Genomic DNA, 56,057 nt, shown 5'->3' on the forward strand with positions numbered 1-56,057 from the left:
CGTTCCCCGGGATTGCGCCATCCGCAGGACACCGTGAGCAGCCGTCCCGGTGCGGCGGCGCGCCGCCAGGCACCATCACCCCCAACTGCCCCCACACCAACACCACCCCAAGCCGCTGGGTCCGCAGCCCCCCCCACCCCGCCCCCGACCCACCCACCGAACCGACCGCGCTACACCCGCCCCCACCGACCCGAAACGGGCCGCCGCAGGCACTCAGGGGCGCGGGGAACTGCGCAAAACCCCCGCCCCCACCGACCCGCACCCGACAACCGCCCAACCGCCCAACCGCCGGAGGCAAAAGCAATGCCGGCGCAGCTCCCCAGCTGCGCCGGCATCATTTGCCGTCCGCCATACCCCCGTCCCCACGGGGTTCATGGGTGGATGTCCCCGCCCGGACCGCTCTTCCGGGCCTGGGGTCGCCGCTCAGCGCCCCAGCATCACGCCCACGGACGACGCCTGTGCGGCCACCGTCTCCCAGCCGTCGAAGACGACCAGGAGCAGTGCGGCCAGAGGGAGGGCCATGAGCGTCGCCACCAGTGGGTGGCGACGGCCCGTGCGGCGGGGTCGGGTGCGCAGGTGCGTCAGCGGTGCCGTGTGGGCCATGGTCCCTCTCCTGAACCGTTCTCCGTTGTGGTTGGCAGCGGCGGGCGTCTGACCTCGGGGGACGAGTGCTGCACCCGCCGCTTGACCTCAAATCTAGGCGCGTGGAGGGCATCGCACGTCATGCCCTCGTACCGATTGACGGGCCTCCCGGAGGATGAGCCATGACCTGCGGCGTACTCCCCTGGGTGGAGACGCGGGCCTACGTCTCGGGGTCTTCCCGGAGGGGCTGCCCACTTCGCGCCGGTATTTCCGAGCCGTCCTCGCGGGGGACGGGCTGTTCGACCAGGGCGAGGACCCGGTTCGCCGTGAAGCGGGCGGTACGGACGACAGCGCCGTTTCGGGTGACTTCGCTCACTTCCACCACCCCTCGGCGCACCGCCGTCTCCACCCGGCGGCCCGCTCTGCTCGCCACCACCTCGTACGTCCGCGTCGTGTCGCCGGCGTCGACGACTATCTCCACTCGATCACCCTTCACGGGTTCAATCCCCCTTCTGTGACAGGTGGTTGGGGCCACAGGGGCGACAACGCGCCCTTGTTCGCAGACCCCCTGAGCACCTCTCAAGTGTCCCATCCGGCACTGACAATCGATCGGAGCGAGAGGGCGCGGCCTCTGCGCGCGGACGGCCGTGGAAACGTAAGCTGTGCCACGTCACACGGACCGGGCAGCGGGGATGAACATGGCGATGATGCGCCTGAGGCGCGAGGACCCGCGCGTCGTCGGCTCGTTCAAGCTTCACCGACGACTCGGCGCGGGCGGGATGGGCGTCGTCTACCTGGGCTCCGACAAGAAGGGGCAGCGAGTCGCGCTGAAGGTCATCCGGCCGGACCTCGCGGAGGACCAGGAGTTCCGGTCGCGGTTCGCGCGGGAGGTGTCGGCGGCGCGGCGGATCCGGGGCGGGTGCACGGCCCGGCTGGTCGCGGCGGATCTGGACGCCGACCGGCCGTGGTTCGCCACGCAGTACGTGCCCGGCCCCTCCCTCCATGACAAGGTCAACGACGAGGGGCCGCTCGGGGCCGCCGAACTCGCGGCGATCGGGGCCTCGCTGTCGGAGGGCCTCGTCGCGGTCCACGAGGCCGGGGTCGTGCACCGGGACCTGAAGCCCTCGAACATCCTGCTCTCCCCCAAGGGTCCGCGGATCATCGACTTCGGCATCGCCTGGGCGACGGGCGCCTCGACGCTGACGCACGTCGGCACCGCGGTCGGCTCCCCCGGCTTCCTCGCGCCCGAGCAGGTGCGGGGCGCGATGGTCACGCCGGCGACCGACGTGTTCTCGCTGGGCGCCACCCTCGCGTACGCCTCGACCGCCGACTCCCCTTTCGGGCACGGCAGTTCCGAGGTGATGCTGTACCGGGTGGTGCACGAGGAGCCCCATCTGAACGGCGTTCCCGACGCCCTGGCCCCGCTGATCCGCGCCTGTCTCGCCAAGGACCCCGAGGAGCGGCCGAGCACGCTGGACCTCTCCCTGCGGCTGAAGGAGATCGCGGCGCGGGAGGCGCAGGGCATGGCCGACGCACGGCCCCCGGCGCCCCGGGCCGCCGAGGCCGACCGGCCGACGGGACGGCTGACGGACAGCAGCTATCCGGACCGTGCGGGACGGCAGCCGGGCACCCCCGCGCCGCGGGGCGGGGCCCCGTCCTCGCGCGGTCCGGTGCCGTCACGCGGGGGGACGCCGTCGCGCGGGGGGACGTCCTCGCGCGGCGGGAGCGGTTCGCGCGGCGGCGTCTCGCACTCGCGGCCGGGCGCCCGCCCCACCCCCGCTCCCCGGAACACGCCGGCGAAGCGCAACGGCAGGCCCGGCAGCGGCAGTCGGCCCGCGCCGCGCAGCGGCCGGCCCGGGCCGAGAACCACGGGGACCGGACGGCGGCCCGCCAACCCCCGGTTGCTGCGGCAGCGGTTGTTCGTGTTCGTCGTCGTGACGCTGCTGGTGGCTCTCGGCATCGCCCTCGTGCAGGGCTGCCAGGGATCGGCCCGAGGACTCGGCGGCGGCAGCTCCCGGACCGAGCAGACGCAGACGCAGACGCAGACGCAGAGGCACACGCACCAGCTGCCGACGGGCGCCGAGGCCCCCGAGGCCGGCTAGCGCGCCGAGGACGGCTCGTAGACCGGCTCGCGAGAGCGGGCGAAGACGAAGACCGGAGCTCTACCCGAGCGGTCGGCCCGTGGCCACCGCGTAGAAGGCGACCGCCGCCGCCGCGCCCACGTTGAGGGAGTCGACTCCGTGGGACATGGGGATGCGGACCCATTCGTCGGCGGCGACCAGGGCCTGGGTGGACAGGCCGTCGCCCTCCGCGCCGAGCATGAGGGCGACGCGGTCCATGGTGTGCGGCGCCGCCTCGTCGAGGCTGCGGGCCTTCTCGTCCGGGGTGAGGGCGAGCAGGGTGAAGCCGGCCTCGCGGACCGAGTCCAGGCCCTTGGGCCAGGTGTCGAGACGGGCGTACGGCACGGAGAACACCGCACCCATGGACACCTTCACGCTGCGGCGGTAGAGCGGGTCGGCGCAGTCCGGGGAGAGCAGCACCGCGTCCATGCCGAGGGCCGCCGCCGACCGGAAGATGGCGCCGATGTTGGTGTGGTCGTTCACCGATTCCATGATCACGACCCGGCGGGCGGTCCGCAGCAGTTCGGCCGCCGTGGGCAGCGGCTTGCGCTGCATGGAGGCGAGCGCGCCGCGGTGGACGTGGTAGCCGGTGACGCGCTCGGCGAGTTCGGGGCTGACGGCGTAGACGGGTGCGGGGAGTTCGTTGATGACGTCGCGCATGACGTCGACCCACTTGGCGGAGAGCAGCATCGAGCGCATCTCGTAGCCGGCTTCCTTGGCCCGTCTGATGACCTTCTCGCCCTCGGCGATGAACAGGCCCTCGGCCGGCTCGCGCCGGCGGCGCAGTTCGACGTCGGTCAGGCCGGTGTAGTCGCGCAGGCGCGGGTCGGCGGGGTCCTCGACGGTGATGAGATCGGCCACAGGGGTGATACTGCCTTGTCCTGGGTGTGGTGCCAACGGCTCGGCACAGGTTCTGTTACCCGGGGTTACGCCCGGGTGGCGTCCGGCTCCGGGTTACGCCCGGGTGGCGTCCGGCTGCGGGCCGACGGCGACGACCGGGCCGATCACGATGACGGCCGGCGGCTTCACGTCCTCGGCGCGGACCCGTTCGGCGACGGTCGCGAGGGTCGCGTCGACGCGGCGCTGGGCCGCCGTGGTGCCCTCCTGGACGAGGGCGACGGGGGTGTCGGCCGGCTTGCCGTGGGCGACGAGTGCCTCGGCGATCTTCCCGATCTTGTCGACGCCCATGAGGATCACGAGCGTGCCGGTCAGCTTGGCGAGGGAGGCCCAGTCGACGAGGGAGCGCTCGTCGTCGGGGGCGACATGGCCGCTGACGACGGTGAACTCGTGGGCGACGCCGCGGTGGGTGACCGGGATGCCGGCCGCGCCGGGCACCGAGATGGAGCTGGAGATGCCGGGGACGACCGTGCAGGGGATGCCCGCCTCGGCGAGCGCCTGGAGCTCCTCCATGCCACGGCCGAAGACGTAGGGGTCGCCGCCCTTGAGCCGTACGACCGCCTTGCCCTGCTTGGCGTGCTCGATCAGCGCGTTGTTGATCGCCTCCTGCGCCATGAAGCGGCCGTAGGGGATCTTCGCCGCGTCGATCACCTCGACGTGGGAGGGGAGTTCGGCGAGGAGGTCGCGCGGGCCCAGGCGGTCGGCGATGACGACGTCCGCCTCGGCGAGGAGGCGACGGCCGCGGACGGTGATCAGGTCCGGGTCTCCGGGGCCGCCGCCGACGAGGGAGACGCCCGGGGTGCGGGTGCGGTGGTGGGGGGCGACCAGGGTGCCGTCGTGCAGGCCCTCGACGATCGCGTCGCGGATGGCCGCGGTGCGGCGCGGGTCGCGGTCGCGCGCGTCCGTGGTGAGGACGGCGACGGTGACGCCCGCGCTGTGGCCGGTGGCCGGGGTCCAGGCGGTCGCCGCGTCGGCGTCGTCGGAGCGCACGCACCACACGCGGTGCGCCTCCCCCTCGGCGGAGGCCTGGGTGTTGGCCTGCGGATCGCTGGTGGCGATCAGGGCGTACCAGGCGTCGGTGAGGTCGCCTTCGGCGTAGCGGCGGCGGTGCCAGGTGAGCTCGCCCGCGTCCGCCATGGCTTCGACGGAGGGGGTGGCGGACGGTGAGACGAGGTGGATGTCCGCGCCGGCCGCGATGAGGGCGGGGAGGCGGCGCTGGGCCACCTGGCCGCCGCCGAGGACGACGACCCTGCGGCCGGCGAGGCGGAGGCCTACGGGGTAGGCGGGGTTTTCGGCCATGAGGTGCGGCTCCTCGAACAGGCGGTTGTTCAGTGGGCGCACTGCGGCTTCGGAGCGGCCCTGACGTGCGGATTTTAAGCGCACGTCCGGAGGGTGGGCGGGGGCGGGTGGGGTGTTTCTCCCCCTGTCCCGCCCCTGACCGGGGCCCGGGCTCTGCCCCCGGGCCCCGGTGGGTGGACTACTTCTCGGTCACCCCTGCCGAGTCGAACGTCGCCACCTCGTGCATCGCCCGGGCCGTGCTCTGCACCAGCGGGAGTGCGAGGAGGGCGCCGGTGCCCTCGCCGAGGCGGAGGTCGAGGTCGACCAGGGGGCGCAGGCCCAGCTTGTTGAGGGCGGCGACATGCCCCGGTTCGGCGCTGCGGTGGCCGGCGATGCAGGCCGCGAGGACCTCGGGGGCGATGGCCCGGGCGACCAGGGCGGCGGCCCCGGCGCTGACGCCGTCCAGGATCACCGGCGTGCGCAGGGAGGCGCCGCCCAGCAGGAGGCCGACCATCGCCGCGTGCTCGAAGCCGCCGATCGCCGCGAGGACGCCGACGGGGTCCGCGGGGTCCGGCTGGTGGAGTTCCAGGGCACGGCGGACGACCTCGGTCTTGCGGGCGAGGGTCTCGTCGTTGATGCCGGTGCCGCGACCGGTGACCTCCGCCGGGTCGGCGCCGGTGAAGACGGAGATGAGCGCGGCGGACGCGGTGGTGTTGGCGATGCCCATCTCACCCGTGAGCAGCGCCTTGTTGCCGGCCGCGACCAGATCCCGGGCCGTCTCGATGCCCACCTCGATGGCCTGCTTGGCCTCCTCGCGGGTCATCGCGGGGCCGGTGGTCATGTCGGAGGTGCCCGCGCGGATCTTGCGGGGCAGCAGACCCGGCGTGGCGGGCAGGTCGGTCGCCACGCCGACGTCCACGACGCACACCTCGGCGCCCACCTGGCTCGCGAAGGCGTTGCAGACCGCGCCGCCGCCGAGGAAGTTGGCGACCATCTGGGCCGTCACCTCCTGCGGCCAGGGGGTGACGCCCTGCGCGTGCACACCGTGGTCGCCGGCGAAGATCGCGACGGCCGCGGGCTCGGGGATGGGCGGCGGGCACTGGCGGGACAGACCGGACAGCTGGGCGGAGATGATCTCCAGCATGCCGAGCGCGCCGGCCGGCTTGGTCATCCGCTTCTGCCGCTCCCACGCCTCGCCGAGCGCCTTGGCGTCCAGCGGGCGGACGCTGGCGACGGTCTCCGCGAGCAGGTCGTGCGGGTCCGCGCCGGGCAGCGCGCGACGGCCGTACGTCTCCTCGTGGACGACCCACGACAGCGGGCGGCGCTTGGCCCAGCCGGCCTGCATCAGCTCGGGCTCCTCCGGGAACTCGTCGACGTATCCCACGCACAGGTACGCGACGACTTCCAGGTGTTCGGGCAGGTCCAGCGCGCGGACCATCTCGCGCTCGTCGAAGAAGCTGACCCAGCCGACGCCGAGGCCCTCGGCGCGGGCGGCGAGCCAGAGGTTCTCCACCGCGAGCGCGGAGGAGTACGGGGCCATCTGGGGCTGGGTGTGACGGCCCAGGGTGTGCCGGCCGCCGCGGGTGGGGTCGGCGGTGACGACGATGTTCACCGGGGTGTCGAGGATGGCCTCGATCTTCAGTTCCTTGAACTGCTTCGCCCGGCCCTTGGGCAGCGACTTCGCGTACGCCTCACGCTGACGCTGCGCCAGTTCGTGCATGGCCCGGCGGGTTTCGGCGGAGCGGATGACGACGAAGTCCCAGGGCTGCGAGTGCCCGACGGACGGCGCGGTGTGCGCGGCCTCCAGGACGCGCAGCAGCACCTCGTGCGGGATGGGGTCGCTGCGGAAGCCGTTGCGGATGTCACGGCGTTCGCGGATGACCTTCAGCACGGCCTCGCGCTCGGCGTCCGCGTACGCGGGCGCGGGGGGGCCGACGGGCCGACGGGGAGCTTCGACGGCCTCGGCCTCAGCGCCCTCGTGCTCCCGCTCGCTCGGCTCGGCCTGCTCGTTCGCTTCGGCCTGCCCGTTCGCCTCGGCCGGCGCGTTCTCTTCGGCCGGCGCGTGGAGCGCGTGCGGCTCCTGCGACTCGGTCAGCTCGTCGTGGTCGGCGGCCATGGTGTCCAGGTCGTCCGGGTTCTGTGCGACGTTCGGGTCGGGCTGCTCTTGGTCCATCTGAGGCTCCGCTTCCGGAGTGGCCGGGGCGGGGGCGGCCTCGGCCGCGCGGGGGGCGGGGACCATCACTGCGGGGGGCTCGGCGACGGGGTGGGGCGTCTGCTCCACCAGCGGCTCCGGTACGTGGGGGGTGTCGGCCTCGGCTTCGGCCTCGGCGGACGTGAAGTCGTCCTGGGGCTGGGCCGGTTGGGGCTCCACATCGTCCACGGCGTGAGACGCCTGGTCCGCGATCTGGTCGGCGGGGGCAGGCGTCGGCTCCGGGTGCTCCGCACCCTCCGGGACCTCGGGGTGCTCGGGGTGCGCCGGCTCCGCTGCCGCGACGGGCTTCGGGTAGAGCGTGTCGAGCGCCGAAGGCGCTGCGACAGGGGCCTCGGTCTGCGCCTCGACGACCGCTTCGGGTACGGGAGGGACCGCTTCCGGGGCGGGTACGACCGCTTCCTGCTCAGGTACGACCGGTTCGGCAGCGGGCTCGACCGCCTCGGGCTGCTCGGAAACGACGACCGGCTCGGCTTCCTGAACTTCCTGGACGACCTCGGGAACCTGGGCCGGCTCGGGCGCGGGCTCCGAGGCCTGCGGCGCGGGCTCGGCGGGAGCCGCCGGGGCGTCGGACGCCTGGGGCGCTTCGGGGGCCGGCATGTCAGGCGTCCGACCTGCCTCCGGTGCGGCGACGACGGGCTCGGGGGCGCTTTCGGCGGCAGGCGCGGAAGCCTCCTCGACGGCCTCCGCCGCAGGCGTGTCGACGACCGCCTCGGGCTCCTCGGCCGCCGGGGCGGCCGGGACCGCCGGAACCTCGACGGCTTCCGGAGCCTCGGGAGCGACCGCGACGTCCGCCTCGGGGGCCGCAGCGGCCTCCACAACTGCGGCCGCCACCGGCTCGACCTCCTGGGCCGCCTCCGCCTCGGAGACGGGCTCCTCCACGGGCGCGCTCGCGGATGCCTCGACGGCCTCCGCGGCAGCCGCGTCGGCCACGTCCACCGTCGGCACCGCCGCGACCTCGCCCTCCGGCGCGGGCTGGGCAACGGGCACGGACTCGCGCTCGGCAACGGGCACGGACTCGGGCTCGGGCTCGGGCTCGGCAACGGGCTCGGGCTCCGACACCGCCTCCGGAGCGGCCTCCGACGCCGGCACCTCGACGGGAGCCGACGCGGGAACCGGGACCGAGACGGCCGCGGTGACCTCCGCGCCGCCGGACTCCGCCCCGGCCGGGACCTGCACGTCTTCCGTGGCACCGGTCGCGGCGACACCGGCGTGCACCGGATCGGCCTCCTGCGGAGCACCCGCGGGCACGGTCTGCTCGGCGGTCTGCCCGGCCTCCGCCTCCTGCGGAGCGCCCGTCGCCGCGCTCGCCTCCGTGGCCACCCGGGCCACGACCGCCTGGGCCACGCCCACCGGTCCGGCCTGCGCGGGAGGGGCGGCCGCCTCGGCGGGGGCCGCCCCGGAAGCGACCGGCGCCTGGGCGACGGCCTGTGCCGCGACCTGCGCGCCCCACGGCGCCGCGCCCTGCGGGGGCGTCGCGTGCTGGGGGGCGGCGTCGAGGTACTCGGGGCCGGGCGCGGGCGCGGCCGGCTGGCGTACGGGTGCGCCGGCGGGGCCGCGGTCGGCCAGGGAGCGGACCGGGCCGGCGAAGGCGTCGGGGATGGGCGGGCCGAGGTGCAGGGGGCGACGCGGCGCGGCCGGGGCGGGCGTCGGGCCCGGGAGGCGGACGGCGCCGAGGTCGACCGAGCCGGTGTCGCGGCCGGACATCTCGTGCGGGCCGGGCTCGTGCACGGTCTCGACCACCGGCTCGGGCGCGGGCGGCGCGACCTCGTTGCCCCATGCGCTCTGGGCGCCCGGCAGCAGCAACAGGTCTTCGTCCTCGGCGGTGGTCTCGGAGAGGTAGGCGTACGCGCCGGACGTGGAGACGCCCGGCTGCTCTGCCGTGTCTGCGCTCTCCGGCAGTCCCTCGCCCGGGACCTGGCCGGTGTCGGTCATGCGTACCCCTCGCCCATCGGTTAGTGCTCCTACGACCAGCTCACCCGGAACGGCGCACCGACCGCCCCGCAGTGAAGAACGAGCGTCCACGCCCAGCGGCACGAACGACCCGCCCGAAAAAGACGACAAAGCCATTCAGTGGCATTGTCGCGGCCGTCGTCGCCTCGCGACAGCTTGATCCGAGACGCTCCGCTGTGGACTGCGCCACGTTGCGCGCCCACGGGTTTCGACGTACCACGCCCGCCCAAAACGGATGGGTTTTCCGGACATTGACCGACGAAAGGCCGGGCGACCGGATGCGGTACGACGATCGGCCAGCCTACCGCGCGCGGTACGACAACCGGATCACCGGGAGGGCAAAACGGTCTACGCGGGACGCTCGGGCCACACACCGCTGAGCAGGAACGCGACGCTCCGTTCCCTCTCCGTCCAGGCCCGGGTGTCGAGTTCGAGGGACTGGAGGAGGGCGCACTCGACGCGGTAGCCGTGTTCGGTGAGGTCCCGGCCGATGAGTTCGGCGGCGTCGCGGGTCATGGCGTGGGTGACGATGCGCTGCGGGCGGCGGTCGGCGACCGCGGAGACGACGGCCGCTCCCCCGCCGCCGAGGCGGACGACGTCCGGCTCGGGCAGGTTCTCCAGGACGTGCGGGGCGGCGCCGCGGACGATCTGGAGCTGTACACCGAAGCGGCGGGCGGTGGCGTCGGTGCGGGCGCACGCCTCGAGCGCCCGGTCCACGGCGATCACGGCGGCGCCGGCCCGCGCGGCCTCGGTGGCGAAGGCGCCGCTGCCGCAGCCGATGTCCCAGACGAGGTCGCCCACGCGCGGGCCGAGCCGGGACAGTTGGGCGGTGCGCAGGAGTTCCGTCTCCCCTTCGCCGAGTTCGCCGCCGTACGCCTCGGCGGGCAGCGCCCAGCCGCGTGGGCCCGCGTCGGGGGCGCGGCCGGTGATCCAGCCGCTGTCGGCCTGGGGCGCCGCGGCCGCCGTCCCCCCGATGACGATGACGACGTTGGGGTCGCGCCAGGTGTGGTCGGCGGCCTTGTCGGAGGTGACGACGCTGATGTGCTCGCGGTCGGTGCCGAGTTCCTCGCAGACGACGAAGGTGCGGTGGACGCCCTCCAGCAGCAGGCCGAGTTCGGCGGGGCCGGCGCCGGGTGAGGTGAGTACGGCGACTTTGGTGTGGGCGCGGCATACATTCACAGCGCGTCGCAGCGTGCGCCGGTGTGCGACGACCACTTGGGCGTCGTCCCAGGGCATGCCGGCGCGGGCGAAGGCGGCGGCGACGGAGGAGACGGCGGGGACGACCTCGACCTCCAGGCCGAACTCGGGTGCGCGCAGGGTGCGGACGACGCCGAAGAAGCCGGGGTCGCCGTCGGCGATGACGACGGCGGTGCCGCGGTGGCCGGCGATGCGGCGGGCGGCGAGGGCGACGCTGCCGAGGCGCAGGCGCTCGGCGGCGGGAGGCACTTCCGGCAGCGCCAGATGGTGCGCGGCGCCTGCCACCAGCGTGGCGGCGCTCAGGGCGGAGCGGGCCGCGGCGGTCAGCGGCGAACCGTCCCAGCCGATCACCGTGACGCGGTCGGCCATCGTCCTCAGTCTCCCGGGGTTTGCGCAGGCAGCGGTCCCGTGAGGGTACCTGGTCGCGCGGGGCCGGGCGGGGCGGCGGCGGGCCCGTGATCAGGGTGGATCGGTTCCGGCCAACGACGCAGGACCGGTTCCGGCCGGGAGCCGGGGATCAGTTCCAGTCGGTGTACGAGGTGAAGCCGCCGCTCTCCGCGAACTGCTCGCCCGAGCCTTCGAGGTCCTCCGGGAGCAGGCTCCACACGATGAAGTCGGTGCGCACCTCGGTCCAGGAGCCCTCCTCGGTGCGGGCCCGGGCTATGCAGGCGTTGCGCAGGACGCCCTCGCTGATACAGCCGATCTTCTGCGCGACCTGCTGGGAGGCGGTGTTGTCGGCGGCCGTGCGCAGCTCGATGCGCTCGAACCGCTGGTCGGTGAACAGCCATTGGGCGGTGGCGAGCGACGCCTCGGAGGCGTAGCCCTCGCCGCGGGCCCAGGGGGCGACGATGTACGACAGTTCGGTGGCGCGCACGTGCCAGTTGGTCTTGGTGAGCTGGATGATGCCGACGAGCCGCTGGGTGAGGAACTCGGTGACGGCGAGGTCGAGGCCGCGGCCGGCGGTGCGCTCGGCGGGGGCGTACCGGGTGATCCAGGTGCGGGCCGCGGTCTCGGTGAAGGGCTGGGGGACGTCGGTCCAGGCGACTATCTGCTCGTCGTTCATCATCGCGGCCATGGACGGGACGTCGTCCTCGTCGAGGGGGCGCAGCACCAACCGCTCCGTGCTGATGGAGATGGAGGGGAAGGTGCTCGTCATGGGTCGCTCCGTAACCTTCGAGACCGTCGGGGTCCGACCTGCCTGACCGTCAGACCCGCTGAACTGCCCAGCATGCAGCATGAAAGCACCCTGTCGCACCACGGGGTCCGCACCGGGCGAACGGTGCGGACCCCGAAGGCGTGTGCGAGTCAGAAGGAGGCGACGACGGAGCCGGCGTACTTGTCCGCGATGAACTTCTTGACCTCGGGGGAGGTGAGGAGCTTCGCGAGCTTCTGGACGCGCGGGTCGTCCTCGTTGCCCTTCTTCACGGCGAGGAAGTTGCCGTACGGGTTGTTCTCGGCCTTCTCCAGGGCGAGGGCCTGCTGGGCGGGCTTGAGGCCGGCGGAGAGGGCGTAGTTGCCGTTGACGACGGCGGCGTCCACGTCGTTCAGGGAGCGCGGGGTCTGGGCCGCCTCCAGCTCCTTGAACTTGAGGTTCTTGGGGTTCTTGGCGATGTCGGCGGGGGTGGCCGAGTTGTCGGCGCCGTCCTTGAGGGTGATCAGGCCGTTCGCGGCGAGCAGCTTCAGCGCCCGGGCCTCGTTGACGGTGTCGTTGGGGACGGCCACGGTGGCGCCGCTCTTGAGGTCGCCGAGGCTCTTGGCCTTGTTGGAGTAGAGGCCGAGCGGCTCCAGGTGGACCGTGACGACGGGCACGATGTCGGTGCCGTTCTTCTTGTTGAAGTCGTCGAGGTACGGCTTGTTCTGGAAGTAGTTGGCGTCCACCGAGCCGTCGGCGGTCGCGGGGTTCTGCGTGGTGTAGTCGCTGAACTCCTTGACCTCCAGGTCGAGGCCCGCCTTCTTCGCGAGGTGGTCCTTGACGTAGGTGAGGATCTCGCCGTGCGGGACCGGGCTCGCGGCGACGATCAGCGGGCCGCTGGTGTCGTTGGCGGCGTTGCCGGAGCCGCAGGCGGAGAGCCCGAGGGTGAGGGCTCCGGTGACGAGGGCGGCGGTGGTGAACTTGGCGGTGTTACGCACGAAAAGTGCCTTTCCTGAGGATGGTGCGACCCCGTGATGGGTGGTACGGGGAGTCATGGGGGGGGTTGTTCAGGCGACCTTGCCGACGTCGGCCGTGGCCGGCTCCTTGGCCTTCAGCAGGCGGAGCTTCGGGGCGGGTCCGGAGCGGCCGCCGCGCCGGTGCAGTGAGCGGGCCGCGAAGTCGCCGGCGAACTGGATGAGCGAGATGACGACGGCGAGGATCGCGACGGTGATCCACATCAGGTCGGTCTCGAAGCGCTGGTAGCCGTAGCGGATGGCGATGTCGCCGAGGCCGCCGGCGCCGACGGTGCCGGCCATCGCGGAGTAGCCGATGAGGGCGACGATCGTGGTGGTGGTGCCGGCGATCAGCGAGGGCAGGGACTCGGGCACGAGCACCTTGCGCACGATGGTCCAGGTGTTGCCGCCCATGGACTGCACGGCCTCGACGAGTCCGCCGTCCACTTCGCGGACAGCCGTCTCGACGAGCCGGGCGAAGAACGGGATGGCGCCGACGGCGAGGGGCACGATGGCGGCCTCGCGGCCGATGGTCGTCCCGGTGACGGACCGGGTGAAGCCCATCAGCGCGACCATGAGGATGATGAACGGCATCGAGCGGGCGACGTTCACGACCTGCCCGATCACCTTGTTGGCGACGACGTTCTGGAGCAGGCCGCCGCGGTCGGTCAGGACCAGCAGGACACCGAGCGGGAGGCCGCCGACGACCGCGATGAGGGTGGACCAGCCCACCATGTAGAGGGTGTCACCACACGCCTGCTCCAACAGGGGCCACCGCTCGGAGAGTTCCGCCCAGGTCACTTGGCACCGCCCTTCACCAGCAGGGGCTCCTCGGCGGAAGCGCCCAGCACGTCTATCTGCAGGCCCTGTTCGCGCAGGAAGCCGATCGGCACGACGTTGTCCTCGTAGCGGCCGGGCAGTTCGATGCGCATCCGGCCGACCTGGAGACCGCCGACGGTGTCGACGGCCGCGCCGAGGATCGAGATGTCGATGTTGTAGGTGCGCGAAAGCTGGGAGATGACCGGCTGGGTGGCGGCCTCGCCGTGGAAAGTGACGTCGACGACGGTGCGGCCGTCGCCCTCGGCCTCGCCGCTCACCGGGAAGAGCGCGGCGGCGAGTTCGGAGCCGGGGGTGGCGAGCAGTTCGCTGACCGTGCCGGACTCGACGACGCGGCCCTGTTCCATGAGCGCGGCGGAGTCGCAGATCGACTTGACGACGTCCATCTCGTGGGTGATGAGCAGGACGGTCAGGCCCAGCTGGCGGTTGAGGTCGCGCAGCAGCTGGAGGATGGAGCGGGTGGTCTCCGGGTCGAGGGCGCTGGTGGCCTCGTCGGAGAGCAGCACCTTGGGGTCGCCGGCGAGGGCGCGGGCGATGCCGACGCGCTGCTTCTGGCCGCCGGAGAGCTGGGCTGGGTAGGCCTTCGCCTTGTCGGCGAGGCCGACGAGGTCGAGCAGCTCCAGCGCCTTGCGGGAACGTTCCTTCCCGGTGGTGCCGAGGATCTCCAGGGGCAGCTCGACGTTGTCCTGCACGGTCCGCGAGGACAGCAGGTTGAAGTGCTGGAAGACCATGCCGATACGGCTGCGGGCGCGGCGCAGCTCACGGCCGGCGCGCGGGCCGCGGCCGGCGAGGGCGGTGAGGTCCTGGCCGTCCACGGTGACCGTGCCGGAGGTGGGGCGTTCCAGGAGGTTGATGCAGCGGATCAGCGAGGACTTGCCGGCGCCGGACTGGCCGATGACGCCGTACACCTCGCCTTCGCGGACGTGCAGGTCGACGCCGTCGAGGGCGGTGACCTCCCGGCCGCGTGCGCGGTAGACCTTGGTGAGGCCCGTGGTGGTGATCACGTGGGTTTCCGTCACTGTCGAGTGCGCGGGCGTGGGTGTGCCCGGGCACGGATGCGTTCGTTCAAGGACGCGACACGGTTCTCGCTGTGACGCTGGATCGGGGAGAACATGTGCGCGGGGCGGCTGTGCGTCACGTACGGCTCATCGGCTCACTGCGTACGCACGTGCCACCGCGTCTCGCTTCGGGGCGCGAGCTCAGGGTGGTGCGGGGGCCCTCTAGAAGGCGCACATTCGACACATACAACGAGCACCGGGCGTCATGGTCGCCTCGGTCGCAGGGGTGCGGTCGCTCGTCGTGGTCATGCGATCAGTAAACCAGACGTACGGTCCTGACAGGCCTCGGCTGTCCGCATGCTGGACAGCCGTGGACAGCCCTCGGGTGGGCCCCGGGGTGTTCGCGCCCGCTCCGCTCCCCCGCCGTTGACCAGCGTTAACGGTCCGGTCCGGCTGCGAGCGCCCCTCAGGGGGCCGGAGCCGGCGGCACGGAGGTGGTGACCAAGGCCACGGATCGATCCGGCCCGCGCACCCTCGCCTCAGGCCCCCGCCGGGCCTCGCCCAAGGCCGCCGCGGGGCCTCGCGGGACCGGACGCGAGAGGCCCGTCAAGGGCGTAATAGGGTCACTGCATGCTTGATGCCCTGACGCTGGCGACCGGTGTCGCCGCGCTGCTGCTCGCCGCGTGGTGCGGCTGGGCGGCCTACCGCGACCAGCCCACCAAGGACTGGCACTTCATCGGGATGGCCGTGGTCTCGGTGCTGGCCCTGGCCCAGCTGGTGATCGGGATCGTGCAGCTGGCACGGGGCGAGAAGCCGGCCCAGGGCACGACGATCTTCGTGGCGTATCTGCTGGGGGCGCTGGCGTGCCTGCCGGCGGCGGGGTTCATGTCGCTGGCCGAGCGGACACGGTGGGGATCGGTGACGGTCGCGGCCGCGGCGGTCGTCCTCGCCGTTCTCGAGGTGCGGCTCTACGACATCTGGGGAGGCTGACATGACGGCCGCGCAGGAGAGGCCGCGACGCCTGATCGGCGGGCCGGGCCTGGTGCTGGTGTGGTTCTACGGCGTGATGGTGGTCGGGGCGGTGTCGCGCTCGGCGTACCAGATCGCCACGGAGTTCGACCGGGCGCCGCTCGCCTACACGCTGTCGGCGGTCGCGGGCGTGGTGTACGGGTTCATCACGTACTCGCTGGTGCGGGGAGGCGAGACGGCGCGCAGGGCGGCACAGGTGTGCTGCGCCGCCGAACTCGCGGGCGTGCTGACCGTCGGCACCTGGACGCTGATCGAGCCGTCCGCCTTCCCGGACGCGACCGTGTGGTCGGACTACGGGATGGGCTATGTGTTCATCCCCGTGCTGCTGCCGCTGACCGCGCTGTACTGGCTGCGCCGGTCCCGCACGGTCACGCCGTAGCCGCGTACGCTCCCGCCGCCTTCTCCAGGACGATCATCGGGACGCCGTCCGCGCCCTGGGAGGTGCCCACGGTCTCGTAGCCGACCCGGCGGTAGAGGCGGAGGTGGCCCTCGCTGCGGTGGCCGGTGTGGAGGCGGAACCTCTTGGCGCCGCGCTCCTCGGCGAGGGCGGCCTCGGCCGCGCGGAGCAGCCGCGCGCCGATGCCGTGACCCTGGAGGCGGGGGTGGACGCAGAGCTTGCCGATGGCGGCGGCGCCGTCCTCGGTGATGGAGCCCCGGACCGAGCCGACGACCTCGTCGCCCAGCCGCGCCACGAAGACGCAGTCGGTGGCCAGTTCCTCGCGCACCGAGTCGAGGGACTGGACGAGCGGGGCGATGCGGTAGTTGCCGTACAGCGCCGCCTCCCCCTGGAAGCACAGGTACTGCAGCCTGAAGATCTGTTCGGCATCCTGCTCGGTAGCCACCGAGATGGTCACGCTCATGCCCATGTGCGCACGCCTCCCGCTCACCTGATCGCCTGTGGTCCTTCACTCCTATCCCCGCACTTCGCGAGCCGCAACCACCGGCGCCAGGAGACGTCGAAGACATCACGGACATCTGGAACGTTACGGTCCGAGACTTCCCTGTGAGATACCCAACTCCCCCGCGATCTTCCGGTACGTGAGCGCTGGTCGCATCAGCGGCCGACGTGGTCCTCGCGGGCCAGCACGCCGGTGTCGGGCTGGTCGGTGAACACGCCGTCGATACCGGTCGCGAAGTAGGTGCGGTAGGCGCCGAAGACGTCTCCGTAGCCGTCCGGGTCGGCGCCCTTGCGGAAGTCCGCGGGCAGGAAGGGGTTCTCGTTGCGCATCGTGTACGGGTGCAGGATCAGGCCGACGGCGTGGGCGTCCCGCACCAGGGTGGTGGGGGTGGTGAGGCGGCCGGCCGCGTCCTTGGGGATGACGAGGTCGAGGGTGGGCCCGATGCCCTGGGCGTAGCCGGCGATCTCGCGGAGTCCCTTGCGGGTGACCAGGTCGGCGACGGTGCGCGGGTCGCCGGTCGCGACGAAGTCCCAGGGCCGGGTGGAAGCGCCGGAGAGAAGCACCACCAGGGGGTTGTCGACCAGCTTGTTCATGCGCTGGATGCTGGTCGGCTCGAAGGACTGGATGACGACCGGGGCGTTCTTGCCGTCCTTGCCGTGCCGGCGCAGCAGCGCGGCGACCCGCTCCTCCATGTTCAGGCCGAGGGCCCGGAAGTAGGTGGGGTGCTTGATCTCGGGGTAGATCCAGACCTGCCTGCCGCGCTCACGGGTCTGCCGGTCCTGCCACTTCAGGACTTCCTCGAAGGTGGGGATCTGCCAGCGCCCGTTGTACAGGGTGTTGTGCGGACGGTTGGCCGGGACGCGCTCGACGGCCCGCAGGGTCTTCAGCTCGGCGAGGGTGAAGTCCTCGGTGAACCAGCCGGTGGTGGGGACGCCGTCGAGGGTCTTGGTCGTCTTGCGGGCGGCGAACTCGGGATGGTCGGCGACGTCGGTCGTGCCGCCGATCTCCGGCTCGTGACGGCAGACGAGGTGACCGTCCTTGGTGGGGACGAGGTCGCCGGCCTCGACGATGTCGGCACCGAGGTCGAGGGCGAGTTCGTACGAGCCGAAGGTGTGCTCGGGGCGGTAGCCGCTGGCACCGCGGTGACCGATGATCGTGGGCACGGGGAGGCTCTTGAGCCCCTTGCCGCGGTTGCCGCTGCCACCAGTGCCTTCGCTGCCGTACCCGGCGTCGGCGGCTCCCGCCGTGCCGCTCAGTCCGAGGGTCGCCCCACCGGCGCCCAAGGCGGCCGCCGCGCCGAGGAACGCACGCCGCGCGGTGCCGCCCGACCGCCGCTCCGGCTCACGCTCGTCCTGCGCCCGCTGCGACTCGTGCCCGCCCATGTGGGTCCTCCTGCCGTCGGTTCGTCCGGTGCGCGCCGATCGTAGGGGCGCGGACGTGACCGGTGGGAGACCCTGGTGCGAACGGGTGGGTGACGCCTGATGGCGCATATTCGACGGAACATGACGCTGCGTCGGATTCGGTGTCACGGACCCGGGTAGCCGGGCGGTACCGTCCGTGTGACGGGCCGGTGACGGGCCGCGACTGTTGGGCCGGTGGAGGTAAACCTGCGTCAACAGTGCGTAAGGCGTCGGTGAACCCGGTGTGCAGGACCGGGGCAGCCGCGAGTATCGTCCTCACCTGCACATACACATACCGTTCCCCTTGACATCGGAGGGTTCGTTGTCCCGCTTCGCGCTCATCAAGGCAGTGCTCGGACCGATCATGCGCCTGATGTTCCGCCCCCGGGTGGAAGGCGTGGAGCACATCCCGGGGGAGGGTCCGGTGATCCTGGCCGGGAATCACCTCACCTTCATCGACTCGATGATCCTCCCGCTGGTGTGCGACCGGCAGGTCTTCTTCATCGGCAAGGACGAGTACGTCACCGGCAAGGGCGTCAAGGGCCGGCTGATGGCCTGGTTCTTCACCGGCGTCGGCATGATCCCCGTGGACCGCGACGGCGGCAAGGGCGGGGTCGCGGCGCTGATGACCGGGCGGCGGATCCTGGAGGAGGGCCGGGTCTTCGGCATCTACCCCGAGGGCACGCGCTCGCCCGACGGGCGGCTGTACCGGGGGCGTACGGGCATCGCCCGGCTCACCCTGATGACCGGCGCGCCGGTGGTGCCGTTCGCGATGATCGGCACCGACAAGATCCAGCCGGGCGGCTCGGGGATGCCCCGCCCCAGCCGGGTCACCGTCCGCTTCGGCGAGGCGCTGGAGTTCTCCCGCTACGAGGGGATGGACCGGGACCGCTATGTGCTGCGGGCGGTGACGGACTCCGTGATGGCCGAGGTGATGCGGCTGTCGGGGCAGGAGTATGTGGACATGTACGCAACCAAGGCCAAAGCGGCGTAGGCCTCCGGCGGTTGTGCGGGGTGACTTGTGGGCGGGCGGTGAGTGGTGCGGCTTGTCGGCCTCGCCGCAGACCGTCGCTGCCGTGGAGCCGTCGTACGCGCGGGTGCGTTGTGGCTGGTCGCGCAGTTCCCCGCGCCCCTTTGGTTGGGTCGCTGACCCGGCGATTCCAAGTCGGCGACGACTCCTAGCTGGTCGCGCCCGCGCGGCGGAGCCGCACATCGATACAGCCCCGCGCCCCTTTGGTTGGGGCGCTGACCCGGTGATTCCAAGGCGGCGACGACTCGCCCCTTTGGTTGCGTTGCTTACCCGGTGTTTCCGAGGCGTTGTTCCTTCAGCAGTAGCCATGCCGTTGCCGCTGTGGCCAGAAGGACGGCCGCGCCCACGGCGGAGGCGACGCTCAGGCCGTCGACGAACGCGTCTCTCGCTGAGTTCAGCATTGTTTGCGCCTGTGCCGTCGGCATGGTGCTTGTTGCTTGCATCGCGCCGCCCAGGGATTCGTGGGCGCTCTCGGGTGTGCCCGGCGGGGCGGGGAAGTCCCGGTAGACGCCGGTCACGATCGAGCCGAGGACCGCGATGCCCAGGGCCGCGCCCAGTTCGTACGCCGTCTCCGAGACGGCCGACGCCGCTCCCGCCTGTTCCTTGGGGACGGAGGAGAGGATCACGTCGGAGGTGACGGTGAAGGAGAGGCCGGCGCCGACGCCGACCACGAGGAGGGCCGCTCCCAGCAGGGGGTAGCCGGTGGACCGGTCGACGACGGTCAGAGCGGCCAGGGCGAGGCCGATCGCCGCGAGGCCGCCGGAGACCACCGTCCGGACGGAGAAGCGGCGGGCCGCGCGTCCCGCGAGCAGGCCGGCCGCCACCGCGCCGACGGCGGCGGGCAGTTCGGCGAGCCCCGCTTCCAACGGCCTCCTGCCCTGGACGAGTTGCAGGAACTGGGAGAGGAAGAAGACCAGGCCGGACATGCCCAGGACGGTCAGCAGGTCGGCCAGGACCGCGCCGCTGAAGCCGCGGCTGCCGAACAGGCGCATGTCCAGCAGCGGGGCAGGCAGGGTGAGTTGGCGGCGTACGAAGCCGTACAGCGCGGCCGCGCCCAGCAGGCCGACGGCGAGCGTGGGCCAGGCCGGGCCGTGGGAGGCGGCCTCCTTGACGGCGTAGACGATGCCGATCATGCCGACGAGGGACAGGGCGACACTGGGCAGGTCCCAGGGGCCAGGGTTCGGGTTGCGGGACTCCGGCAGCGTCCTGACGCCGACCAGGACGAGGACCGCCATGACGGGCAGGTTGATCAGGAAGACCGAGCCCCACCAGAAGTGCTCGAGCAGGAAGCCGCCGGTGATCGGGCCGACCGCGGTGCCCGCGGAGGCCGTCGCGCCCCAGATGCCGATGGCGAGGCTGCGCTCGCGCGGGTCGTGGAAGATGTTGCGGATCAGGGCGAGCGTGGCCGGCATCAGGGTCGCGCCCGCGACGCCGAGCAGGGCACGGGCCGCGATCATCGCCTCGGGCGTCGTGGCGTAGGCGTTCAGGACGGATATCGCGCCGAAGGCGGTCGCGCCGCCGAGCAGGATCCGCTTGCGGCCGACGCGGTCGCCGAGGCTGCCCATGGAGACGAGCAGGCCGGCGATGACGAAGGAGTAGACGTCGCCGATCCACAGGAGCTGGGTGCCCGAGGGCGCGAGGTTCTCGCTGATGTAGGGGGTCGCGAGACCGAGGACGGTCGCGTCGACGGCCACCAGCAGCACGGCGAGCACGAGGACGGACAGCGCGAGCCAGCGGCCCGGGCGCTTCACCGCCTCGGGCGTGATCACCGGCTGCAGGGTGCTGGTCATGGTTCCTCTCTCCGTAGCGCGCCGCCGAGCAGCAGCTCGACGATCATGTGGTGGAAGTCCTTGGGGGCGACCTTGCCGCAGAGCACGACCCAGGCGCCCGAGGCGAGCAGCCCGAACAGGGCTTCGGTGAGCCATGCCGGGGTGAGGTCGATGCGGAACTCGCCGTCGTGCTGTCCGCGCCGGAAGAGCGCCGAGATGCGGGCGTCGATCCTGGCCCACCCCTCGTTCTGCTCCTCGCCCTCGTAGAGCTGGTTCTCGCTGTAGAGGAAGGCGAGCAGTCCGGCGGCCGGTTCGAGTTCGCGCACGAGTCGCCGTACGGCGTCGCCCGCCGGCCCGTCGTCGAGGCGGGCCGCGTCGAGGGCGGCCTCGCACTCGGCGATGCCCAGCGCCTCCAGCGCCCGTACGAGCGCGTCCCGCCCGGCGAAGTGCCGGTGCAGGGTGGCCCGGCTGATCCCGGCGGCCTTGGCGACCTCGTCCATGGTCGCGGTGGACTTGCGGGTCAGCAGCGCGGCGGCACTGCGCAGCACGTGGTCACGGTCGACAGCCATGAGACGACTATACCGCAAGTGAGACACCGATGTCTCATCCGGGGCTCGCAGGTATCAAGAGGAGGTGTGTTCGGGGGTTCGATGTCCCGCGCGGTCGCTCAGTGCCAGGGCAGCCGGGCGCGGTGTTCCCAGTACGTGTGGGGCTCCTCCGTGAGGGCGGCGAGGCGGGTGAGCTGGTCCTCGTCGAGGTCGACGGCGGCGGCGTGCAGGTTGGAGGCGAGCTGGGCGGTGGTCGCGGCGCCGGAGAGGACGACGCCGGCCCAGGGCTGCCGCAGGACCAGCGCGAGGGCGACCGCGTCGCAGCCGAGGGAGGTCTCCTCCGCCACCGCCTTGAGCGCGTCCGGCGCGTGCGGATCGGCGAGGCGGCCGTTCGCCATGCCCTCCTTGACGATCACCGTGAGCCCGGCGGCGTGCGCCTCGGCGAGCGCCGGGCCGGCCGAGGTCTCCAGGGCGTTGTACGTCGACTGGACGGTACGGAAGAGGGGCTCGCCGTCGACGGTCACGGCGAGGGCGGCACGGATCGCGTCCGCCTGGGCGGGGCCGCTGGTGGAGAAGCCGACGGTCACGCCCTGCGCGGCGGCCTCGGCGAGCCGCGCGTGGAGTTCCTTGTCGGCGAGGGCCGGGCTGTCCGGGGTCACCGAGTGGATCTGGTACAGGTCGAGCCGGTCGCCGAGCAGTTCGGCGGTCTCGGCGCGCTGACGCTCGTAGGTCGCGAGGCCGTGGTCCTTGACCTCGTGCTTCTCGGCGTCGGTGGTCCAGTCCGCGGTGTAGGTGTAGCCCCATTTGCTGCCCACGACCACGTCGTCAAGGCCGGGGTTCCGGTTCAGCCAGTCCGCGAGGAACTCCTCGCTGCGGCCGTAGGAGCGGGCCGCGTCGAAGTAGCGGACGCCCTGGGCGTAGGCCGCGTCGAGGAGTTCGTGGGTGCGGGCGCGGAGGGCTTCCACGCTGCGGTTGTCACCGAGGTCCTGGTCTCGGTCGAGGGTGATGTAGCCGGGGCGGCCGACTGCGGCCAGGCCGAAGCCGATGTGGCAGGTGGGGGTTGTCGCTGCGGCCAGGCGGGCGAAGGGCATCGCGGGCTCCGTGGGTCGGCTTTCGGCTCGTGACCAACGTAACCCGCGACGACCTCCGCTTCGCAGCTCGGTCGCCGCGCTGCCGCGAGCGCTACTTCTTCGCCGTCGCCCAGGCGTGCTGGGCGGCCACGTCCGCCTTGACCTCCGCCAGCTGGACCGCCACCGCGCTCGGGGCCGTGCCGCCCCGGCCGTTGCGGGAGGCCAGGGCGCCGGGGACGTTGAGGACCGTGCGGACCTCGGGGGTGAGGTGGGCGGAGATCTCGGCGAACTGGGCGTCCGTCAGCTCGTCCAGCTCCTTGCCCTCGGCCTCGGCGACCTTCACGCACTCACCGGCGACCTCGTGCGCGACGCGGAACGGCACGCCCTGCTTGACCAGCCACTCGGCGATGTCGGTGGCGAGCGAGAAGCCGGCCGGGGCCAGCTCCTCCATGCGCTCGCGGTGCACGGTGAGGGTGGCGATCATGCCGGTGAAGGCGGGCAGCAGGACCTCCAGCTGGTCGCAGGAGTCGAAGACGGGCTCCTTGTCCTCCTGGAGGTCGCGGTTGTAGGCGAGGGGCAGCGCCTTGAGCGTGGCCAGCAGACCGGTGAGGTTGCCGATCAGACGGCCGCTCTTGCCGCGCGCCAGCTCCGCGATGTCCGGGTTCTTCTTCTGCGGCATGATCGACGAGCCCGTGGAGAACGCGTCGTGCAGGGTCACGAAGGAGAACTCCTTCGTGTTCCAGATGATGATCTCCTCGGCGATCCGGGAGAGGTTCACGCCGATCATCGCGGTGATGAAGGCGAACTCGGCGACGAAGTCACGGGACGCCGTGCCGTCGATGGAGTTGCCGGCGCTGCCGTGCTCGAAGCCGAGGTCCTGGGCGACCGCCTCGGGGTCGAGGCCAAGGGAGGAGCCGGCGAGCGCGCCGGAGCCGTACGGCGAGACGGCCGTGCGCGTGTCCCACTGGCGCAGCCGCTCGGCGTCCCGGGACAGGGACTGCACATGGGCGAGGACATGGTGGGCGAAGAGCACCGGCTGGGCGTGCTGAAGGTGGGTGCGGCCGGGCATCGCCACGTCCGGGTGGGCTTCGGCGAGGCCGATCAGCGCGTCCTGGAGCTCGGCGATCAGGCCGCCGACGATGCGGGCGTGGTCGCGCAGGTACATGCGGAAGAGGGTGGCGACCTGGTCGTTGCGGGAGCGGCCGGCGCGCAGCTTGCCGCCGAGGTCGGGACCGAGGCGCTCCAGGAGGCCGCGTTCGAGGGCGGTGTGGACGTCCTCGTCGGCGATGGTGCCGACGAAGTCGCCGGACGCCACGTCCGCCTCCAGCCGGTCCAGGCCCGCGAGCATGCCGGTCAGCTCGTCGTCGGTGAGCAGGCCCGCCTTGTGGAGCACGCGCGCGTGGGCGCGGGAGCCGGCGATGTCGTAGGGCGCCAGCCGCCAGTCGAAGTGGACGGACGCGGACAGCTTGGCCAGGGCCTCGGCGGGACCGTCGGCGAAACGGCCGCCCCAGAGCCGAACGTCACCGCTGTTGCTGCTCACTTGCTGTGCTCCTTGGGAGTTCCGGTTCCGGATGTGCCGCCGCCTCCCCACGACGTGAGTGAGGAGGCGGCCGTCAGGCTGGTGCGTGCGAGGCAGGCGGAAGGGTTACGCGAGATCCCGCTTGGCGGCGATCTTCGAGGACAGGCTGTAGATGTCGATGAAGCCCTTGGCCGCGGCCTGGTCGAAGGTGTCGCCGGTGTCGTAGGTGGCGAGGTTGAAGTCGTACAGGGACGACTCGGAGCGCCGGCCGGTGACGACCGCGCGGCCGCCGTGCAGGGTCATCCGGATGTCGCCGGAGACATGCTGGTTGGCCTCGTCGATGAAGCCCTCCAGGGCGCGCTTGAGCGGGGAGAACCACTGGCCGTCGTAGACCAGTTCGCCCCAGCGCTGCTCCACCTGCCGCTTGTAGCGGGCGAGTTCACGCTCGACGGTGACGTTCTCCAGCTCCTGGTGCGCGGTGATCAGGGCGATCGCGCCGGGAGCCTCGTACACCTCGCGGGACTTGATGCCGACGAGGCGGTCCTCGACCATGTCGATCCGGCCGATGCCCTGGGCGCCGGCGCGCTCGTTGAGCTGCTGGATGGCCTGCAGGACGGTGACGGGCTTGCCGTCGATGGCGACCGGGACGCCCTCCTTGAAGGAGATGACCACCTCGTCGGCCTCGCGCGGGGTGGCCGGGTTCTGCGTGTACTCGTAGATGTCCTCGATCGGGGCGTTCCAGATGTCCTCGAGGAAACCGGTTTCGACGGCGCGGCCGAAGACGTTCTGGTCGATGGAGTACGGGGACTTCTTGGTGGTCGCGATCGGGAGGTTCTTCGCCTCGCAGAAGGCGATGGCCTTGTCCCGGGTCATGGCGTAGTCGCGGACCGGGGCGATGCACTTGAGGTCGGGGGCGAGGGCGACGATGCCGGCCTCGAAGCGGACCTGGTCGTTGCCCTTGCCGGTGCAGCCGTGGGCGACGGTGGTGGCGCCGTGCTTGTGCGCGGCGGCGACGAGGTGCTTGACGATCGTCGGCCGGGAGAGCGCGGAGACCAGCGGGTAGCGGTCCATGTAGAGGGCGTTGGCCTTGATCGCCGGGAGGCAGTACTCGTCGGCGAACTCGTCGCGGGCGTCGGCGACTTCGGCCTCGACGGCGCCGCAGGCGAGGGCGCGCTTGCGGATGACGTCCAGGTCCTCGCCGCCCTGGCCGACGTCGACCGCAACGGCGATGACCTCGGCGCCCGTCTCCTCGGCGATCCAGCCGATGGCGACGGAGGTGTCCAGACCGCCTGAGTAGGCGAGTACGACGCGCTCGGTCACGGGTTTCTCCTCACACTGCATTCGCTGACATGCATGAGTATGCAGGAGGCCGCATGATTCGTCAATCCGGTCCGCTGCCGGACGGGGTTCTGAGAATTTCTTGAAGCCGCTTTGAACATCGGCAACCGCTTACCCGTACTTCCGACCGAACGCCGGCGCCGCGTTGCACCACCACTCCTGACCCTCGTGAACCCAAGTGAGGCATCCGCATGTCCAGGGCACTTCCGAAGTACAACAAGCGTCGCGTTGCGGTCATCGGCGGCGCCGCCGCGCTGGCGCTGACCGGCGCCGTGGTCGTGAACTCCGCCCTCGCCGGGGAGTCGTCCAAGAACGGCACCGCGAACGCCAACACGCTCGCTTCCGTCGGCACGATCTCCTGCCCGGACGTGGCCTCGCAGCTGCCCGCGATCCCCGCCTCCGCCAAGGCCGAGGTCGACCGCAACCTGGCACTGCTCAACACCCAGATCGCCGAGGCCAACAAGCGCCTCGTCGACACCGTCGGCCAGGGCGGCCCCAACTTCGTCAACAACGCCATCCTCGGCCCGCTCAAGGACAAGCGCGTCTCGACGGTCAACCGCATCGCCACCGCGATCGGCCGCACCGCCGCCAAGCCCCAGGGCCTCGAAGCCCTCGCGCCCTGCGCGCTGAACGGGGGCGGCGTGAACGCCGGCGGCGCGGCGGGCAACGCCGGGAACCAGGGCAACATGGGGAACAAGGGCAACGCCGGCAACAACGGGAACGGCAACGCCGGCAACAACGGGAACGGCAACGGCAACGCCGGGAACAACGGCAACGCGGGCAACGCCGGTGCCGCCGGCACGATCTCCTGCCCGGACGTGGCCTCGCAGCTGCCCGCGATCCCCGCCTCCGCGAAGGCCGAGGTCGACCGCAACCTGGCGCTGCTCAACACCCAGATCGCCGAGGCCAACAAGCGCCTCGTCGACACCGTCGGCCAGGGCGGCCCCAACTTCGTCAACAACGCCATCCTCGGCCCGCTCAAGGACAAGCGCGTCTCGACGGTCAACCGCATCGCCACCGCAATCGGCCGCACCGCCGCCAAGCCCCAGGGCCTGGAAGCCCTCGCGGCCTGCACGCTCAACAAGTGACCTGACCTGACGGAAGCCGCCCCCCGCCGAGACGTCGGCCAGGGGCGGCTTCCGCCATGTGAAACTCCCGGCATCGCGCGTGGCGTTGCCGGACAGTCATGGGTCATGGGAAAGACCTATGAGCGCATAGACGGCAGGCTGCGTACGTTCATCGAGGAGCAGCCCCTCTTCTTCACCGCGACCGCCCCCCTGTCCGCCGACGGCACCGTCAACCTCTCCCCCAAGGGCCTCAAGGGCTCGTTCGCCGTGCTCGACGAACTCACCGTGGCCTACCTCGACTTCGCGGGGTCCACCGCGGAGACGGTCGCGCATCTGCGGGAGAACGGCCGGATCACCCTGATGTGGTGCGCGTTCCAGGGGCCGCCGAACATCGTGCGCGTGCACGGCCGCGGCGAGCCGGTCTTCCGTGACGACGCCCGCTTCGGCGAACTCCTCGCCCGTTTCCCGGACATCGACGCCACCCGGCACGGCCTGCGCGCGATCGTCGTCGTGCACGCCGAGGTCGTCCGCGACAGCTGCGGATACGCGGTGCCGTACATGACGTACGAAGAGGACCGCGACCTCCACGGCAGACGGTTCGCCCGCGAGGACGACGCCTCGCTCAGCGCGTACTTCGAGAAGAAGCCGCACATCGCCACGAGCCTGGACGACCTCCCCGGACTCCCCCTCCCGCTGCCTCCGTCGCCCCCGTCACCACCGTCGTGGACGGGCGGATGAACACAGCGTGCTCGCGGTCCGTATCTGTGGGCCAAGGGTCAGTACCCACGGAGGAACCGTGACCACGACGATCGCCGGCGGCCGTGCCGCCCGCCGCCAGACGATGCGCCGCATCCGTCCGCGCCGCTCCCCGGCCGTCCCGCTGTTGATCGCCGTATGGGCGGGCGCCGCGGGTGTGCTGTGGCTGTGGTGGAACAACACCCCGTCCATCGCGGACACCAACGGAAAGATCCTCCAGGCGGGCCGGATCACCGGCCTGCTGGCGGGGTACCTCATGGCGCTCGTCGTCCTCCAGATGGCACGCGTGCCGGCTCTGGAGCGGCGGGTCGGCTCGGACCGGGTCGCCCGCTGGCACGCGATGAGCGGCCGCTACACGCTCAGCCTCACCTTCGCGCACGTCTTCCTCATCATGTGGGGGTACGCGCTCCAGGCGGGCAAGACGCTCGGCGACATCGTGCAGCAGACGGTCGACTCGGTGAACCAGCTGCCCGACATGGGCAAGGCCGCCATCGGCACGGGCCTGCTGCTGGTGATCGGGGTCGTCTCGATCGGCCCCGTGCGCCGCAAGATGCCGTACGACACCTGGTACCACATCCATCTGCTGACGTACGCCGCCGTGTTCCTGACGTTCTGGCACCAGATCACCACCGGCAACGACTTCGCCGTCGAGCCGACCGCGAAGACCGTCTGGTACGCGCTGTACGGCTCGGTCAGCGCGCTCGTCGTCTGGTACCGCATCCTCACCCCGCTCCGGCTGAACCTGCGCCACCGCATGTACGTCGAGGCGGTCATCGAGGAGACGCCCGGCATCGTGTCGGTGCTGATCGGCGGCAACAAGCTGCACCGGATGGGCGCGGAGGCCGGTCAGTTCTTCCGCTGGCGGTTCATGGCGCCCGGGATGCGCTTCAGCTCCCACCCGTACTCCCTGTCGGCCCCGCCCCGCCCGGACCTGCTGCGGATCACGGTCAAGGCGATCGGCGACCACAGCGAGGCGCTGCGCGAGCTGACGCCCGGCACCAAGGTGTGGGCCGAAGGCCCCTACGGCGCCATGACGGCGTCCCGCCGCAGCCGCGGCAAGGTGCTGCTGGTGGCCGGCGGCGTCGGCATCACGCCGATGCGGGCGCTGTTCGAGACGCTGCCCGGCGGCGCCGGTGACATCACGCTGCTCTACCGGGCCAACAGCACGCAGGACCTGGCCCTGTGGGACGAGCTCTCGAAGATCGCCGACGAGCGCGGGGCGCGGCTGATGTACGCGGTGAACAGCCCCGACGGGGAGCGCCCCGACATCTCGGCCGAGTCCCTGCAGCGCAAGCTGCCGGACATCGAGGAGCACGACGTCTTCATGTGCGGGCCGAACGGCTTCGCCCAGGGCGTGTACGAGGCACTGCGCGGCGCCGGGGTCCCCGCCCGCCGCATCCACCACGAGTCGTTCGAGATGTGAGCGACGCCAATCCACGGATCCACGGGAAACTACGGGAATCGGGAATCGGGAACCAGGAGCGATGAAGAAAAGCCACCCCATGCGGCGCATTGTGCTCGCCAGCGCCGCCACCGTGTCCGGGATCGTTCTGCTGCTGTCGCTGAAGCCGGACTCCGACCCGGCGGGCGCCGCGGCGAGCGCGGTGCCCCCGCAGTCGTCGGTCCAGGGCGGCGCGCAGGCCGCCGGCACCGGCTCGTTCACCGGTGACGTGCAGCAGACGCAGTACGGGCCGGTGCAGGTCCGGCTGACCGTCGCGGGCGGGAAGATCACCGTCGCGGAGGCCGTTCAGCAGCCGAAGGGCGGGCAGAGCGACCAGATCAACGGCAACGCGATGCCCAAGCTCAACCAGGCCGTCGTCGCCGCGCAGAGCGCGCAGATCGACGCGGTGTCCGGGGCCACCTTCACCAGCCAGGGCTACAAGAAGTCGCTGCAGTCCGCGATCGACAAGATGAAGGCGAGCGCGGGGTCCGCGCAGGGGTCGGGCGCCGGCGCGGCGCAGGTCTCGGGCACCTTCACCGGTGACGCGGAGGAGACGCAGTACGGGGTGGTGCAGGTCCGTATCACCGTCCAGAACAACAAGATCACCAAGTCGGAGGCCGTGCAGGCGCCCAAGGGCGGGCGGAGCGACCAGATCACCGCCGACGCGGTCCCGAAGCTGGGCCAGGCCGTCGTCGCCGCGCAGAGCCCCAACGTGGACATGGTATCCGGGGCGACGTACACGAGCACCGGCTACAAGAAGTCCCTCCAGTCGGCGATCGACAAGGCGAACGCGAGCGCGAGCCAGCAGGGGTCGGGGTCGCAGGGGTCGGGGTCCCAGGGGTCCGGGTCCCAGGGTTCGGGGTCCGCTCCCGGCTCCGCTCAGGGCTCGGGTTCGCAGGGGGCCGGCAGCGCTCAGGCGTCCGGCACCTTCACGGGCTCCGTGGTGCAGACGCAGTACGGTCCCGTGCAGGTCCGGGTCACCGTCGCGGGCGGCAAGATCACCAAGGCCGAGGCCGTCCAGCAGCCCAAGGGCGGGATGAGCGACCAGATCAACGGCGACGCGGTGCCCAAGCTCAACCAGGCGGCGGTCGCGTCCGGCGACGGCGACATCGACGCCGTGTCCGGCGCCACCTACACCAGCGGCGGCTACAAGAAGTCCCTGCAGTCCGCCCTCGACCAGGCCGGCGGCTGAGCCGGTGACCGAGTCGGGACAGGCTCCCGCCGTGGTGCGTCACGCGGAGGAGGTCATGGGGACCGTCTTCTCCTTCGACGTCCGCGGCGGGGACCCCGCGGCGGTGCGGGCGGCGCTGGACGAGGCCGTCGCCGGGCTGCACCGGGTGAACGAGGTGTTCAGCACCTACCGCGAGGACAGCCAGGTCTCCCGGATGACGCGCGGGGAGCTGAGCGTCGAGGAGTGCGATCCCGAGGTCGCCGAGGTGCTGGAGCTGGGCGCCGAGGCGGAGCGGGTGAGCGACGGCTGGTTCAGCATGCGCTACGAGGGCCGGCTCGACCCGACCGGGATCGTGAAGGGGTGGGCCGCCGAGCGGGCGGCCCGGCTGATCGCCGGGGCCGGGGTTTCCGGGGTGAGCGTGAACGGCGGCGGGGACGTCCAGTTGCTGGGCATGCCCGGGCCGGAGCGGCCGTGGCGGGTGGGCGTGTCCGATCCGCTGCGGCCCGGCGGGCTGGCGGCGGTGGTCTCGGCGGCGGGAGCGGACGAGCTGGCGGTGGCCACGTCCGGTACGGCGGAGCGGGGGGCGCACATCGTCGACCCGCGTACGGGGCGGTCCGCGGTGACGGATCTCGTCGCCGTGACGGTGGTCGCGCCGCGGCTGACGTGGGCGGACTGCTGGGCGACGGCGGCGTTCGCGATGGGGTCGCGGGAGGGGCTGGCGTGGCTGGAGTCACTGCCGGACGTGGAGGCGCTGCTGATCACCGCGGGCGACGAGGTCCGCTGCACAGGGGGCTTGGCCTCCCGACTGGGCTGAGTGCCCCCACCCGGGCGGGGTCGCCCAACCGGGCCGGGTGCCCAACCGGGCCGGGTGCCCAACCGGGCCGGGTGCCCAACCGGGCCGGGTGCCCAACCGGGCCGGGTGCCCAGCCGGGCGGAGTTGTTGCTCGGGCCGGGGTGCTACTCCCCCGCGCTGCGGGGTGCCGCTGCGCCCGCCCGTGCCGCCCCAGCGGCACAACCGCCCGCAGCTGGGGCGACTGTGCCAGCACCGCCAGCTGCCCCAACCCCAGGGGCGCGGGCCCCCCGCAGCCACGGGCGGACTATGCCAGCACCGCCGGCCGGTCCCACCTCAGGGGCGCGGGGAACTGCGCGACCAGCCACCACGCACCCGCACCAGACCACGCAGCCCCCCGCAGCCAGGGGCGGACTATGCCAGCGCCGCCGGCCGGTCCCACCTCAGGGGCGCGGGGAACTGCGCGACCAGCCACCACGCACCCGCACCACACCACCGCCCGCAGCTGGGGACGGGAGTTGCCAGCACCGCCGGCCGGTCCCACCCCGGGGGCGCGGGGAACTGCGCGACCAGCCGCCGCGCACCCGCAGTCGACGACACGCCCCGCGCCGCGCGCCTCACTGGCCGTTCTGGGCCAGCCTCAGGAGGTGGTCGGCCAAGGCCTGCCCTCCCGTCGGGTCCCGGCTGATCAGGAGCAGCGTGTCGTCGCCGGCGATCGTGCCGAGGATGTCGTGCAGTTCCGCCTGGTCGATCGCCGAGGCCAGGAACTGGGCCGCGCCGGGCGGGGTGCGCAGGACGACGAGATTCGCGGACGCCTCCGCGGAGATCAGCAGCTCCTGCGAGAGCCGCCGCATCCGCTCCTCCTTCGCCGACCCCCCGAGCGGAGCCCGCGGCGTGCGGAAACCGCCCTCGCTGGGCACCGCGTAGATGAGGTCGCCGTCGGTGTTGCGGATCTTCACCGCGTTCAGCTCGTCGAGGTCCCGGGAGAGCGTCGCCTGGGTGACGCTCAGCCCGTCGTCGGCGAGGAGCTTCGCCAACTGGCTCTGGGACCGCACCGGTTGCCGGTTGAGAATGTCCACGATCCGGCGGTGACGGGCGGTGCGGGTCTGCGGTACGGCAGGCCCGTTCGCCCCCGGCTGCTCGTGGTCCTGCGCCTGGCTCATCGTCGTCTCATTCCCCGGATCGTCCGTCCCCGCCCACTGCCTGGAGGATGCCGGGAAGGGCCCCGAGGAAGGCGTCCACCGCGTCGTCGCCGAGGTTCAGCGGCGGCATCAGCCGGACGACGTCGGGGGCGGGCGCGTTCACGAGGATTCCGGCCTCCTGAGCCGCCTGCTGCACCTGGGGCGCGAGTGGCTCGGTGAGCACGATACCCAGGAGCAGGCCCGCGCCCCGGACATAATCGATCAACGGGTGTCCGAGTGCGTCGATTCCGTCCCGCAGCCGCTCGCCCTGGCGCTTGACGTTCTCCAGGAGCCCGTCGTTCTCGATGGTGTCGAGGACGGCGATCCCGGCGGCGCAGGCGACGGGGTTGCCGCCGAAGGTGGTGCCGTGCTGGCCGGGCCGGAGCAGTTCGGCGGCGCGCCCGAAGGCGACGGTAGCGCCGAGCGGCAGCCCGCCGCCGAGCCCCTTGGCCAGCGTCACGACGTCCGGCAGGACGCCCTCGTGGGCCTGGTACTCGAACCAGTTCCCGGTGCGGCCGACACCGGTCTGCACCTCGTCCAGGACGAGCAGGGAGCCGGTGGCGGCGGTGATCGCGCGGGCCGCCTTGAGATACCCGGCGGGCGGGACGACGACCCCGTTCTCGCCCTGGACCGGCTCGATGATGACGAGGGCCGTCTCCTCGGTGACGGCCGCCGCCAGCGCCTGCGCGTCGCCGTACGGGACGTGGGTGACGTCTGCGGGCAGCGGAAGGAACGGCTCCTGCTTCGACGGCTGGCCGGTGAGCGCGAGGGCGCCCATGGTGCGGCCGTGGAAGCCGCCGTCGGTGGCGACCATGTGGGTGCGCCCGGTCAGCCGGCCGATCTTGAAGGCGCCCTCGTTGGCCTCGGCCCCGGAGTTGCAGAAGAAGACCTTGCCGTCGCGGCCGAAGTGCCGCAGGAGCCGCTCGGCGAGCGTGACGGGCGGCTCGGCGATGAAGAGGTTGGAGACGTGCCCGAGCAACGCGATCTGCGTGCTGACGGCCTCGACGACCGCCGGGTGGGCGTGGCCGAGGGCGTTGACGGCGATGCCGCCGACGAAGTCGAGGTACTCCTTGCCGTCGGCGTCCCACAGCCGGGCGCCCTCGCCGCGCACGAGCGGGATCCTCGGGGTGCCGTAGTTGTTCATGAGCGCGCCCTGCCACCGCGCGGCCAGTTCCTGGTTGCTCATGCCTGCTCCCCCTCTTGTCCGTCGGGCACGACCATCGTGCCGATGCCTTCGTCCGTGAAGATCTCCAGCAGGATGGAGTGCTGGACCCGTCCGTCGATGACCCGGGCGGTGGTGACGCCGCCGCGTACGGCGTGCAGACAGCCCTCCATCTTGGGGACCATGCCGGCGGACAGGTCCGGCAGCAGCTTCTCCAGCTGGGAGGCGGTGAGGCGGCTGATCACCTCGTCGGAGTTCGGCCAGTCCTCGTAGAGGCCCTCGACGTCCGTGAGGACCATGAGGGTCTCGGCCCCCAGTGCCGCAGCGAGTGCCGCAGCCGCCGTATCAGCATTGACGTTGTAGACATGCCCGTCGTCCTCGGAGCGGGCGATCGACGAGACGACCGGGATGCGGCCGTCGGCGAGCAGGGCCTCGATCGCGCCCGTGTCGATCGAGGTGATCTCGCCCACCCGCCCGATGTCGACCAACTCGCCGTCGATCTCGGGCCGGTGCTTGGTGGCGGTGATGGTGTGGGCGTCCTCGCCCGTGAGGCCGACGGCGAGCGGCCCGTGCTCGTTGAGCAGCCCGACCAGCTCGCGCTGCACCTGCCCGGCGAGCACCATCCGTACGACGTCCATGGCGTCCTCGGTGGTGACGCGCAGGCCGGCCTTGAACTCGCTGACGATGCCGTGCTGGTCGAGGGCGGCGCTGATCTGCGGTCCGCCGCCGTGCACGACGACGGGCCTGAGGCCGGCGTGGTGCAGGAAGACGACGTCCTGGGCGAAGGCGGCCTTCAGTTCCTCGTCGACCATGGCGTTGCCGCCGAACTTGATGACGACGGTCTTGCCGTTGTGGCGGACCAGCCACGGCAGCGCCTCGATGAGGATCTGGGCCTTGGGGAGGGCGGTGTGCTTCCGCGTGGGATGGCTCATGACGAATAGGCGCTGTTCTCGTGGACGTAGTCGGCGGTGAGGTCGTTGGTCCAGATGGTGGCGGTCTCCGTGCCGGCGGCGAGGTCGGCGACGATGTGCACCTCGCGGTAGCGCATGTCGACGTGTCCGCGGTCCTCGCCGACGCCGCCGTTCCTGCACACCCAGACGCCGTTGATGGCGACGTTGAGCCGGTCCGGCTCGAAGGCGGCGGACGTCGTGCCGATCGCGGACAGGACGCGGCCCCAGTTGGGGTCCTCGCCGTGGATGGCGCACTTGAGGAGGTTGTTGCGGGCGATGGAGCGGCCCACCTCGACGGCGTCGTCCTCGGTCGCGGCGTTGACCACCTCGACCTTGATGTCCTTGCTGGCGCCCTCGGCGTCGCGGATGAGCTGCTGCCCGAGGTCGTCGCAGACGGCGCGGACGGCCTCCGCGAACTCCTCGTAGCCGGGGGTGACCTCGGCGGCGCCGGAGGCGAGCAGCAGCACGGTGTCGTTGGTGGACATGCAGCCGTCGGAGTCGACGCGGTCGAAGGTGACCTTCGTGGCCGCGCGGAGCGCCTTGTCCAGGGTCGCGCTGTCGAGGTCGGCGTCGGTGGTGAGGACGACGAGCATGGTGGCGAGGCCGGGGGCGAGCATGCCCGCGCCCTTGGCCATGCCGCCGACGGTCCAGCCGTCGCGGCTGACGACGGACGTCTTGTGGACGGTGTCGGTGGTCTTGATGGCGATGGCGGCCTTCTCGCCGCCGTGTTCGCTCAGCGCCCGGGCCGCGGTCTCGACTCCCGGAAGCAGCTTGTCCATGGGGAGCAGGACGCCGATGAGGCCGGTGGAGCACACCGCCACCTCGCCGGCGCCGACGCCGAGCACGTCCGCGGTCTTCTCGGCGGTCGCGTGCGTGTCCTGGAAGCCCTTCGGCCCCGTGCAGGCGTTGGCGCCGCCGGAGTTGAGGACGACGGCGCTCAACTCGCCGCTCTTGAGGACCTGCTCGGACCACAGCACCGGCGCGGCCTTGACGCGGTTGGAGGTGAAGACGCCCGCGGCGGCGCGGCGCGGCCCGGTGTTGACCACGAGGGCCAGGTCCGGGTTGCCGTTCTCCTTGATCCCGGCGGCGACGCCCGCCGCCGTGAATCCCTTGGCTGCCGTGACGCTCAAGGTGCGACTCCGATCGTGGAAAGTCCCGTGTCCTCGGGGAACCCGAGGGCGATGTTCATGCTCTGGACGGCACCGCCCGCGGTGCCCTTGGTGAGGTTGTCGATGGCGCTGACGACGATGATGCGCCCCGCGGCCTCGTCGTACGCGACCTGCACCTGAACGGCGTTGGAACCGTGGACGGACGCCGTCGCGGGCCACTGCCCCTCGGGCAGCAGGTGTACGAAGGGTTCGTCGGCGAAGGCCTTGTCGTAGGCGGCGCGCAGCGACTCGCCGGTGACGCCGGCGACGGCCTTCGCGCTGCACGTGGCGAGGATGCCGCGGGGCATCGGCGCGAGGGTCGGGGTGAAGGAGACGGAGACCCGCTCCCCCGCCGCCGCGCTCAGGTTCTGGATCATCTCGGGGGTGTGCCGGTGGCCGCCGCCGACGCCGTAGGGCGTCATGGAGCCCATGACCTCGCTGCCCAGGAGGTGCGGCTTGGGCGTCTTGCCCGCGCCGGAGGTGCCGGAGGCGGCGACGATCACTGCCTCGGCCTCGGCGAGTCCGGCGGCGTACGCCGGGAAGAGGGCGAGGGAGACGGCGGTGGGGTAGCAGCCGGGGACCGCGATGCGCTTGGACCCCTCCAGCGCGGCGCGGCCCCCCGGCAGTTCGGGGAGGCCGTAGGGCCAGGTCCCGGCGTGCGGGGAGCCGTAGAACCTCTCCCAGTCGGCCGGGTCCCTCAGCCGGAAGTCGGCGCCCATGTCGACGACGAGGACGTCCGGGCCGAGCTGTTCGGCGACGGCGGCGGACTGGCCGTGCGGGAGGGCGAGGAAGACGACGTCGTGGCCGGCGAGGTTCTCGGCGGTGGTCTGCGCCAGGACCCGGCCGGCCAGCGGGAGCAGGTGCGGCTGGAGCGCGCCCAGCTTCTGTCCCGCGTTGGAGTTGCCGGTCAGGGCGCCGATCTCGACCTCGGGGTGCGCGAGGAGCAGACGCAGGACCTCACCGCCCGCGTATCCGCTCGCTCCGGCCACTGCCGCACGTACCGTCATGGAATCCTCCTCCAGCAATGGCATGACTATACGTTTCGCTGCACGTTTATGCAATCTTGTTCGCACGGACATACGTGCCGCCCCCGGCCGGGGGCCGGGGGCGGGCTGGTGGGGCGGGCAGCTGGAGGGGGTGGCGTCCTACTTCTGCCTGATCCGCAGGAAGGTGATCGAGTTCGCCGGGAAGGTGTAGGTGAACCTGTCGGCGACTCCGGTGAACGTGGAGGTCACCGGGGCGACCGGGGTCTGAGTCTCGCTGTTGACCGCGTCCGGCGCGGCGGTCAGCGTGGTCACGCGGGCGGAGGAGCGGACCCGGGCGCCGCCGAGGTCGACGGTCGTGCGGGCGTCGGCGGCCTGGGCGTTGACGACCTTGAGGATCAGGTCGCCGGTCTCCTCGTCCTCGGTGACGACCTGGCGGAACGGTTCGGCCGGGGTGTCGTCGGTGAAGCGGCCCCACTCCTGGCCGTCGAGGTAGAGGGTGACCTGGCGGCCGCGCACCTTGACGTCGATGTCGTAGGCGCGGCCCGTCTGAACGCTGCCGGCCTTGGAGACCAGCGTGGACTTCCCGCCGTCCACGGCCTGCTCGACGGCGCTCTGGGTGTTGTTCCAGCCGCCCAGGTTCCACCAGTAGTAGTTGCCGGTGTCCTTGACGCCGAAGGCGACGAGGAAGCCCTCCTTGCCGGACTTCTTGGTGGCCTTCACGTGCAGGTCGTAGTCGTGCCAGTTCGGGTCGCCGGCCGAGACCATGGTGTTCTCGGCGGCCGCGTCGCTCTGCACGTACTGGCCGTCCCGCACCGACCAGCTGCCGCCGCCGGTGTGCGTCCAGCGGGAGGCGTCACCGGAGAAGTCGTCGGCGAGGAGGGTGGCGCCGTCGGCGCCCGTGACCTTCACGTCGTCGTACGCCGCCGAGGTCGCCCAGGTCGACAGGCCGACGGCGCCGCTGATCGGGCCCTGGACCGAGGGGGTGCCGGTGGCCGCCGAGGGGACGACACGGTCGCCCACGTTGTTCATGAACAGTTTCTGGACCTCGTAGTTGGCCGAGTTCCAGGAGGCGTGGTTGTTGAACCACACCAGGTCCGGGCGCCACTGCACATAGTCCTCGTTGGCGAACAGCGGTGCGTAGGAGGCGAGTTCGACGACGTCGGCGTTGCGTTCCAGGCCGGTCATGAAGGCGGCTTCCGCGAGGCCGTTCCTGAAGGCGTTGCCCTGGGAGGCGTATTCGCCGAGGAAGACCTTCGGGCCGTTGCGGTCGTAGGAGTCGTAGCGGGCGTTGTTCTGCAGGAACCACCGCGCGCTGTTGTAGTAATGCTCGTCGACCATGCCGACCTTGGCGTCGCGGTTGAGCTGCCAGGCCTTGTCGAAGGTCGCGCCGGCGTCGTCCGGGCCGGAGTTGGAGACGACGGTGACGCCCGGGTACCTCGCCTCGATCGCGGCGCGGAACCGCTGGAAGCGGGCGAAGAACTCGACGGGGAGGTTCTCCTCGTTGCCGACCTCGATGTGGGTGAGGTGGAAGGGCTCGGGGTGTCCCATCCACGCGCGTTTCGCGCCCCAGGTCGAGTTCGCGGGGCCGTTGGCGAACTCGATGAGGTCCAGGGTGTCCTGGATGTGCCGCGCGAGCAGCGCCTCGTCGTCGACGGCCTTGTTCTGGCCGCAGCCGGTCACCAGGGCCGGCACGACGGGCAGGGGCATCGCGCCCACGTCCTCGGCGAAGCGGAAGTACTCGTAGTAGCCGAGGCCGTAACTCTGGTTGTAGCCCCAGACGTTGGAGTTGACCGCGCGTTCCTCGACCGGGCCGATGGTGTCCTTCCACTGGTAGGAGCGGGCGCGCTGCCAGCCGGAGGCCTCGCTGTAGTCCTGCATGGAGCCGGTGTTGACCAGGCAGCCGCCGGGGAAGCGCACGAAGCCGGGCTTCAGGTCGGCGATCTTCTCGGCGAGGTCCTTGCGCAGCCCGTTGGGCTGGTGCTTGTAGGTGTCGTGCGGGAACAGCGACACCATGTCGAGGGCGGCCGCGGCGGTGGAGGCGACGGTGAGGCGGCCGGTGCTGCTGGTGCGGGCGGCCTGGAACTTCGTCCTGTACTGCGCCCAGCCGCCGGGGCGCACGGCGACGCGGCGGGCGGTGGCGAGGGCGCCGTCGGCATCCTGGAGCGACACCGTCAGGCTCGTGCCCTGCTCGGCGCGGACCCACACCGAGAAGTCGTACCTCTCGCCCTGCTCGATGCGGACGCCGGTGTTGTAGCCGGCGTTGGTGACGGACGAACCGGCGCTCAGGGAAAGGTAGTTGCGGTTGCGCTCGTTGAGGCGGCCGGCGTCGTTCACGACCTCGGCGGCGCCGTCGACCGTCCAGGAGGTGAGCGGTGTGTAGGAGCGGTTGTCGACGGCGGAGTACTCGAAGGACCGGTTCTGCACCAGCTCGGCGTACAGGCCGCCGTCGGCGGCGCGGTTGATGTCCTCGAAGAAGACGCCGTACATCGTGTCGTCGATCGTCGCGCCCCGGCGGGCCGGATCGACGGTGATGGTGTAGTCGGCGACCGCCTCGGCGTGCGCCGGGACGGGCAGGAGGGCGGTCGCCGTCAGCAGGGCGGTGGCGGTGAGACCGGTTCTCCAGCGGGCGGTCGTGGTGCTGGGTGACATGGATACTCCGCGGCTCATTCAGGCGTTCGAAATATCGGACTTTGATCAGCACTTCGAACGGCAAGATAGGGAGGTGACTTGAGCGCGTCAATGGGGCGTGCGAGGGCTGATCCGACGGAGGGCGGCACGCGATGGGCGGGTTCTGGCCGGTGCCGGACGTCCTGGAGTACCTCGCCGGGAGCTGGCGGGTGGAGCGCTCGGTGCGCGATGCGGGAAGCGGCGACGAGGGCCGTTTCACCGGCACGACCGTGTTCCGGCCACTGGACGGCTGCGGACTGCTGCACGCGGAGTCCGGCGTGTTCACCTGGCAGGGCGTGCCGCGTCCCGCCGAGCGGACCCTGCGCTTCCTGCCGGGCCCCGCGCCCGGCACGGCGGACGTCCGGTTCGCCGACGGCCGCCCCTTCCACCTCCTGGACCTGACGACCGGCCGGCACACGGCCGACCATCCGTGCTCCGCCGACCTCTACCGCGGCGAGTTCACGGTCCTCGACGCCGGCCGCTGGCGAAGCGTGTGGCGGGTGCGCGGCCCGGCCAAGGACCTGGTGCTGACGACCGACTACGTCCGCGAGGGCTGAGGCGCGCCCTCGAAGCGCAGGTTCCAGCGGCCGTGGCGCCCGGTGACGGTGGTCGTCGACAGCGGGCGCACGTCGATGTTCCAGTACGACGACGGCGGCGCCTTCAGCGCGTACACCAGGGCGGCCCGGATGACGCTGGGCTCTGCCACGGCGACGATCCGGCCGCCGTCCTCCAACGGCCGGGTGTCGAGCCAGCCGCCCACCCGGGAGATGAACGCGAGCAGCGACTCACCGCCGTGCGGCGCGGACCACGGGTCGGCCAGCCAGGCGTCCACCGCCTGCGGCTCCCGGGCCATCGCCTCCCCCAGGGTGAACCCCCGCCACCGCCCCATGTCACAGTCCCTCAGGGCGAGTTGGACGAGCGGGGCGTATCCGAGGGCGTCCCCGGTGGCCCGGCTGCGCGGGGTCGGCGAACAGTAGCGCAGCTCGGCCGCCGCGAGCGGCAGCAGATCGCCCACGACGCGCTGCACCTCGCCCCAGGCCGCCTGGTCCAGCGGCCGGTCGTCCTCGAAGCGCTCCGCGAGCATCGGCGAGCTGCGCGCGGCGGCGACGAACGTGACCCGGAGTGCCATGCGGCGATGGTGGGACCACCGGGTAGGCGGGTCAAGGGGTGCCGAGGGAGAACTTCTCGAATATGAGCGCCATCCACCGGCCGGGGTCCTCCAGCGCCTCGAAGCCGGCCTTCTCGTACACCCCGTGCGCGTCCTGCGTGGCCAGCAGCATCCGGCGCAGCCCGTAGGGCTGCAGGTGATCGCGTACGGCGGCGACGAGCGAGGTGCCGATGCCCTTCCCCCGGACCGCCGGATCCACGTACACGTCGCACAGCCAGGCGAACGTCGCCCGGTCCGTCACCACCCGGGCGTAAGCCACCTGCTCCCCGGACGCCACGTCGTACACCCCGAAGTTGAGGGAGCCGGCGATCGCCCGGTCCTGCTTCTCGCGCTCGCGTCCGAGCGCCCAGTAGGCGTCCGTGGACAGCCATCGGTGGACGCGCTCGGCGTCGACGCGGCCTGGGTCGGTGGAGAGCTCGTAGCCTGCGGCGAGGGCGGGGGTGTCGTTCATGCCCGGACCCTCACAGATCGCGGCTGTGCTGTCGAACGGATTCCATGAGCGCCTCGTCGCACGCCTGCCGCAGGCGGCGGGCGCCCTCCTCGATCTCCTCGGTCCCCGCGACCGCCGCGAAGCTGAGCCGGACGTGCGGGGCGGGGGGTTCGGCGCTGAAGTAGGGGCGGCCGGGGGCGAGGGCGACGCCGGCGCGCAGGGCGGCCGCCGTGAACGCCGCCTCTCCTGCGGAGCCGGGGAGGCGGACCCACAGGTGGTAGCCGCCGGACGGGACGTGCGGCAGCTCCAGTTCGGGCAGGCGCAGCGCGAGGGCCGCCGTCATCGTGTCGCGTCGCGTCCTCAACTCGGCGGCGATGGAGCGCAGATGGCGGGGCCAGGCCGGTGAGCCGACGAGTTCGAGCGCGGCCTCCTGGAGGGGCCGGGGCACGAAGAAGGCGTCCACGACCTGGATGGCGCGCAGCCGTTCCAGGGCCGGGCCGCGGGCGGCCAGCGCGCTGACCCGGAAGCTGGGCGAGGTCGCCTTGGTGAGCGAGCCGACGTGGACGACGACGCCGTCCGGGTCGTCGGCGGCCAGCGGGCGGGGCAGCGGTCCGGCGTCCTCGTGCGCGAGCCGCCGCACGAAGTCGTCCTCGACGACGAACGCGCCCGCCTCCCGGGCGATGCGCAGCACCTCGCCGCGCCGGGCGGGGGCGAGGACCGCGCCGGTGGGGTTCTGGAACAGCGGCTGGCAGACGAACACCCGGGCGCCGGTCGCGCGGAAGGCGTCGCTGAGCAGGTGCGGTTTCACCCCGTCCCGGTCGACCGGGACGGGGACCGGGCGCAGTCCGGCGGCGCGGGCGATGGCCAGCATGCCGGGGTAGGTGGGCGACTCCACGAGCACCGGCGCGCCGGGCGGGGCGAGGGCGCGCAGGGCGGTGGTCAGCGCCGCCTGGCCGCCTGCGGCGACCAGCACCTCGGCCGCGGTGACCGTCCCGCCGATGGTGCGGGCGAACCACTCGCGCAGCTCGGGCAGCCCTTCCAGGGGCGGCCGCCCCCACGCGCCGGGCCTCCGTCCGGCCCGTGCCAGGGCCGCGGACATGGCGCGCTCCGGCTGGAGGGAGGGGTGCAGATAGCCGCCGTTGAACTCGATCACGCCGGGCGGCGGGGCGGCCAGCGAGACGGTGACTCCGGAGGCGTCCACCGAGCGGGGCACGAGGTCGGCGGCGCCGTCGGCGCTCAGCGCGACCTCCTGCCAGGAGGTGTCTCCGGCCGAGGGGGCGGCCGTACGCCGCGGCCCGGCGCGGAAGGCGCCGGCTCCGGGGCGGGTCACCACCAGGCCCTCGGCGGCGAGTTGGGCCAGCGCGCGCGAGACGGTCACCGGACTCACCCGGAAGCGTTCCACCAGGGCCCGGCTCGACGGGAGCTTTCCACCGGGAGAGTAGCGGTCAAGTTCCTGTCGCAGCTGGTTCGCCAGTTCACTCACGCTGCTACGCTCTTGCATGAAGACACAGAGTAGCGCTACCACCGTTCCCGCGATAGCAGTGACCGCCCCCCGGGGCCGGAACCTCGGCACCCTTCAGGCCGCGCTCGGGGTGGTCGCCTTCTCGCTGACCTTCCCTGCGACCGCCTGGGGGCTGGAAGGGTTCGGCCCCTGGTCGCTGACCGCCGTGCGCAGCGTCCTCGCCGCGCTGATCGCGGGCGGCGCACTGCTGGCGCTGCGGGTGCCGCTGCCCGCCCGGCGGCACTGGCCGGGGCTCGCGGTCGTCGCCGCCGGGGTCGTCGTCGGGTTCCCGCTGCTCACCACGCTCGCCCTGCAGACCTCGACCACCGCGCACGCGGCCGTCGTGGTCGGGCTGCTGCCGCTGACCACGGCCCTGTTCTCCGCCCTGCGCGTCGGCTCACGCCCCTCTCGCACCTTCTGGGCGGCGGCGCTGGCCGGGGCGTGCGCGGTGGCTGCGTTCACCGTGCAGCAGAGCGGCGGCGCACTGAACTCGGCCGACCTGTATCTCTTCGGGGCGCTGCTGGTGTGCGCGGCCGGCTACACCGAGGGCGGCCGACTGGCCCGGGTCATGCCGGGCTGGCAGGTCATCGGCTGGGCGCTGACGCTCTGCCTGCCGCTCAGCGCGCCGGCCGCCGCCGTCGCCCTCGCGTTCGAGCCGGCGCACCTGACGGCGCACAGCGTGGCCGGGCTGCTGTGGGTCGCGGCGGGCTCGCAGTTCCTCGGTCTGGTCGTCTGGTACCGGGGCATGGCGGCCGTCGGAATCCCCAAGGCCAGCCAGTTGCAGTTGGCGCAGCCCCTGCTCACACTGGTGTGGTCGGTGCTGCTTCTGGGCGAACGGCTGACCCCGGCCGCCCCGCTGACGGCCGCGGCCGTCCTCGTCTGCATCGCCGTCACCCAGCGGGCGCGCGGCTGACGGGCGCGCACGCGCCGGCTCCGGGGCAGCGCCGTGCGCCGCACAAGCGCAACACGCCGCCCACACGGTGAGGAGGCCCCACAGATGCGTGCAACCACGGGCGACCAGCTGATCCAGCACGGCAGGGTGGTCGGCCAACACGACAAGGTCGGCGAGATCGTCGAGGTGCTGGGTCAGGAGGGCAACCCCCCGTACCGCGTCCGCTTCGAGGACGGGCACGAGGGAGTGTGCTCCCCCGGGCCGGACACCGAGATCCGCCACAAGGTCCAGGAACAGATGTAGGCCTTTCAGCGCGGGGGTTTCGCCGGCTGCCCGTAGTGGTCGGCGATCACCCGTGCCATCGCCCCGATCCGGTCCGTGCGCACGTCCTTGGCGGCGAAGAACACATGGCCGCGGACCTCCGGGTGCTTCTTGGCGAGGGTCAGGTGGCGGGACAGCTCGTTCTGCTTCTGCCAGGCCGCGGCCTGTGCGGAGTCCCCCGCCCGGTACAGCGCCTCCCCCAGGTAGAGCCTGGTCCGGCTGCCCCGCGCGACCTGCGCCCACCAGGGCACGAGCTTGGCGTAGTCGGCGGCGCTCATGCCGATGTGCCAGTACAGCTGCGGCACGATGTAGTCGATCCAGCCCTGGCGCACCCACTTGCGGGTGTCGGCGTAGACGGCGTCGTACGACTGCAGCGCGCTCGTGTCCGAGCCGCGGGAGTCGGTGGAGGCGTTGCGCCACACGCCGAACGGGCTGACGCCGAACTGCGTGCCGGGGCGGACGGCCTTGATGCGCGCCGCCGTCTCACGCACCAGCTTGTCGATGTTGTCGCGCCGCCAGGCGGCCCGGGTGGAGAAGGCCGAGCCGTGGCGGTCGTAGGCGTCGTCGTCGTCGAAGGTCTGGCCGGCCACCGGGTAGGGGTAGAAGTAGTCGTCGAAGTGCACCGCGTCCACGGGGTACTTCTTCACCGCGTCGAGCATCGCGTTCTGCACGAAGGCGCGGACCGCCGGCAGACCGGGGTTGTAGTACAGCTTCCCGCCGTACCGCACGACCCAGTCGGGGTGCTTGCGCGCGGGGTGGGAGGCGACGAGCCGGGAGGGGTCGGCGTGGGTGGCGACCCGGTAGGGGTTGAACCAGGCGTGCAGTTCGAGCCCGCGGGCGTGGGCCTCCTTCACGGCGGTGCCGAGCGGGTCCCAGCCGGGCGACCTGCCCTGCACGCCGGTGAGGACCTGCGACCACGGCTCGTACGACGAGGGCCACAGGGCGTCCGCCGTGGGCCGCACCTGGAGCATCACGGTGTTCAGGCGCTTGCGGACGGCGAGGTCCAGCCAGCCGATCAGCTCGGCCCGCTGCTGGGCCGCGGTCAGCCCCGCACGGGACGGCCAGTCGCGGTTGGCGACGGTCGCGAGCCACATGCCCCGCATCTCCCGCGTCGCCCGCAGGTCGCCGCCACCGCCGCCGTGCCCATGGCCGCCGCTGCCGTGGCCGCCGCTCCCGTGGCCGGGAGGCCGCAGCGCGTTCGCCGCCGCCCCGGCCGTCGTCGCCCCGGTCGTGAAGGCCGAGACCGTCGAGAACGCCGCCAGCGCGAACGCCCGCCGAGTCAGTCGCCCCATCGCGCACATCCCCACACACGCCGTGGATCCGTGCGGTCACGGATCGTCGTCCGGGCACAGCATGCCCCCACCCCGACGATCGATCATCGATACTTGCTAGTAACGTGCACGATCGGAGCAGAGCCGTCCGAGACCCGGAAGGCTCCCCCGGACGTCGATCAAGCGCTTCGAGTCAGCGCGGGAAAGGGACGATGTGACAGGCATCCCAGCGGGAGACATCTCACGCGTCGGAGTGGTGGGCTGCGGCCAGATGGGGGCGGGCATCGCCGAGGTCTGCGCCCGCGCCGGACTCGACGTCATGGTCGCCGAGACCACCGGCGAGGCCCTGGAGATCGGCCGTACCCGGCTGTACAACTCCCTGGCCAAGGCCGCCGACCGCGGCAAGATCAGCGCGGAGGAGCGGGACGCCACGCAGGCGCGCCTGGCCTTCACCACGGACCTCGGCGAGTTCGCCGACCGCGACCTGGTGATCGAGGCCGTGGTCGAGAACGAGGGGGTCAAGACCGAGATCTTCCAGGTCCTGGACCAGGTCGTGACCCGCCCGGACGCGATCCTCGCCTCCAACACCTCCTCCATCCCGCTGGTGAAGCTGGCGGTCGCCACCTCGCGGCCCGACCACGTGGTCGGCATCCACTTCTTCAACCCGGCCCCGGTCCAGCAGCTCGTCGAGCTGATCCCGGCGCTGACCACCTCCGAGGGCACGCTCGGCCGGGCGCAGCTGTTCGCCGAGAAGCTGCTGGGCAAGCACTCCATCCGCGCCCAGGACCGCTCCGGCTTCGTGGTCAACGCGCTGCTGATCCCCTACCTGCTCTCCGCGATCCGGATGTTCGAGACGGGCATCGCCAGCCGCGAGGACATCGACAACGGCATGGAGATGGGCTGCGCCCACCCGATGGGCCCGCTGAAGCTGTCCGACCTGATCGGGCTGGACACGGTCGCCTCGGTCGCGCAGAGCATGTACGAGGAGTACAAGGAGCCGCTGTACGCCGCTCCCCCGCTGCTGCAGCGCATGGTGGACGCCGGCCGCCTGGGCCGCAAGACCGGCTCGGGCTTCTACACCTACGCCTGAGGCCGGCCGGCCCGGGTCAGCCGAACCTGCGGTGGTGGAGCAGCATCAACGCGGCCGCCATGTTGGCGGCCGGCACCTCCCCCCGGGCGACCAGGTCGGGTACGCGTTCCAGGGGGACCCACTCCCGGCGGTCCGACTCGAAGTCGTCCACGGGGGGTCCCGCGTACTCGCCCCGGTCCGCCCAGTAGATGTGGTGGACGGCGTCGGTGAGGCCGTTGGAGGGTTCCACGCTCATGAGGTGGTGCAGGGGGCCGGGCCGCCAGCCGGTCTCCTCCTCCAGCTCCCGGGCCGCCGCGCGGGCGACGTCCTCGCCGTCCTCCACGACCCCGGCGGCGAGTTCGTAGCCCCAGCTGTCGGTGATGAAGCGGTGGCGCCACAACAACAGGGCCTCGTCCGCCTCGTTGACGATCGTCGCCACGGCGACCGGCCGCAGCCGGATGAGGAAGTGGTCGAGGTGCCGGCCGTCCGGCAGCTCGACATCGGCCAGATTGACGCTGAACCAGCGGTTCTCATACACGGTTCGTTCGTTCTGCTTCGCCCACTGCACGGTTCTGCCGCCTTCCGTCGGGTAAGGGGCAATATCGCAGCAGGCACCGTGCCGAGCCGATCCGGAGTCAGGCCACATCACGACGCTTCACGACGCTACAGGGGTACGCGCAGTGCCCCGTCGATGAGTTCGGCCGCCTCGGACGTGCCCGCGCAGCCGCTGCGCACCAGGTGTTCGCGCACCGCCCGGAGTCTGTCGCGCAGACGCTGGGACTCCATCCCCCGCGCCTGCTCCGCCATCTCCACCGCGATGGCCACCGCCTTGTCGGCGTTGCCCTGGCGCAGTTCGATCGTGCTGAGCATGGCCAGCCGGTGCACCCGGCCCCGGTCGTGGGCGGGACTGCCGACGGCCGCCGTGGCGTGCTCCGCTGCCGCCGTCAGATCGCCCAGGCTCAACAGGGCTTCGGCCACCTGTACGTTGACCAGTCCCGGCTGGACGTAGCCGGTCTCGTCGGGCTCCCGGCCCCGCATGATCCGGTCGGCTGCCGTCTCGGCGCTGCGGATGCACGACAGGGCGCTGGTGCCGTCGCCGAGGTGTGCGTACGCCTTCGCCTGCATCGCGTACAGGTCGGAGGCGAGGGCCGGGGTGATGTGCTTGCCCGCGGTGCGCAGCGCGGCCTCAGCGAAGGCGACGGCCTGCCGGTGCTCCCGCATGAACAGCGACTGGTTCACCAGCAGCGCGATCACATAGGCGCCCAGCCCCCGGTCGCCGCTGGCCTTGGCCAGCCGCAGCGCCTGGTGGAAGTAGCGCTGCGCGAGCCCGTGCGCGTCCGAGTCGTACGCGCAGATGCCGGCGATCGCCACCAACCCACCCGTGGCACGGTGCAGTTGACGCCCCGTCGCGTCGGTGTAGCCGCCGCGCAGCAGCGGGGCCGCCTCCGCGTTGAGGAAGCCGACGATCCGGCTGCGCGTCGCCACGCCGCCCGTCTTCCGGTACATCTGCTCGTAGTGGGCGCGGGCCGCGCGCAGCGTCTCTATGTCGGCGGACGTCACCCGGTGCCGGCCGCCGCGCGAGACGTCGACGTCCTCGGGCGGGTTCTCCCACTCCCACACCGGCATCACGGCGGGCGTGCCGGTGACGGCGGGGGCGCCCAGGATGTGCGGGCGCTGCTGCTCGTCGGAGCGCCACAGCGCGGTGGCCCGCTCGACGAAGCCCGACAGCGACGCGCCGTGCGGGGTGGAGGGCTCTCCCGGGACACCGAGGCCGATGTCGTCGAGGGTGACGGGGCGCCGCAGCCGTCCGGCGAGCACCTCGCAGATCAGGTCGGGCACCTGCCCGCGCGGACGCTGCCCTTTCAGCCACCTCGCGACGGCCGTGTGCTCGTAACGCAGCGCGAGCCCCCGAGCCTGCCCGGCCTGGTTGACGTGGGCGGCGAGACCCGCGTGGGAGATCCCCGCCTCGTCCAGGATCGCGTCGAGCAGTGTGTTGGGCTGCATGGGTGCCCCCCGGTGGCTCAATGCCGCCAGGGTAATGGGTCCCGCTTCACACGGGGTGTGAACCGAGTGCGCGCACCCGAGCCGTGTGCATGCTGTCGCTCACCGTGCACAGCCGGTTGACTGAAATGCCTCGCAAGAGGTTCGCCGGGCCGTCGGCTCCCCCTCGAAAGCGACGGCCCGGCGGTTCGCTCCGCGGGTTTGGCCGGGGGCGCCGCTTCGGTACCGGGTGCGTTGTCCGGCGCGGGTCGTTCGGGGCTGGTCGCGCCCACGCGGCGGAGCCGCATATGTCACAGCCCCGCGCCCCTGGGGAGTTGCCCTCACGTGCGTTTCCAGCAGGGGTGCCCCTGGGGGCTGGGGCGCAGCCCCGTGCCCCCCAGGGGCGCGGGGAACTGCGCGACCAGCCACAACCCAGCGGCAGCCGGCGACGACATCAGCCCCGCAGAACCGCCCCCGTCCGCTCGCCCGCCAGGGCGACCGCCGCGTCGCGGGCGGCCGACGCCTCGTCGACCGTCAGCGTCCGGTCCCCCGCGCGGAAGCGCAACGCGTAGGCCAGCGACTTGCGCCCCTCGCCCAGCTGCTCCGCGTTCTCGTACACGTCGAACAGGCGGATGTTCTCCAGCAGTTCGCCCGCACCCTCACGCAGCGCGGCCTCGACGTCGGCGTGCGGGACGAACTTGTCGACGACGAGGGCGACGTCCTGCGTGGCGACGGGGAACGAGGAGATGCTCGGCGCCTGGGGCGTGTCGTCGCCGACCCGCTCCAGGACGTCGAGGTCCAGCTCCATGGCGGACGTACGGACGGGCAGGCCCAGGGCCTTCAGCACCCGCGGGTGCAGTTCGCCCGCGTGTCCGACGACCCGCTCGTCACCGTCGACGACGACGGCGAGCTCGGCGCACCTGCCCGGGTGCCACGGCCCGTACTGGCCGCTGCGCACGATCAGTTCGGCGCCGGCCTCACGGGCGACGGTCCGGGCCGCCTCGACGGCGTCGGCCCAGTCGGCCGGGCGGCCCTTGCCCCACCAGCCGGCCTGCTCGCGGGCGCCCGCGAGGACGACGGCGACATGGCGCGGCTGCTCGGGCAGCGCGGCGTCGAGCGCGGCGATCTCCGCCTCGGTGGGCCGCCGGTCGACCGGCAGACGGACCGCGGCCGGCCGCTCCTCGCGGGGGTGGAAGACGAGCCCGGTCTCGAACAGCGCGAGGTCGTGGCTGCCCCGGCCGTCGTTGCGGCGCAGCGCGGCCAGCAGGCCGGGCAGCAGCGTGGTGCGGAGCGCGGGCTCCTCGTCGTTGAGCGGGTTGACCAGCTTGACGACACGGCGGGCCGGGTCGTCGGCGGCCAGTCCGAGCTGGTCGAAGACCTGCTCGCCGACGAACGGGTAGTTCGGCGCCTCGACGTAGCCGGCGCCGGCCAGGGCCCGGCCGACGCGGCGGTGCAGCCGCTGCCGGTGGGTCAGACCGCGGCCCGAGGGCAGCTTGGGCAGCGTGGAGGGCAGGTTCTCGTAGCCCTCCAGCCGGATGACCTCCTCGGCGAGGTCGTTGGCCTCGACGAGGTCGGGCCGCCAGGACGGCACGGTGACGAGCAGCTCGTCCTGCCCCTGCACCTGGCAGCCGATCTCCTGGAGCCGGCGTACGACGGTCTCGCGGCCGTAGGTGACGCCCGCGACCCTGTCCGGGTGGTCGGCCGGGGTGGTCACGGTGTGCGGCGCGGACGGCGCGACGACCTCGGTGACGCCGGCCTCGGCGGTGCCGCCCGCGAGGAGCACGAGCAGGTCGACGGTGCGCTGCGCGGCGGCGGCCGCGGCCTGCGGGTCGACGCCGCGCTCGAAGCGGCGCGAGGCCTCGGAGGTCAGCTTGTGCCGGCGGGCCGTACGGGCGACGGAGACCGCGTCGAAGTGGGCGGCCTCGATGACGACGGCGGTGGTGCCGCCGTCCGCCTCGTGGTCGGCGATCTCGGTGTCGGCGCCGCCCATGACGCCGGCGAGGCCGATCGGGCCGCGCTCGTCGGTGATCACCAGGTCCTCGGCGTGCAGGGTGCGGGTGACGCCGTCGAGGGTGACGATCTTCTCGCCCTCCGCGGCCCGGCGCACGCCGATCGTCCCCTGGACGAGGGAGCGGTCGTAGGCGTGCAGGGGCTGGCCCAGCTCCATCATCACGTAGTTGGTGACGTCGACGGCGAGCGAGATCGGGCGCATGCCGACCTTCTGGAGCCGGCGCCGGAGCCAGATCGGGGAGCGCGCCTCGGGGCTGAGGTCGGTGACCGTGCGGGCGGTGAAGCGGTCGCAGCCGACCGGGTCGGAGACCTGCACGGGGTAGCCGAAGGCGTTCGGGGCGGGCACGTCGATGAGGGCGGGGTCGCGCAGCGGCAGCCCGTAGGCGATGGCGGTCTCGCGGGCGACGCCGCGGATCGACAGGCAGTCGCCGCGGTTGGCGGTGACGGCGATGTCGAGGACCTCGTCGACCAGTTCGAGCAGCTCGATGGCGTCCTTGCCGACCTCGGTCTCCGGCGGCAGCACGATGATGCCGTGGGTGCCGTCGTCGCCCATGCCCAGCTCGTCGCCGGAGCAGATCATGCCGTGGGAGGTCTTGCCGTAGGTCTTGCGCGCGGAGATCGAGAAGCCGCCGGGCAGGGTGGCGCCGGGCAGGACGACCACGACCTTGTCGCCGACGGCGAAGTTGCGGGCGCCGCAGACGATCTCCTGGGGCTCGCCCGTGCCGTTGGCCTGGCCGACGTCGACCGTGCAGAAGCGGATCGGCTTCTTGAAGCCCTCCAGCTCCTCGATGGTCAGGACCTGGCCGACGACCAGCGGGCCCTTGAGGTCGGCGCCGAGGTGCTCGACGGTCTCCACCTCGAGGCCGGCCGAAATGAGCTTGGCCTGGACGTCACGGCCGGTCTCGGTGGCCGGCAGGTCGACGTACTCCCGCAGCCAAGAAAGCGGGACCCGCATCAGATCTCCATCCCGAACGGCCGGGTGAACCGGACGTCACCCTCGACCATGTCTCGCATGTCTTCGACGTTGTGGCGGAACATCAGCATCCGCTCGATGCCGAACCCGAAGGCGAACCCGCTGTACTTCTCCGGGTCGACGCCGCAGGCGGTCAGCACCTTGGGGTTGACCATGCCGCAGCCGCCGAGCTCGATCCAGCCCTCGGAGGAGCAGGTGCGGCAGGGGCGGTCGGGGTTGCCGACGGACTCGCCGCGGCAGACGTAGCACACCATGTCCATCTCGGCGGACGGCTCGGTGAAGGGGAAGAAGTTGGGCCGCAGCCGGGTCTTCATGCCCTCGCCGAACAGCGCCTGGACCATGTGGTCGAGGGTGCCCTTGAGGTCGGCCATGGTCAGGCCCTCGTCGACGGCGAGCAGCTCGACCTGGTGGAAGACGGGGGTGTGCGTGGCGTCCAGCTCGTCGGTGCGGTACACGCGGCCGGGGCAGATCACGTACACCGGTAGCTCGCGCTGGAGCAGGGAGCGGATCTGCACGGGCGAGGTGTGGGTGCGCAGGACGACACCGCTGTCGCCGCCGCCGTCGGGGGCCTGCACGAAGAACGTGTCGGCCTCGCCGCGGGCGGGGTGGTCCGGGCCGATGTTGAGGGCGTCGAAGTTGAACCACTCGCCCTCGGCCTGCGGGCCCTCGGCGACCTCGTAGCCCATGGCGACGAAGACGTCCTCGATGCGCTCGGACAGCGTGGTGAGCGGGTGGCGGGCGCCGGCCGGGACGCGGTCGTAGGGCAGCGTGACGTCCACGGCCTCCTCGACCAGCACGCGCGCGTCGCGCTCGTCCTCGAGCTCCGCCTGACGGCCGGCGAGGGCCTTGTTGACGGCGCCGCGGGCCTGGCCGACGAGCTTGCCGGCGGCGGCCTTCGCGTGCGGGGGCAGCGCGCCGATCTCGCGGTTGGCGAGGGCCAGCGGGGAGGTGCCGCCGGTGTGGGCGACCTTGGCCTCCTGGAGCGCGTCGAGGGAGTCCGCGGCGGCGAAGGCGGAGAGCGCCTCGTCCCGCATGCGCTCGATCTCTTCCGGTTTCAAGGCCTCGACCTCTACAGGGTCGTACGACTTATTGGGTGCCGACATCTCTTCCCGTGCTTCCGGTTGGCTGGCGGATGGTCCCCGTGAGCGGCGCGGAGGGCCGTGTGCAGGACACATGGGTGCCAGAGGCCGAGTCTAACGGGGTGGAGGTGTGCGAATGCGCCCGCGGGCACTCAGCTCAGATAGGCCGGAGCGCTCACGGGCAACGTAAATCGGAACTCGGCGCCGCCCTCGGGGGCGCGGCCGACCGTGATGACGCCGCCGTGGGCCTCGACGATGCCCTTGACGATGTACAGCCCGAGTCCGGTGCCGCCGCGCTTGCTGCCCCGCCAGAAGCGGGTGAAGACGCGGTTCATGGACTCCTCCGGGATGCCGGCGCCCTCGTCGCTCACGGTGACCGACGTGCCGGCGTCCTCCCCCTCACGGGGGGACGGGGCGGGCGTGACGTCAATGGTGACGGTTCCCTCGCCGTGCCGCACCGCATTTTCGATGAGGTTGCTGAGCACCTGGTCGACCTTGTCGGGGTCGGCCCACAGGTCGGGCAGCGGCTGCTCGACGCGCAGCAGGAACCGGTCGGCGGGCTGGCCCGCGGCCACGTAGGCCTGGATGTGCCGGCCGACGGCGGCGCCCATGTCGACGGGCTGGCGGCGCACCTCCAGCCGGCCGGAGTCGATGCGGGAGATGTCGAGCAGTTCGGCGATGAGCCGGGTGACGCGGTCGGCGTCGGCGTCGACCGTCTCCAGCATCAGCCGCTTCTGGTCGTCGGTGAACCGTGCCCACTTGGCGAGGAGGGTGGCGGTGAAGCCCTTCACGGAGGTGAGCGGGGAGCGCAGCTCGTGGGCCACGGTCGCTATCAGCTCGGCGTGGCTGCGCTCGGTGCGGCGACGCGCCTCGGTGTCGCGCAGGCAGACGACGACGCGGCGGACGGGGCCGGTGGGCTCGCTGCGCACGTACCGCGCGGAGACGAGGACCTCGCGTCCGCCGGGCAGCAGCAGGTTGCGTTCGGGCTGGCGCACCCGGATGGCGAGCCCGCCGTAGGGGTCGGTCAGCGGCCACCAGCGGCGGCCTTCGAGGTCCTCCAGCGGCAGGGCCTTCTCCAGCCGGCTGCCGAGGGCGTCCTCGGCGGACAGGGCGGTGATGCGTTCGGCGGCGGCGTTGAAGCAGACGACGTGACCGTGCTCGTCGGCGACGACCAGTCCGTCGGGCAGGTCGTCGGGGTCGACTCCGGCGGCGTCACCGGGCGACGGGGACGCGGCGGCGTGCGGCACGGCCCGTGCTTCCCGTGTGCTGCTCATGCCGACGCTCATTCCCCTTACCCCACCTCTCAGACGGCTGAGGGGCCCCCGAGCTGGTCACCCTACTAGGTGGAACTGACGGTGCGGCAGCCTTCGGGGGCGCGCTGGGCGCGGGCCGACGCGTAGAGACATACGGCCGCAGCGGTGGCGAGGTTCAGGCTCTCGGCCTTGCCGTGGATGGGGACGCGGACGACGGCGTCGGCGAGGGCGCGGGTCTCCTCCGGCAGGCCCCAGGCCTCGTTGCCGAACACCCATGCGGTCGGTCCGCCCATGGCGCCCTTGTCGAGCTCCTCGTCGAGGTCGTGCGCGCCGGCCCCGTCGGCGGCGAGGATGCGCACCCCGGCGTCCCTGAGCCCGGCCACGGCCCGCTCGACGGGGACGCCGACGGCGACCGGCAGGTGGAACAGGGAGCCGACGGAGGCCCGTACGGCCTTGGGGTTGTACAGGTCGACGGAGGCGTCGGTGAGGACGACGGCCTCGGCGCCGGCGGCGTCGGCGCAGCGCAGGACGGTGCCGGCGTTGCCGGGGTCGCGGACGTTCGCGAGGACGGCGACGAGCTTGGGGCGGGCGGCGAGGATGTCCTCGAACGGCGTGTCCAGGAACCGGCAGACGCCGACGAGGCCCTGCGGGGTGACGGTGGTGGAGATGTCCTCGATGACCTGCTCGTCGGCGAGGTGGACGCGGGCGCCGGCGGCGCGGGCCTCGCCGATGATGTCCGCGTAGCGCTCCGCGGCTTCGAGGGTGGCGAAGAGTTCGACGAGCGTCGCGTCCGCGCCGCCCGGGGTGCGGTGTGCGGCGGCCTCCCGTACGGCCTGCGGTCCCTCCGCCAGGAACAGTCGCTCCTTGCCCCGGAAGTTCCGCCGGGCCAGACGCCTCGCGGCCGAGACGCGGGGGGAGCGGGGGGAGATGAGGTCGGGGGTGGCGGGGGGCATGGCACCTTCGGTGGGAGCGGGACGTGTGACGGAGCCGGGCAAGCGCCGGGGGTCCGGGGGCGGAGCCCTCGGGGAAGCAGTCGGACCCGCAGGCCGGGGGGCCTGCGGGTCCGGTCACGTCGGCTGGAGCCGGCGCAGCGTCACGCCGCCTTCGGGGCGTTGACGTCGCTCGGCAGCGCCTTCTGCGCGACCTCGACGAGCGCGGCGAAGGCGCCGGCGTCGTTCACGGCCAGCTCGGCCAGGATCTTGCGGTCGACCTCGACGTTCGCGGCCTTCAGACCCTGGATGAAGCGGTTGTACGTGATGCCGTTGGCGCGGGCAGCGGCGTTGATGCGCTGGATCCACAGCTGACGGAAGTCGCCCTTGCGCTTCTTGCGGTCGTTGTAGTTGTAGACCAGCGAGTGGGTGACCTGCTCCTTGGCCTTGCGGTACAGGCGCGAACGCTGACCGCGGTAGCCGGAGGCCTGCTCGAGGATCGCCCGGCGCTTCTTGTGGGCGTTGACTGCCCGCTTGACGCGTGCCACTTGATTGACTCCTTGTAGCGGGGCCGTGGTTGGACTCACACGACCCGGTAATCGATTGGGTCCCGGTCAGAGATCAGGCGCGGGAGGAAGATCCGCGCCCGACGTCACTTGCCGAGAAGCTTCTTGATCTTCGCGGCGTCGCCCGGGGCCATCTCGGCGTTGCCCGTGAGGCGACGCGTCACGCGGGACGACTTGTGCTCGAGCAGGTGGCGCTTGCCGGCGCGCTCGCGGAGCACCTTGCCGGAGCCGGTGACCTTGAAGCGCTTGCTGGCACCGCTGTGCGACTTGTTCTTCGGCATAGCGCCGTTCTCTCCTCGTCGATGGCGCTCCGGTGCCCGGTCGTCACAACCGGGCACGGGTGGAGCGTCGCTCTTGTTTCGGTTACGTCCGCGGGACCGCTGTCCCTCGGATCACGCCTCGGCGGAAGCCTCGGCAGGGGCCTCTGCAGGAACCTCGGCGGGGGCCTCGTCGTGCACGGCGTCCGCGGCGTTCTGCGAGCGGCCGGGGTTGGCCTTCGCTTCCGCCTTGCGGGCTTCCTGTGCCTGACGGGCCTCGGCCATCGCCTCGGTCTTCTTCTTGTGCGGACCGAGAACCATGATCATGTTTCGGCCGTCCTGCTTGGGGTTCGACTCGACGAACCCGAGGTCCTGGACGTCCTCCGCGAGACGCTGCAGCAGTCGGTAGCCCAGCTCGGGCCGGGACTGCTCACGACCGCGGAACATGATCGTGATCTTGACCTTGTCGCCCTGCTTGAGGAACCGGACGACGTGACCCTTCTTGGTGTCGTAGTCGTGCGGGTCGATCTTCGGCCGGAGCTTCATCTCCTTGATGACCGTGTGCGCCTGGTTCTTGCGCGCCTCACGGGCCTTCATGGCCGACTCGTACTTGAACTTCCCGTAGTCCATGAGCTTGCAGACCGGCGGGCGGGCGTTCGCCGCGACCTCGACCAGGTCCAGGTCGTACTCCTGCGCAAGCTCCAGTGCCTTGGCCAGGGGGACGATGCCCACCTGCTCGCCACTGGGACCGACAAGTCGCACCTCGGGAACGCGAATCCGGTCGTTGATGCGGGGCTCGGCGCTGATGGATCCTCCTCGGTAGCACCACGCGAGCGTCTGGCGGACGGCCGCGTAACGTCTGTGTTCGATAGACCTATAACCACGCCGAAACACAAAAAATGCCCCGGACGATCACAGGCGGGGCTCCAAGCACTACCGGAGCACCGCCGCGAGGATCGCGGGGCGCGCTACCGGGCGACTCCATCGTCCGTACGGAACGATGGTGGTCGCCTGACCGGGGTGACCCGCCGCCCTGGGGACAGTCGGGTGGGAGCTCGGAGTCTCCACTTGTGGGCCGGGCCCGCCTGCTGAGTGGCACGCGTGTCCGACCGGTCGTTACACGAGATTAGCAGGTCGAGAAGGCGCGCGCGAATCAGGTGTCCGCCGCCCCGCGCTGTCAAGAGGGCGCTGTCGGCAGGGCGTGTCGCTGGCCCTATCGTGTGGGGCATGAGTGAGACCCCCTCCCCGGGCGCCCCCGAGACCCCCGGTGCCGCCGGCTTCGACGACATGACCCGCGACATCGCCGAGGTGCCGGCGGTCGAGGTGATCGTGACGGTCGCCGTCAACCTGATGAGCGCCGCCGCCGTGAAGCTCGGCCTGACGGAGGAGGGCGACAAGTACAAGGACCTCGACGAGGCCCGCAAGCTGGTGCACGCCCTCGCCGGCCTGCTCGACGCGTCCGCGACCGAGATCAGCTCCTTCCACGCGGCCCCGCTGCGCGACGGCCTGAAGTCGCTGCAGCTGGCGTTCCGCGAGGCGTCGATCGTCCCGGACGAGCCGGGCCAGGGCCCGGGCGAGAAGTACACCGGGGCGGTCTACGGCAAGTAGTCCGCGGACGCCGTCAGCTCATCCGCGTACGTACAGGGGCTCGCCCGGAGGCGTCGTCCCGGCCGGCAGCAGTGCCAGGTCGAGGCCGCGCACCAGGCGGGCCCTCAGCGTCTCGTCACCTGCGAGACGCCGGGCCACCGACCGGGCGGCCTCGGCGGGGGCGGCGGCCGGGTCCAGGACGAGGGCCAGGGTGCCGTCGGCCTGCCCGGGCCCGAGGTGGGCGCGCAGCACGGCGGGTTCGGCGGCCACGACGGCGCGCACGGCGGCGAGGACCGCCGGGTCGGTGAGCGGGTCGGTCGTGGTGCGGCCCTCGGCGAGGGCGAGCAGCGCCGGCCCGGTCAGTTCGAAGGGGACCGGCCCCGCCAGGTCGAGGACGACCGTGTCGGCCTTCTCGTGGGCGGCGGCCTGGAGCGCCTGGTGCAGCGGTACGGCGACGGGGCGGGCCTCGGGGTCCCAGCGGGCGAGGGACTCGGTGGAGGTGAACGCGGGCAGGGCGACGCGGGCGCCCGCTTTGAGGGTGGGGACGGCCATGTCGCTGGTCTTCTCGCGGCGCAGCCCGTTCTCGTCCTCCTCGACCTCCCCGAGCACGGCCACGACGGGCACGAGCAGGCGG

51 protein-coding genes (1 of these 51 running past the window's edge) are annotated in these 56,057 nt (G+C 72.2%); 14 read left to right on the forward strand and 37 right to left on the reverse strand.

What is annotated here, in order from left to right; translation table 11 throughout:
* Positions 1-423: 423 nt before the first annotated feature.
* Together ACFYXA_RS33940 and ACFYXA_RS33945 are read right to left on the reverse strand one after the other, a co-directional pair.
* Entirely contained in the window at positions 424-603 is a 180-nt protein-coding gene (locus tag ACFYXA_RS33940; RefSeq protein WP_389040239.1) for a hypothetical protein, read from the reverse strand.
* Positions 604-802: 199 nt separating this feature from the next.
* Positions 803-1,078 (reverse strand): hypothetical protein, encoded by a 276-nt coding sequence (locus ACFYXA_RS33945; protein ID WP_389040242.1) that lies wholly within the window; start codon positions 1,076-1,078, stop codon positions 803-805.
* A 196-nt stretch (positions 1,079-1,274) separates the two neighbouring features.
* Here ACFYXA_RS33945 and ACFYXA_RS33950 point away from each other — a divergent pair, with 196 nt between their 5' ends.
* The gene (locus tag ACFYXA_RS33950) at positions 1,275-2,684 is read left to right on the forward strand and encodes a protein kinase (RefSeq protein WP_389040427.1); all 1,410 of its coding nucleotides are present in this window, start codon (positions 1,275-1,277) and stop codon (positions 2,682-2,684) included.
* A 60-nt stretch (positions 2,685-2,744) separates the two neighbouring features.
* Here ACFYXA_RS33950 and ACFYXA_RS33955 read toward each other — a convergent pair whose 3' ends face one another.
* The 8 genes from ACFYXA_RS33955 to ACFYXA_RS33990 all read right to left on the reverse strand — a co-directional run bounded on the left by ACFYXA_RS33955 (position 2,745) and on the right by ACFYXA_RS33990 (position 14,222).
* Positions 2,745-3,563 (reverse strand): TrmH family RNA methyltransferase, encoded by an 819-nt coding sequence (locus ACFYXA_RS33955; protein ID WP_389040245.1) that lies wholly within the window; start codon positions 3,561-3,563, stop codon positions 2,745-2,747.
* Between the two features lie 93 nt (positions 3,564-3,656).
* A complete protein-coding gene (gene cobA / locus ACFYXA_RS33960; RefSeq protein WP_352250729.1) occupies positions 3,657-4,898 on the reverse strand; it encodes a uroporphyrinogen-III C-methyltransferase in 1,242 nt (413 codons plus the stop codon).
* A 178-nt stretch (positions 4,899-5,076) separates the two neighbouring features.
* Positions 5,077-9,021: a nicotinate-nucleotide--dimethylbenzimidazole phosphoribosyltransferase gene (cobT, locus tag ACFYXA_RS33965; RefSeq protein WP_389040250.1), complete on the reverse strand. Its 3,945-nt coding sequence runs from the start codon at positions 9,019-9,021 to the stop codon at positions 5,077-5,079.
* Positions 9,022-9,387: 366 nt separating this feature from the next.
* On the reverse strand, positions 9,388-10,605 hold the full coding sequence (gene cbiE, locus ACFYXA_RS33970; protein WP_389040253.1) for a precorrin-6y C5,15-methyltransferase (decarboxylating) subunit CbiE: 1,218 nt from the start codon (positions 10,603-10,605) through the stop codon (positions 9,388-9,390).
* Between the two features lie 148 nt (positions 10,606-10,753).
* Entirely contained in the window at positions 10,754-11,392 is a 639-nt protein-coding gene (locus ACFYXA_RS33975; RefSeq protein WP_165430495.1) for a GNAT family N-acetyltransferase, read from the reverse strand.
* A gap of 149 nt (positions 11,393-11,541) precedes the next feature.
* Positions 11,542-12,366, reverse strand: a complete 825-nt coding sequence (locus ACFYXA_RS33980; RefSeq protein ID WP_352250723.1) for a MetQ/NlpA family ABC transporter substrate-binding protein — start codon at positions 12,364-12,366, stop codon at positions 11,542-11,544.
* A gap of 69 nt (positions 12,367-12,435) precedes the next feature.
* The gene (locus ACFYXA_RS33985; RefSeq protein ID WP_389040430.1) at positions 12,436-13,116 is read right to left on the reverse strand and encodes a methionine ABC transporter permease; all 681 of its coding nucleotides are present in this window, start codon (positions 13,114-13,116) and stop codon (positions 12,436-12,438) included.
* 62 nt (positions 13,117-13,178) lie between these two features.
* A complete protein-coding gene (locus tag ACFYXA_RS33990) occupies positions 13,179-14,222 on the reverse strand; it encodes an ATP-binding cassette domain-containing protein (RefSeq protein ID WP_352250719.1) in 1,044 nt (347 codons plus the stop codon).
* 624 nt (positions 14,223-14,846) lie between these two features.
* Here ACFYXA_RS33990 and ACFYXA_RS33995 point away from each other — a divergent pair.
* Together ACFYXA_RS33995 and ACFYXA_RS34000 are read left to right on the forward strand one after the other, a co-directional pair.
* A complete protein-coding gene (locus ACFYXA_RS33995) occupies positions 14,847-15,206 on the forward strand; it encodes a hypothetical protein (RefSeq protein WP_352250717.1) in 360 nt (119 codons plus the stop codon).
* 1 nt (position 15,207) lies between these two features.
* Complete coding sequence (locus ACFYXA_RS34000; RefSeq protein WP_130444392.1) at positions 15,208-15,624, forward strand: hypothetical protein; 417 nt, start codon at positions 15,208-15,210, stop codon at positions 15,622-15,624.
* Here the strand turns inward: ACFYXA_RS34000 and ACFYXA_RS34005 are convergent.
* Together ACFYXA_RS34005 and ACFYXA_RS34010 are read right to left on the reverse strand one after the other, a co-directional pair.
* The gene (locus ACFYXA_RS34005; RefSeq protein ID WP_352250714.1) at positions 15,614-16,111 is read right to left on the reverse strand and encodes a GNAT family N-acetyltransferase; all 498 of its coding nucleotides are present in this window, start codon (positions 16,109-16,111) and stop codon (positions 15,614-15,616) included. The genes ACFYXA_RS34000 and ACFYXA_RS34005 overlap by 11 nt on opposite strands.
* Positions 16,112-16,299: 188 nt before the next feature.
* On the reverse strand, positions 16,300-17,526 hold the full coding sequence (locus ACFYXA_RS34010) for a glycerophosphodiester phosphodiesterase (protein ID WP_389040265.1): 1,227 nt from the start codon (positions 17,524-17,526) through the stop codon (positions 16,300-16,302).
* 340 nt (positions 17,527-17,866) lie between these two features.
* Here ACFYXA_RS34010 and ACFYXA_RS34015 point away from each other — a divergent pair, with 340 nt between their 5' ends.
* Positions 17,867-18,538: a lysophospholipid acyltransferase family protein gene (locus ACFYXA_RS34015; RefSeq protein WP_389040268.1), complete on the forward strand. Its 672-nt coding sequence runs from the start codon at positions 17,867-17,869 to the stop codon at positions 18,536-18,538.
* 302 nt (positions 18,539-18,840) lie between these two features.
* Here the strand turns inward: ACFYXA_RS34015 and ACFYXA_RS34020 are convergent, their stop codons facing one another.
* The 5 genes from ACFYXA_RS34020 to ACFYXA_RS34040 all read right to left on the reverse strand — a co-directional run bounded on the left by ACFYXA_RS34020 (position 18,841) and on the right by ACFYXA_RS34040 (position 24,800).
* Positions 18,841-20,364, reverse strand: coding sequence for an MFS transporter (locus ACFYXA_RS34020; RefSeq protein WP_389040271.1), 1,524 nt, complete (start codon positions 20,362-20,364; stop codon positions 18,841-18,843).
* Complete coding sequence (locus tag ACFYXA_RS34025) at positions 20,361-20,912, reverse strand: helix-turn-helix domain-containing protein (protein ID WP_351098259.1); 552 nt, start codon at positions 20,910-20,912, stop codon at positions 20,361-20,363. The genes ACFYXA_RS34020 and ACFYXA_RS34025 overlap by 4 nt, the downstream gene beginning before the upstream one ends.
* Positions 20,913-21,010: 98 nt before the next feature.
* A complete protein-coding gene (locus ACFYXA_RS34030; protein WP_389040275.1) occupies positions 21,011-21,982 on the reverse strand; it encodes an aldo/keto reductase in 972 nt (323 codons plus the stop codon).
* A gap of 91 nt (positions 21,983-22,073) precedes the next feature.
* The gene (gene argH / locus ACFYXA_RS34035) at positions 22,074-23,501 is read right to left on the reverse strand and encodes an argininosuccinate lyase (RefSeq protein WP_389040278.1); all 1,428 of its coding nucleotides are present in this window, start codon (positions 23,499-23,501) and stop codon (positions 22,074-22,076) included.
* A gap of 105 nt (positions 23,502-23,606) precedes the next feature.
* Positions 23,607-24,800, reverse strand: coding sequence for an argininosuccinate synthase (locus ACFYXA_RS34040; RefSeq protein ID WP_352250700.1), 1,194 nt, complete (start codon positions 24,798-24,800; stop codon positions 23,607-23,609).
* 209 nt (positions 24,801-25,009) lie between these two features.
* Between ACFYXA_RS34040 and ACFYXA_RS34045 the strand changes: the two genes are divergently transcribed.
* The 5 genes from ACFYXA_RS34045 to ACFYXA_RS34065 all read left to right on the forward strand — a co-directional run bounded on the left by ACFYXA_RS34045 (position 25,010) and on the right by ACFYXA_RS34065 (position 30,067).
* Positions 25,010-25,906 carry a hypothetical protein gene (locus ACFYXA_RS34045; protein WP_389040281.1) on the forward strand — a complete coding sequence of 299 codons (897 nt, stop codon included), beginning with the start codon at positions 25,010-25,012 and terminating at the stop codon, positions 25,904-25,906.
* Positions 25,907-26,011: 105 nt separating this feature from the next.
* A complete protein-coding gene (locus ACFYXA_RS34050) occupies positions 26,012-26,623 on the forward strand; it encodes a pyridoxamine 5'-phosphate oxidase family protein (RefSeq protein WP_130444372.1) in 612 nt (203 codons plus the stop codon).
* A gap of 58 nt (positions 26,624-26,681) precedes the next feature.
* On the forward strand, positions 26,682-28,064 hold the full coding sequence (locus tag ACFYXA_RS34055; RefSeq protein ID WP_389040285.1) for a ferric reductase-like transmembrane domain-containing protein: 1,383 nt from the start codon (positions 26,682-26,684) through the stop codon (positions 28,062-28,064).
* Between the two features lie 79 nt (positions 28,065-28,143).
* Positions 28,144-29,274: an FMN-binding protein gene (locus ACFYXA_RS34060; protein ID WP_389040287.1), complete on the forward strand. Its 1,131-nt coding sequence runs from the start codon at positions 28,144-28,146 to the stop codon at positions 29,272-29,274.
* Between the two features lie 55 nt (positions 29,275-29,329).
* Complete coding sequence (locus ACFYXA_RS34065; RefSeq protein ID WP_130444660.1) at positions 29,330-30,067, forward strand: FAD:protein FMN transferase; 738 nt, start codon at positions 29,330-29,332, stop codon at positions 30,065-30,067.
* 593 nt (positions 30,068-30,660) lie between these two features.
* Here ACFYXA_RS34065 and ACFYXA_RS34070 read toward each other — a convergent pair.
* From ACFYXA_RS34070 to ACFYXA_RS34095, 6 genes are all read right to left on the reverse strand, one after another.
* Positions 30,661-31,206, reverse strand: a complete 546-nt coding sequence (locus ACFYXA_RS34070) for an arginine repressor (protein ID WP_130444368.1) — start codon at positions 31,204-31,206, stop codon at positions 30,661-30,663.
* A gap of 7 nt (positions 31,207-31,213) precedes the next feature.
* On the reverse strand, positions 31,214-32,410 hold the full coding sequence (locus ACFYXA_RS34075; RefSeq protein ID WP_389040290.1) for an acetylornithine transaminase: 1,197 nt from the start codon (positions 32,408-32,410) through the stop codon (positions 31,214-31,216).
* Positions 32,407-33,318, reverse strand: coding sequence for an acetylglutamate kinase (gene argB, locus ACFYXA_RS34080; protein WP_352250687.1), 912 nt, complete (start codon positions 33,316-33,318; stop codon positions 32,407-32,409). Before argB ends, ACFYXA_RS34075 begins: the two co-directional genes overlap by 4 nt.
* A complete protein-coding gene (gene argJ / locus ACFYXA_RS34085) occupies positions 33,315-34,466 on the reverse strand; it encodes a bifunctional glutamate N-acetyltransferase/amino-acid acetyltransferase ArgJ (RefSeq protein ID WP_389040295.1) in 1,152 nt (383 codons plus the stop codon). Before argJ ends, argB begins: the two co-directional genes overlap by 4 nt.
* Positions 34,463-35,491 (reverse strand): N-acetyl-gamma-glutamyl-phosphate reductase, encoded by a 1,029-nt coding sequence (argC, locus tag ACFYXA_RS34090; protein WP_389040298.1) that lies wholly within the window; start codon positions 35,489-35,491, stop codon positions 34,463-34,465. Before argC ends, argJ begins: the two co-directional genes overlap by 4 nt.
* A 138-nt stretch (positions 35,492-35,629) precedes the next feature.
* Positions 35,630-38,119 carry an alpha-L-arabinofuranosidase C-terminal domain-containing protein gene (locus ACFYXA_RS34095; protein ID WP_389040301.1) on the reverse strand — a complete coding sequence of 830 codons (2,490 nt, stop codon included), beginning with the start codon at positions 38,117-38,119 and terminating at the stop codon, positions 35,630-35,632.
* A gap of 131 nt (positions 38,120-38,250) precedes the next feature.
* On the opposite strand from ACFYXA_RS34095, the gene ACFYXA_RS34100 reads away from it, so the two are divergent.
* Positions 38,251-38,694 (forward strand): DUF6314 family protein, encoded by a 444-nt coding sequence (locus ACFYXA_RS34100; RefSeq protein WP_389040304.1) that lies wholly within the window; start codon positions 38,251-38,253, stop codon positions 38,692-38,694.
* Here ACFYXA_RS34100 and ACFYXA_RS34105 read toward each other — a convergent pair.
* Genes ACFYXA_RS34105 through ACFYXA_RS34115 form a run of 3 tightly spaced genes read right to left on the reverse strand, consistent with a single transcriptional unit; the run spans position 38,676 to position 41,236 of the window.
* Complete coding sequence (locus ACFYXA_RS34105) at positions 38,676-39,266, reverse strand: histidine phosphatase family protein (protein ID WP_130444352.1); 591 nt, start codon at positions 39,264-39,266, stop codon at positions 38,676-38,678. The genes ACFYXA_RS34100 and ACFYXA_RS34105 overlap by 19 nt on opposite strands.
* Positions 39,267-39,297: 31 nt before the next feature.
* The gene (locus tag ACFYXA_RS34110; RefSeq protein ID WP_389040308.1) at positions 39,298-39,756 is read right to left on the reverse strand and encodes a GNAT family N-acetyltransferase; all 459 of its coding nucleotides are present in this window, start codon (positions 39,754-39,756) and stop codon (positions 39,298-39,300) included.
* A gap of 10 nt (positions 39,757-39,766) precedes the next feature.
* On the reverse strand, positions 39,767-41,236 hold the full coding sequence (locus ACFYXA_RS34115; protein WP_389040311.1) for a PLP-dependent aminotransferase family protein: 1,470 nt from the start codon (positions 41,234-41,236) through the stop codon (positions 39,767-39,769).
* Between ACFYXA_RS34115 and ACFYXA_RS34120 the strand changes: the two genes are divergently transcribed.
* Both ACFYXA_RS34120 and ACFYXA_RS34125 read left to right on the forward strand, forming a co-directional pair.
* A complete protein-coding gene (locus ACFYXA_RS34120; RefSeq protein ID WP_389040315.1) occupies positions 41,235-42,149 on the forward strand; it encodes a DMT family transporter in 915 nt (304 codons plus the stop codon). The genes ACFYXA_RS34115 and ACFYXA_RS34120 overlap by 2 nt on opposite strands.
* Before the next feature lie 84 nt (positions 42,150-42,233).
* Positions 42,234-42,431, forward strand: a complete 198-nt coding sequence (locus tag ACFYXA_RS34125; RefSeq protein WP_351098276.1) for a DUF1918 domain-containing protein — start codon at positions 42,234-42,236, stop codon at positions 42,429-42,431.
* 5 nt (positions 42,432-42,436) lie between these two features.
* Here ACFYXA_RS34125 and ACFYXA_RS34130 read toward each other — a convergent pair whose 3' ends face one another.
* Positions 42,437-43,741 (reverse strand): glycoside hydrolase family 10 protein, encoded by a 1,305-nt coding sequence (locus tag ACFYXA_RS34130; protein ID WP_389040319.1) that lies wholly within the window; start codon positions 43,739-43,741, stop codon positions 42,437-42,439.
* Positions 43,742-43,934: 193 nt separating this feature from the next.
* Here ACFYXA_RS34130 and ACFYXA_RS34135 point away from each other — a divergent pair, with 193 nt between their 5' ends.
* Entirely contained in the window at positions 43,935-44,810 is an 876-nt protein-coding gene (locus ACFYXA_RS34135; RefSeq protein WP_352250667.1) for a 3-hydroxybutyryl-CoA dehydrogenase, read from the forward strand.
* A 16-nt stretch (positions 44,811-44,826) separates the two neighbouring features.
* Here the strand turns inward: ACFYXA_RS34135 and ACFYXA_RS34140 are convergent, their stop codons facing one another.
* From ACFYXA_RS34140 to infC, 9 genes are all read right to left on the reverse strand, one after another.
* Entirely contained in the window at positions 44,827-45,357 is a 531-nt protein-coding gene (locus ACFYXA_RS34140; RefSeq protein ID WP_352250665.1) for an NUDIX hydrolase, read from the reverse strand.
* A 95-nt stretch (positions 45,358-45,452) separates the two neighbouring features.
* Positions 45,453-46,793, reverse strand: a complete 1,341-nt coding sequence (locus tag ACFYXA_RS34145; protein WP_389040325.1) for a transcriptional regulator — start codon at positions 46,791-46,793, stop codon at positions 45,453-45,455.
* Positions 46,794-47,223: 430 nt separating this feature from the next.
* Positions 47,224-49,734: a phenylalanine--tRNA ligase subunit beta gene (gene pheT, locus ACFYXA_RS34150; protein WP_389040328.1), complete on the reverse strand. Its 2,511-nt coding sequence runs from the start codon at positions 49,732-49,734 to the stop codon at positions 47,224-47,226.
* Positions 49,734-50,855 carry a phenylalanine--tRNA ligase subunit alpha gene (pheS, locus tag ACFYXA_RS34155; RefSeq protein ID WP_389040331.1) on the reverse strand — a complete coding sequence of 374 codons (1,122 nt, stop codon included), beginning with the start codon at positions 50,853-50,855 and terminating at the stop codon, positions 49,734-49,736. The genes pheT and pheS overlap by 1 nt, the downstream gene beginning before the upstream one ends.
* 128 nt (positions 50,856-50,983) lie before the next feature.
* A complete protein-coding gene (locus ACFYXA_RS34160) occupies positions 50,984-52,117 on the reverse strand; it encodes an ATP-binding protein (RefSeq protein ID WP_352250657.1) in 1,134 nt (377 codons plus the stop codon).
* Positions 52,118-52,170: 53 nt separating this feature from the next.
* Positions 52,171-53,037 (reverse strand): RNA methyltransferase, encoded by an 867-nt coding sequence (locus tag ACFYXA_RS34165; RefSeq protein WP_352250655.1) that lies wholly within the window; start codon positions 53,035-53,037, stop codon positions 52,171-52,173.
* 140 nt (positions 53,038-53,177) lie between these two features.
* Positions 53,178-53,561: a 50S ribosomal protein L20 gene (gene rplT, locus ACFYXA_RS34170; protein WP_004002577.1), complete on the reverse strand. Its 384-nt coding sequence runs from the start codon at positions 53,559-53,561 to the stop codon at positions 53,178-53,180.
* A gap of 104 nt (positions 53,562-53,665) precedes the next feature.
* Complete coding sequence (gene rpmI / locus ACFYXA_RS34175) at positions 53,666-53,860, reverse strand: 50S ribosomal protein L35 (RefSeq protein ID WP_004933563.1); 195 nt, start codon at positions 53,858-53,860, stop codon at positions 53,666-53,668.
* 111 nt (positions 53,861-53,971) lie between these two features.
* Positions 53,972-54,643 (reverse strand): translation initiation factor IF-3, encoded by a 672-nt coding sequence (gene infC, locus ACFYXA_RS34180; RefSeq protein ID WP_351098326.1) that lies wholly within the window; start codon positions 54,641-54,643, stop codon positions 53,972-53,974.
* Positions 54,644-55,063: 420 nt separating this feature from the next.
* Here infC and ACFYXA_RS34185 point away from each other — a divergent pair, with 420 nt between their 5' ends.
* The gene (locus ACFYXA_RS34185) at positions 55,064-55,444 is read left to right on the forward strand and encodes a DUF1844 domain-containing protein (protein WP_389040338.1); all 381 of its coding nucleotides are present in this window, start codon (positions 55,064-55,066) and stop codon (positions 55,442-55,444) included.
* Positions 55,445-55,462: 18 nt separating this feature from the next.
* On the opposite strand, the gene ACFYXA_RS34190 is transcribed toward ACFYXA_RS34185, so the two are convergent.
* A protein-coding gene (locus ACFYXA_RS34190; RefSeq protein ID WP_389040341.1) for an SseB family protein crosses the window boundary here: on the reverse strand, positions 55,463-56,057 show its 3' portion. The gene runs 137 nt beyond the window's last position; the window shows 595 of its 732 coding nt (coding positions 138-732); its start codon lies beyond the right edge, outside the window; its stop codon occupies positions 55,463-55,465.

The sequence above is a fragment of the Streptomyces sp. NPDC002566 genome (assembly GCF_042889585.1).
In the GTDB taxonomy this organism is placed as follows: Bacteria; Actinomycetota; Actinomycetes; order Streptomycetales; family Streptomycetaceae; genus Streptomyces.

Bases quoted from the DNA above. Each gene is read 5' to 3' on its own strand.
- ACFYXA_RS34115 (WP_389040311.1), bottom strand. From the start codon at position 41,236: ATGCAAGAGCGTAGCAGCGTGAGTGAACTGGCGAACCAGCTGCGACAG.
- ACFYXA_RS34125 (WP_351098276.1), top strand. From the start codon at position 42,234: ATGCGTGCAACCACGGGCGACCAGCTGATCCAGCACGGCAGGGTGGTC.
- ACFYXA_RS34010 (WP_389040265.1), bottom strand. From the start codon at position 17,526: ATGGGCGGGCACGAGTCGCAGCGGGCGCAGGACGAGCGTGAGCCGGAG.
- ACFYXA_RS34105 (WP_130444352.1), bottom strand. From the start codon at position 39,266: ATGGCACTCCGGGTCACGTTCGTCGCCGCCGCGCGCAGCTCGCCGATG.
- ACFYXA_RS34130 (WP_389040319.1), bottom strand. From the start codon at position 43,741: ATGGGGCGACTGACTCGGCGGGCGTTCGCGCTGGCGGCGTTCTCGACG.
- ACFYXA_RS34050 (WP_130444372.1), top strand. From the start codon at position 26,012: ATGGGAAAGACCTATGAGCGCATAGACGGCAGGCTGCGTACGTTCATC.
- ACFYXA_RS34025 (WP_351098259.1), bottom strand. From the start codon at position 20,912: ATGGCTGTCGACCGTGACCACGTGCTGCGCAGTGCCGCCGCGCTGCTG.
- ACFYXA_RS34185 (WP_389040338.1), top strand. From the start codon at position 55,064: ATGAGTGAGACCCCCTCCCCGGGCGCCCCCGAGACCCCCGGTGCCGCC.
- ACFYXA_RS33950 (WP_389040427.1), top strand. From the start codon at position 1,275: ATGAACATGGCGATGATGCGCCTGAGGCGCGAGGACCCGCGCGTCGTC.
- rpmI (WP_004933563.1), bottom strand. From the start codon at position 53,860: ATGCCGAAGAACAAGTCGCACAGCGGTGCCAGCAAGCGCTTCAAGGTC.
- pheT (WP_389040328.1), bottom strand. From the start codon at position 49,734: ATGCGGGTCCCGCTTTCTTGGCTGCGGGAGTACGTCGACCTGCCGGCC.
- argC (WP_389040298.1), bottom strand. From the start codon at position 35,491: ATGACGGTACGTGCGGCAGTGGCCGGAGCGAGCGGATACGCGGGCGGT.
- ACFYXA_RS34000 (WP_130444392.1), top strand. From the start codon at position 15,208: ATGACGGCCGCGCAGGAGAGGCCGCGACGCCTGATCGGCGGGCCGGGC.
- ACFYXA_RS34070 (WP_130444368.1), bottom strand. From the start codon at position 31,206: ATGAGCCAGGCGCAGGACCACGAGCAGCCGGGGGCGAACGGGCCTGCC.
- ACFYXA_RS33940 (WP_389040239.1), bottom strand. From the start codon at position 603: ATGGCCCACACGGCACCGCTGACGCACCTGCGCACCCGACCCCGCCGC.
- cobA (WP_352250729.1), bottom strand. From the start codon at position 4,898: ATGGCCGAAAACCCCGCCTACCCCGTAGGCCTCCGCCTCGCCGGCCGC.
- cobT (WP_389040250.1), bottom strand. From the start codon at position 9,021: ATGACCGACACCGGCCAGGTCCCGGGCGAGGGACTGCCGGAGAGCGCA.
- ACFYXA_RS34005 (WP_352250714.1), bottom strand. From the start codon at position 16,111: ATGGGCATGAGCGTGACCATCTCGGTGGCTACCGAGCAGGATGCCGAA.
- argB (WP_352250687.1), bottom strand. From the start codon at position 33,318: ATGAGCCATCCCACGCGGAAGCACACCGCCCTCCCCAAGGCCCAGATC.
- ACFYXA_RS34065 (WP_130444660.1), top strand. From the start codon at position 29,330: ATGGGGACCGTCTTCTCCTTCGACGTCCGCGGCGGGGACCCCGCGGCG.
- ACFYXA_RS34095 (WP_389040301.1), bottom strand. From the start codon at position 38,119: ATGTCACCCAGCACCACGACCGCCCGCTGGAGAACCGGTCTCACCGCC.
- ACFYXA_RS34120 (WP_389040315.1), top strand. From the start codon at position 41,235: ATGAAGACACAGAGTAGCGCTACCACCGTTCCCGCGATAGCAGTGACC.
- ACFYXA_RS34030 (WP_389040275.1), bottom strand. From the start codon at position 21,982: ATGCCCTTCGCCCGCCTGGCCGCAGCGACAACCCCCACCTGCCACATC.
- ACFYXA_RS34060 (WP_389040287.1), top strand. From the start codon at position 28,144: ATGCGGCGCATTGTGCTCGCCAGCGCCGCCACCGTGTCCGGGATCGTT.
- ACFYXA_RS34045 (WP_389040281.1), top strand. From the start codon at position 25,010: ATGTCCAGGGCACTTCCGAAGTACAACAAGCGTCGCGTTGCGGTCATC.
- ACFYXA_RS33985 (WP_389040430.1), bottom strand. From the start codon at position 13,116: ATGGTGGGCTGGTCCACCCTCATCGCGGTCGTCGGCGGCCTCCCGCTC.
- pheS (WP_389040331.1), bottom strand. From the start codon at position 50,855: ATGTCGGCACCCAATAAGTCGTACGACCCTGTAGAGGTCGAGGCCTTG.
- cbiE (WP_389040253.1), bottom strand. From the start codon at position 10,605: ATGGCCGACCGCGTCACGGTGATCGGCTGGGACGGTTCGCCGCTGACC.
- ACFYXA_RS34145 (WP_389040325.1), bottom strand. From the start codon at position 46,793: ATGCAGCCCAACACACTGCTCGACGCGATCCTGGACGAGGCGGGGATC.
- ACFYXA_RS34020 (WP_389040271.1), bottom strand. From the start codon at position 20,364: ATGACCAGCACCCTGCAGCCGGTGATCACGCCCGAGGCGGTGAAGCGC.
- ACFYXA_RS34100 (WP_389040304.1), top strand. From the start codon at position 38,251: ATGGGCGGGTTCTGGCCGGTGCCGGACGTCCTGGAGTACCTCGCCGGG.
- ACFYXA_RS34075 (WP_389040290.1), bottom strand. From the start codon at position 32,410: ATGAGCAACCAGGAACTGGCCGCGCGGTGGCAGGGCGCGCTCATGAAC.
- ACFYXA_RS34160 (WP_352250657.1), bottom strand. From the start codon at position 52,117: ATGAGCGTCGGCATGAGCAGCACACGGGAAGCACGGGCCGTGCCGCAC.
- ACFYXA_RS33975 (WP_165430495.1), bottom strand. From the start codon at position 11,392: ATGACGAGCACCTTCCCCTCCATCTCCATCAGCACGGAGCGGTTGGTG.
- ACFYXA_RS33995 (WP_352250717.1), top strand. From the start codon at position 14,847: ATGCTTGATGCCCTGACGCTGGCGACCGGTGTCGCCGCGCTGCTGCTC.
- ACFYXA_RS34110 (WP_389040308.1), bottom strand. From the start codon at position 39,756: ATGAACGACACCCCCGCCCTCGCCGCAGGCTACGAGCTCTCCACCGAC.
- ACFYXA_RS34165 (WP_352250655.1), bottom strand. From the start codon at position 53,037: ATGCCCCCCGCCACCCCCGACCTCATCTCCCCCCGCTCCCCCCGCGTC.